This is a genomic window from Marinobacter fonticola (assembly GCF_008122265.1).
GTDB lineage: Bacteria > Pseudomonadota > Gammaproteobacteria > Pseudomonadales > Oleiphilaceae > Marinobacter_A > Marinobacter_A fonticola.
On the sequence record NZ_CP043042.1, the window covers coordinates 1,550,692 to 1,607,511 of the forward strand.

Consider the following 56,820-nt stretch of genomic DNA (forward strand, 5'->3'; position numbering starts at 1 on the left):
GCCCGAAAGATCGTAGAATACAAACTGATTAGCCAGAGGATAGCCGGCGAGGGCGAGCATGCGTCCAAGTTGTCCGGCTCCTAGAACACCAATGCGCATTGGTTACTCCGTTGATGTTCGAATTGCTGCAACGTTCAGAATAGCGGGGGCCCGAATTACTCGGCCCGCGGGTCCGGGTTGTCCAGGACGGCCTGGGTCTGGTCGTTACGGAACTGCTCCACCGCGTCGCGAATGTTTGCATTATTAAGCCCGAGAATCTGGGCTGCAAGCAGTCCGGCGTTGGTCGCGCCGGCATTGCCGATGGCCAGGGTGCCGACGGCAACGCCGCCAGGCATTTGGGCAATTGAAAGCAGTGAATCCAAACCGTTGAGCGCTTTCGATTGGACAGGCACCCCCAGCACCGGAAGCGCCGTTTGGGATGCGATCATACCTGGCAGGTGAGCCGCGCCGCCGGCGCCGGCAATAATAACCTGAATGCCGCGGCCAGAGGCGCCACGGGCGTATTCGAAAAGCAAGTCAGGCGTGCGGTGGGCCGAAACAACCTGGGTTTCATAGGCGACGCCCAGCTTTTCCAGCATGTTGGCGGCATGCTCCATTGTCGGCCAATCCGACTTGGAGCCCATGATGAGACCAACTTGCGGCTGCATAAGCAAGGTCCTGGTATGTTAAAAAGAAAGCCGAGCATTGTAGGCACTGCCTGTTTGCCATGCAAATATTGTCGAGGATGCCGCACAACGGTTGCTGTCACTGCGCCATGCCGTTTGTCGCCAGGATTAAAGTGCAGGCATTCAATAATTTTGGCGTGACCGATTGCGAATCGATAAGATCGATACCGAACAGATTTCACCATATTGATTTGGGGTAAACCATGGAACCGATACGTCCTGAGCGGGATGAAGTAAGGACATCGACAAAAGCCGCGGGTGCCGGTAACGACAAACCACCCAGAAATACGGCTAAGCAGGATGTGATCCGTGACAAGGGATCGAGTAACGGTTCGGGTGGTATTACGGCGTTTTTGGCCATTCTACTCATTCTCTCGATAGTCGCCGGAGGCTGGGGCTGGTATTCCCAGGGACAGCGTATCGACCAGATGTCCGAGCGCTTGCAGGAAGCAGACTACTGGGCTCGCCAGAGCAAGTTGGCGCTCGCACGTTTTGAGGGTCAGCTTAGTGAAACCGGCGAGACGCTGCAGGAAAAGGGGTCCGATCTCTCGGGGGAGATTGCCAAGCTGAATAAGCGCACCGAGACAGCGGATAGCGAGATTCGCAAGCTGTGGGCCGTGGCGAATGAGCGCAACAAAGAGGCGATCAACGCTAATAAGGCCGCACTAGCCTATCTGGAGGAGACCACCAGCACGCTGAAAAATAGCGTTAAGGCGACGACGGACAGCTTGCAGGCCGAGATTGAGGCATTGCAGGCCGCTTCCGAGAAACGGGCCGCCACGGTGGAGCAACTGACCGGGACGGTTGAAGGCATGCAGCCGCGCTTGCAGCAGGTCGAGCAAACCGCCCAGCAAATGGCGAGTACGGTTGAGCAGCGTCTTGACCGCTTTGGCCGGGAGCAGGATCTGGCCCGCCAGGAGCTGGTAGCCCGTCTGAATAGTCTGGAGGGGTCGTCCGGCAACCTGCAGTCGGTGCGTAACGAGCTGGCCAATACCCGCCAGAGGCTGGGCCAGGTCGAGGGTGCTATCGATGCCATCGATGCAGCCCGCGCCCAGCTCAACTCCCGCCTGATCCGTCTGAACGAAGAGATCGATACCCTGCGCGCGCGGGGCGGCTAATAGTCAGCAGCGGATAGGCTCATTTTCATGTAACAGTTTGTATTCATCCCTTGCGGTACTTCTCGGTTTGATTCGCCCGCCTGTTGCTATCATCCGAGCTCATCAGGGTATTAGGGGATGACATACCATGGGCAATGCGCCACTCATCGCGCTTAGCGGACTGCTTGCCCTTGCCGGACTGCTGAGTGGATGCGCCATTCACCAGTCGATCGGCAAGAGCACAGGGGCCTTTCTACACCCGGTTTCAGGGCACGATTTCGTACACATTCCCAACAGCGATTGGGATCGGCAGAACCATGCTTTGCTGTACTTCTACCGGCCTCACTCGCAATGGGCCGCGGATGAGATCGAGTCTCCCAGCGTCTACGTCGATGGCCATCATTATTTCAACTTCCGCAACGACAGCTATACCTGGTTAGTCGTTGCCCCAGGGCCGCGACACATCATCATGCGGCGCCCCCTGTTGGGTCTCGAGGGGATCAACGACCTCGACCTAAGCCGTATTGCCGATGCCAAGCTGGACGCCGGGGCCGGTGAAATATACTACCTGCGCTACAGCGAAGTGGAGCCGCCAGCCCGGGCTCATCCGGATTTGAATCCAGAGCATGCGCTTGCCAGTGGGGATTTGCAGCTGGTGACCCGGGAATTCGCAATGACTGGCGAGCAGGAGCTTGCGTCCACCCAGTTTTTAAACAGCGACTTGTTGGCACCCAATCACGCAGCGGTAGCGATTGTAGAGGCCAACCAGGATTACGACTACGAACGGCGTCTGGAAGAGTTGGAGGCCGCTCGAGAGGCAGAAATCGAATCGATGAAAGACAAGGGGATGTATGAAGCGGCCCCTTGGTATTGGCCCTTCGGTGGCGGACCGACCCAGCCTTTGGAAACGGACCGGCAGATCCGGGCGCTGGAGTCTTCTTACGCCGCTCTGGAGGCAGAACGCGAAGCGGCCAAAGCGGCGCAAGACGATGGCCATTGGTGGTGGCCGTTCTAGCGTGACCGATTCGAGAGGCCTTACCCTGAATTCGATGTCCATCCCCCAATAAAATGGTGCCCGCTAAAATAGTTCCTTCAATTATCGCCTGCTGCGTTGCGCACTGCTTTAGTCTGTCTAGACTTAAGCAAAGGAACCTCTGATTAAGCCTATTGGCGATTCTGCAAGCCTTGAGGGCTTTTCTGGCAAGGCGCGGATCGCCGGCAATGGCGTAGTCCTTGCCAAGATTCGCAACGCAGTCCAGAGAGGCCCTCAAGGCTTGCCCAAAGGGGCTCTCCCTGAAAGCCGGACTGCTACGTTGCGACTTCTTGAAAGGCAATCAGCCTTCCTGCGAAGCCGCGCCTTGATTCCGGCTTTCAGGGAGAGCCAGAATCGCCAATAGGCTTAATCAGAGGTTCCTAAGGGAGCGGCCCCCACAATAACAATGGGAACACCATGTCACTCAGGGATTCAGTTGAGGGAACGTTTAGTTGGGCGCGGCAGCGCCTGACAAAAATAGGTACGCGCTATCTGGCGATGTTGGACGAGCAGGTTGAAACCATTCAGCACAGGCTGGACGACATCAATCAGCGCCTGGCTGAAGAAACCGTACCGGAAGAGCGAAAATCCAGAGTAGGGCGTCTCGCGCTCGAGCGTAAAGCGGCTTCCGTAGCGCACATGGCCAGCTCCGTCGTACGCTCGAGAACGCGTAGGACCGCGCCTGGAGCACCGGAGTCGAAGCGGCCGGCGGCCGAGACCACAGGTGCGGCCAAGAACAACAATGAAAACAAAGGCGCGACAGACAAGCGCGGTAAAAACAGCAGCGTCAGGCAGAAGGCTGCTCGCTCTGGGACGCAGCCCAAGCGTTCACCCGCGGCCGGTGAATCGACGGCACGACGGTCTCGTAAATCTACCGGTAAACCATCCCAGTCTTGACCCTGCCAGATTTAAAAACTGGGGGAGTGTGCGCAAATTAACCAATTGAGTTCTGTTCGAAATTTTCCTCGAAAAATATTTGACAGGCTCACTCAAATGCTTAAAATGCGCGTCTCATCTGGATGACACAGCCAACGCTAAACGGCAAATGTCTGTGTTTTCCGCGCTGATTGGGTGGTTAGCTCAGCTGGGAGAGCATCGCCCTTACAAGGCGAGGGTCACTGGTTCGATCCCAGTACCACCCACCAATTCAGCGCCAGTCGGTACCCCACCGACAGCGGGATGATAAGCGGAGCGGTAGTTCAGCTGGTTAGAATACCGGCCTGTCACGCCGGGGGTCGCGGGTTCGAGTCCCGTCCGCTCCGCCATTTTTTTCTTCTTCCGGGGTGGTTAGCTCAGCTGGGAGAGCATCGCCCTTACAAGGCGAGGGTCACTGGTTCGATCCCAGTACCACCCACCATTTCTGCAGTTTCCGCCAATTTTTCGCCTATCTGTACTCGCTTGCCTGAAGTGTTCCCTATCGTTATCGGCAATAACCGCTACCCACTATTCTCTATTTTTCTCTAGTTTCGCATTGCCTCTCCGACTGCGTTGTAGTCAGGTCGTGCATCTCGTCCGAGCGAAAATCCCCCGACCGAAGCCGGGGATGTTGGTGCGGACGGCTTTACTTGCCGACCAGTGACTGACCGCACACCCGCACGACATTTCCGGAAACGCCTGCGGACTGGGGATTGCAGTACCAGGCGATAGTTTCTGCCACGTCCACCGGAAGGCCGCCCTGAGATAGGCTGTTCATGCGCCGGCCGGCCTCGCGAATAGTGAGTGGCATCGCCGCTGTCATTTGCGTCTCGATAAAACCCGGTGCCACGGCATTGATCGTAATACCGTTTTTCAGCGAGCGTGCCATGGCTTCAACATAGCCAATGACGCCGCTTTTCGAGGTGGAATAATTGGTCTGGCCAAAGTTACCGGCGATGCCGCTGATGGAGGATACGCAGACGATGCGTCCGTTCTCACGAATCAGCTTGCGCTTGAGCAATTCTTCGTCGATCAGCTCCTCGGCGGTCAGGTTGACGGCGATTGCCATATCCCAGAAATGCTCGGGCATGTTGCCCAGAGTCTTGTCCCGGGTCACCCCTGCGTTATGAACGATCAGGTCGATGCCGTTGCCCATGTCTTCGATAAATTCGGCGATCAGCTTGGGCGCGTTGGGTTCGGTAATGTCGCAGGCCAGCGGCTGCCCCCCAATGCGCCTAGCAACGGTCCCCAGGTCGGTCATCGCCGCCGGGATGTCCAGCGCTATCACGGTCGCACCGTCCCGGGCCAGGGTTTCGGCAATGGACGCGCCAATACCGCGTGAGGCACCGGTGACCAGGGCCACTTTGCCAGCCAGGGGGGCGACCGGGTTTGTGGCATTGTTGCCTGTTTCCGCCTTACCAATCTTGACCACTTGGCCGGAGACATAGGCTGAGCGAGGAGACAGGAAGAAGCGAACGCTGGAATCGATTCGTTCCTCGGCGTTCGGGGCGATCCAGATCAGATTGGCGGTGGCGCCTTTCTTGCCGATCTCCTTGCCAATACTGCGCACGAACCCTTCCAGCGCTTGCTGTGAGGCCGCGTGAGCGGGCTTACGACAGGTGTGAGGGTCCTGGCCGATCACCAGGACGCGGCTGTTCCTGCCGAGCTTTCGGATTACGGGATGGAAGAAATCGTAGAGAGAACGGAGCTCTGTCGTGTTCTTGATACCGCTAGCATCGAATATCAGTGCCGAGAATGTCCGCTCGATGTTGCCGGCAATATCCAGCGGCTTGGCTTTGCTGCCCGCCTTGGCAGAATCGATCAGACGCTCCGCACCCGAGGCATGAAATACGCGCGCGGGACTGGCGCCAACAAGGCTGCCCAAAGTCTGGATGGCGCGCGCGCCCTCGGCGGCGCCTATTAGAATGTCGCCTTCGATGAAAGGCTGATCTGTGCGCTGCCAACGTTTCAGCACCACCGGCGCAGGCAGGCCCAGGGTGTTGGCGGCGGATTTGCCGACCGGCGTATTGACGAGCTTGAAGTAAAGGTCTGACATAGTGGTTTCCTTGCTTGTTATAAGCATCGCAAAGTTAGCGAGCCGCTGAATAGATCTTAGTACCCGTCGAGCCCTTGCCAAGCGTCGTAAAGCGTCTAATACACGGTGTCTCGGGGCTTGCCCTATGGACCGTTCAGAGCGATGCTTGTCCGCGTTGCGGTATTTTTCAATGGCTACCGGAAGCACCTTGCCGAGCTGCGCCTCGATACAGGATCGCTCTGAACGCCGCACAAGTACAAAGAGTCCAATCAGGATCTCCCGGCTCATGGTATGGGAGCTGAGATCGTTTGAATTGACTTAACGCTCTGGGGCCGTTGTCAGGCCTGCCAATGAGCGCTGGACCGGCCACGCTAGACTGCCGGACATTCCCCTTCGAATGACAGGATAACCTCATGGCACAGACAAACAATTCCGGCGCGCAAAAAGCCGGCGGCCCATCGGCGCAACAGGTGAAGCGCGTTGCCATCATCGGCGGTAACCGCCTCCCGTTTGCCCGTTCCAATACGGCTTATAGCAAACTGAGTAACCAGGAGCTGCTGACTGCGACGCTGCGTGGACTGGTCGACCGGTATGGTCTGGAAGGCAAGCGTATGGGAGAAGTCGCTGCTGGCGCCGTGATCAAACATTCACGAGACTTCAACCTGACCCGGGAATCGGTCATCAGCTGCGGCCTTGCGCCGGAAACGCCGGCCTACGACGTTCAGCAGGCCTGTGGTACTGGGCTGGAGGCCGCCATATTGGTCGCCAACAAGATCGCTCTGGGGCAGATCGAATGTGGCATTGCCGGTGGCACGGACACCACCTCTGACGCGCCGATCGGAGTCGGCGAGGGGTTGCGCGAAATTTTGCTGGACCTGAACCGTGCCAAAACCCATACCGAGCGGCTGAAAATTCTGGGACGTTTCCGGCCCAGCCATCTGGTCCCGGAATTTCCCGAGAATGGAGAGCCCCGCACCGGCATGTCCATGGGCGAGCACTGCCAGATCACCGCGCATGAGTGGAAAATACCGCGTGAAGACCAGGATTTACTGGCTTATGAAAGCCATCAGAAGCTGGCTGCGGCCTATCAGGAGGGCTTCTTCGAGGATTTGGTGACGCCGCTGGCTGGGCTGGAAAAAGACAACGTGCTGCGTCCGGAAACCACCTTGGAAAAGTTCGCCACGCTCAAGCCCGCCTTCGATCGTGAGAACGGCACCATGACCGCTGCGAACAGCACCGCGCTGACCGACGGAGCGTCATGCGTTCTGCTGGCCAGTGAGGCGTGGGCCAAGGCGAACAATCTGGACATTCAGGCTTATCTGACATTCTCCGAAGTAGCCGCTGTCGATTTCGTCGATAAACGGGAAGGGCTGTTGATGGCGCCTGCCTATGCAGTACCGCGCATGCTCGATCGTGCGGGCATAACACTGCAGGACTTCGACCTTTACGAAATCCATGAAGCCTTTGCCGCCCAAGTTCTCTCTACGCTGAAAGCTTGGGAGGATCCGACATTTTGCAAGCAGCGCCTGGGCCTGGATAAACCGTTAGGCAGCATCGATCGCGCCAAGCTGAACCTCAAGGGCAGCAGCCTGGCCACCGGCCATCCCTTCGCCGCCACCGGCGGACGCATTATCGCTACCTTGGCCAAGCAGTTGCAGCAGCGGGGGAGCGGTCGTGGCCTGATCTCTATCTGTGCAGCCGGTGGGCAGGGTGTCACGGCGATTCTGGAGCGCTAGTTGCTCTCGCGCGGATGTCGAGTGGAGATAAAGAGTGTAGATACAGCTTCAGCGTTGACGGGCCCGTACGGGCCCGGATAGCTTTCGCCGAAAAGCGAGTGGTTTAGTAAGCGATTGATCGGGATGACTATTAAAGCTCCTGGCGCCAACGCTTGATTTCGAGCTGCTTTTTGATGGCTTCGATGATTTCGTTGACCACCTGGATAACCTGACGCTCGCTTTCGGTGGTTTCCTGTCCTTCCGCGGTTTCCTGGAGGAAGGTGGAGACCAGGTCGTCGATAAAGGCATGGTTTCGGGCGGATGCCAGGTCGTCGAGAATCTGATGGATCACTTGCGCGACGATATCGCCGACAGCCTCCTCCAGGGTTTCGGTAATCTGCGGGCCCAGCATGGGGACTTGGCGTAGCCGGCTGAGCTCGACGTTCTGACTGAGTGCTTCATCGACGCAGCTTTCCAGGTAATGGCGTAAGGCGCCGCGGTTGGGAATGTAACCGGTTCGGGCGGCCTCGGCGACTTTCTCCGACAGCCATTGGGTCAACAGGTCGCGGCGGGGGAGCAAGATCTCGTTTTGAATATTATGAATCAACGGCGAGCCATGGGTCATTTCCGCCTGCGCCCCGGACAGCACCTTGATCACGATACGGTCGGAGAGTTCTTCCAGGAAAGCCTCGTAGTAAAATTTGAGAAACTTGTAGACCCGCGTCTTGGTAAAGTCGATGACCTGATACTTGTGCAGGCGATAAACGATCGAGATAACCCGCAGAACACGTAAGAAGCGATAGGAGCCGACCGGAATACAGCCCAGTAGGTCGTACCAGTGGATAAACGGATAAAAATACCAGCGCTGATAAACCCGGATGCGAATAGCATCAATCCAGCGCACGACGAACTCGCTCAAAAAGATACTGACGAAGATTAGGTCATAGAAGAAGAAGTTGCGGTGGATGGGCTGGTAAAACTCGGCGAACGGCGCTGCATAGGCAAACAGCAACTCGTTGATGGCTTCGATAGCGTAAAGTGAGTCGAATATAATCCAGGCGATATTAAGGAATAGCAGCCCCAACATCAGGAAATCGACAATAAACCAGATCAGTTGATGACTACTGCGAAGGTTTGCCCGGTTGATTGTAAACATGCGCCTCGCCTGGCTGGTCCTTTATCACGAATGTCGGTTTGACACGCGTACGTCGGACATAAGCCTACCATCGGGCGAACCCGATTGGGGAATTACGAGCCCCGAAGAGGTCGAGGATCTTGAAATCGCGGGCCTATTTTCTCGTCGTCTCGCACTACTGTAGCCGAGGCGGGCATAAAGCTCCATGCTGCCCAAACAGATATCGGCTGCTTTGACATCGGATTATTTCAGCGTACAGTTGTAAGCTGAAATTTGACGCTGGAATACTAAAATTCTGGAGGGCACTTGAGCCGTAAACCACACGCATCCTTTAACGGCGACGTTGCACAGGAATACCCGGTCGTGGAGGAGTGGCTGAATTGGATCACCCACGGGCTGGCGGCCTTATTCAGTATTGCCGGCATGGTGGTTCTGATCGTTCTAGCCAGCTTGGCGGCGGACCCTTGGAAAATCGTCAGTTTTAGCATCTATGGCGCGAGCATGACGTTGCTGTTCCTGGCATCGACGCTTTATCACAGTGCCAAGCAACCCCGTTTGCGCCAGATCTTCAAGATGTTGGATCACTGCGCCATCTTCGTGCTGATCGCCGGAACCTATACGCCGTTCCTGTTGGTGAATATGAGGGGTGCCGTTGGCTGGACGCTGTTCGGCGTGATCTGGGGCTTGGCGGCGGCAGGAATTACGCTGAAACTGGTATTTGGTCATCGCTTTCAAGCGCTGCAGATTAGTATCTATCTGTTTATGGGCTGGATGATCGTCTTCGCCTCGGCTGAACTGGCGGCGAGCCTCAACAGTGTGGGACTGTGGCTGGTGATAGCCGGTGGGATAACTTACACCTTGGGCGTTATCTTCTATCTAATCCAAAGGATTCCGTTCAATCACGCCATCTGGCATCTGTTTGTCGTCGGTGGCGGTGCCTGCCATTTTTTCGCCATCTACTACGGTGTCCTATACGGGCAGTTGTAGCCCCACCCTTGCCGGAACCTCTGGGGAAAATCCTCTGTCGGCTTTTGAATGGACCGTCAAAATATCCAAACGTAACGAAGTATCCTAACGTAATGAATGGCGGTACCCTGATGTAATCTTGCTATCGGGCATGGACGCCTGATTTTCTGTAGCATACGCCTGGTCGGTGGTCTCGGGACGAAGAGGTTTTGACGATCAGAACAATACGCCTTCTCGCGCTATTTGGCATTCTGTTAACGGCCGTTGTATCAACCTCCCTGGCGCATGCTGCGGGGCAGGTCGTTGTTCGTGTGCAGGGGGATTATCCTGCGTTACAGGAGAACGCCACTAACTTTGTCGGCACTGTCGAAGACCGCTCCGCTGCCAGTCTTCGTCGCTATGAAAGCCATGCCGAATCCCAGGTGCGCGAGGCATTGCGCGCGCTCGGCTACTATTCGCCAGCCATACGCTCGCGCATCGAGGACGGCGAGCCCCCCACGCTGATTTTCGAGGTTGAGCCGGGGCAGCCGGTGAAGATTACCGAGCGCGTGGTGCGCATTGAGGGTCCAGCGTCGGAGGATCCCGAATTCGAAATCGGTGCCCTTTCGCAGATTGCGCCGGGCGAGGTGGTCAACCACGGTACCTACGAGTCGGTGCGTTCACGAATACGCAACCAGGCCAGAACTCTCGGTTATTTCCAGGGTGAGTTCACCGAACGCACATTGCGGGTCGACCCGGACGCGGGCACCGCGGAAGTTCGTCTCGTGTTCACTAGCGGACCACGCTACGCGTTCGGCGAAGTGTCGTTCGAAAGCGATGGCACTTTTGAGCACGAACTTCTGGAAGACTTTGTCGAAATCCAGCCCGGCGAACCCTATAGCGCGGACCGGGTGGCGGAGCTCGATAGCAACCTCTCCAACAGCGGCTATTTCGGCAGTGTGATTGTCGATGCCGCTTCCGAGCAGGCGCAGGACCTGCGGGTGCCGGTCAACGTTAGGCTTCGGGCGCGGGATCCACGCTCGGTGGCTGCGGGCGTCGGTTTCTCGACGGATGTGGGGCCACGATTCCGTGGCACCTGGACGGAGTACTGGATCAACTCCAGAGGGCACCGCCGAGGCGCAGAGACCGAGCTATCGGCTCCGCGCCAGAACGTCACCGCATATTACGAGCTGCCGCTCGACCCGCCCATGACCGACGCCCTTCGCTTTGCCGCCGGCTATCAGCGCGAGGATATCGAAGATGTGGAATCCGAGCGCCTGACCTTCGGCCAGCAATGGCGCCATCAAACCGTTAACGATTGGACGCGAATCGTTGGTCTGCGCTGGGAAGGCGAGCGTTATACCATCGGCGAAGAGGAGGGCGATAGTCAGCTGCTTCTGCCGAGCCTCGGTTACTCCAAGCTGGCGGTCGACTCTCCGCTGGACCCATCCCGTGGCTACCGATTGCAGCTGGATGTGACCGGCGCTCATCGCGGACTCCTCTCTACCGCCGATATCTTCCATGTCGTGGGTGTTGCCCGCGGTCTCGTTACCGTCGGCGATGGCCACCGGTTTCTTGGGCGTTTGCAGATAGGTGGCGTCGCCACCAACAACTTTGACGATGTGCCGCCTTCGCTGCGTTTCTTCGCGGGTGGGGATCAGAGCGTGAGGGGTTATGGCTACGAAACCTTGTCGCCGGAAGACGATGACGGCAACACCATAGGTGGGCGCTATCTCGTGGCGGGCAGTGTGGAGTACCAGTACCCGATCACCGACCAATGGCGCCTGGCGGCATTCTACGACCGAGGTAATGCGATCAATAGTCTGACCGATCCGCTAGCGACCGGTGTCGGCCTCGGGGTGCGCTGGGTAAGCCCCGTCGGGCCCCTACGATTGGATATTGCTAACGGCCTGGACGAGGACTTGGGCGGTAGCTGGCGGATCCACTTCTCCATGGGGCCGGAATTATGAAGCGCGTTCTGCTATGGATCCTCGGCAGTCTCGTCGCGCTGGTGTTGCTGGTGGTGTTGGGCCTCTACCTGCTTCTGCGCTCGGAAACCGGTACCGCGTGGTTGATCGACCAGGTGCCCGGCCTAACCGTTGAAGCAGGGCAGGGATCCGTCCTGGATCGATGGGCGGCCCAGTCTCTACGCTGGCAAGGCTTTGGCGTCATCGCGGAGATCGACGAACTCGTCTTCGAGTGGTCTCCCCAATGTCTTTTCCAGGGCCGGCTCTGTATCGACAAGCTGTTGGCAGAAAAGATCGATATCACGCTCGCGCCGGCTTCCGAGGAAACGACGGAGGACGAGCCTTTTCAGCTTCCGGACGTCAATTTGCCGGTGGGCCTGTCGGTGGGGGAAGTTCGGCTAGGCCCGCTCAGCGTGGACGATAGCGAAGTCTGGCAATCGTTGACCCTTTCTGTCGAAGCATCTGGCGCGGCCTGGAATGTCGCCACTCTGGATCTGGCGACTGAAACCGTGGACGTTGCTGCGCAGGGGCGTCTGGAGACTCGCGGGGACTGGCCGCTGAACCTGGACGTCGAGGTGGGCCTGCCGGCTCCGGAAGGCGAGTTGAACCTTGATCTGAACTTGGCGGGCAGCGCGCGCGACTTACGCTTGAAGGGCACCAGCTCGGGTTATCTCGATGCGCGTCTAAGTGCCGAGGCACAGCCTTTCGAACCCGGTATCCCTGCCGAGGTTCAACTCAGCAGCGAGCGCTTCGTGCCCCTCGCCAGCCTGCCTGAAACCTTGGTGCTGAATCAGTGGACGCTAGAGCTGGACGGCAATCTGGAGGACGGCTTTAAACTGAACACCCAGGCCAGCCTTCCGGGCACAGCGGGGCCCGTGGCGCTGGATTTGCGGGGCCGGGTGTATACCGACCGGGCGCGAAATATCCGCTTGCGTTTGACCGGTCCGGACCATACCGGCGCCTCTCCGCAAGCGGTCGAGCTGGCCGGCCAGGTGCAATGGCTTGAGACTCTCGCCGCCGAAGGGCAGCTCACGCTGAACCGTTTTCCCTGGTACAGCCTGTTGCCGGAGATGAGTGCGCCGCCGGTCCAATTGCAGACTTTGTCTGCCGACTTCAACTACGACAACGAGCGTTACAGCGCACATCTCGAAGGTCAGGCCGAAGGACCCGCGGGGCCCACCGACTTTGGGCTGGATGCCGAGGGCGACATGGCTCAAGTCACTGTCTCCAACGTGGCCGTCAACACGGGTGCCGGAGGGGTTAACGGCAAGGCGACCATCGACTTTGCAGACGTTTTGGCCTGGGATGGGGCGTTCCAGCTCAATCAATTCGACCCGGGGTATTGGGTTCCGGCGCTGCAAGGCGCGCTGAATGGCCGGATTTCGAGTGTCGGATCACTGCCGCCGTCCGGTCCGGAACTCACGGGTGATTGGGCGTTGACGGGGGAATGGCAAGGCAACCCGCTGGAAACGGAGGGCCACGTAGAGGGCGCCGAGAGCGCTTGGGTCTTAAAACCGTTCAATCTCAGTGTGGGCGAAAACCAAATCACGGCGTCTGGACGCTGGGCGGACCAGTTGCAGGCAGATTTCGAGCTGGCAATGCCCAAACTGGACCAGCTTTGGCCAGGACTGGTAGGACGTCTCAATGGCAAGGGCGCGGTTTCCGGGACCCTGGAGGCCCCCGCTGGCCAGTTGAACCTGACCGGTACGGACGTCGCCTGGCAAGATTTCATGCTGTCCCAACTGCAGCTTGAGGCCTCGGTTGAAGAGGGTGAGCGTCTCGATGCCAACCTCAGCACCCGTGGCGTGAGAGCCGGGGAGCAGGTTATCGGCGAGATCGATGTTGCCCTCAACGGCACCCGGGGCAGCCATCGTCTTAGCCTTGATCTCGATAACCCCGAAGTGCAGTTTCAGGCCGCGCTGGAAGGCGGGCTGGGCGATATCTGGTCAGGTGTCCTGGCTAGCGCACAGGTGCAATCCGCCGGTCAGTCATGGGCGTTGGATGATCCGGCGTCACTGGACTACACCGGCGCGGGACGTTTGACCCTGGGCGCGCATTGCTGGCGTTGGGAGGCCAGCAGTCTATGTGCTGAAGATCAAGTGCTGCTGCCCACCCAGCAGATCAGCTATCGGCTGGACAGTTTCCCGGTAGACGCCTTGGCTGCTTTGTGGCCGGAAAACTTCCGTTGGCAGGCAAAAATTGACGGCAGTATCGACCTCACCCTCGACGAGAGCGGCCCTAACGGTCGTATCACTCTTGACGCCGGACCCGGACAGGTGGCTATTCTGCAGCAAGAGGACTGGCAGCGGATCGACTACGACGTCCTCTCGGCCGAGATCGGGCTCAAGCCCAACGACGCGACATTGGCGCTGGATTTCCAGGGTGGGCAACTGGGCCGGCTTGATGTCGATCTTGCCCTCGATCCGACCGATGACGACCGTACATTGCAGGGGACTTACGCGCTCTCCGGCCTCAACCTGGCGGTCGTCGAGCCGTTTGCCGGCCTGGAATCCATCAGCGGTACGATCAGCGGCGAGGGTGAACTGTCGGGGCCCTTATTGAATCCTGAGGTCTACGGTGTCGTCAGGCTGAATAACGGCCAGGTGCTGGATGCCGCCATTCCCATGCCCCTAGAGGATATCGACGTCGAGGTTAAGCTCAACGGCCGCCAAGCCAACATTGCCGGCACAGTGCGGCCGAATGACCGCAGCCAGGCAACGTTGGACGGCCAGGTCGATTGGAGCACGCAGACGCCGAGTTTTGCGCTCCAACTGAAAGGCGAGCGCCTGCCGCTACTGTATGAACCCTATGCCCAGTTGGAAATGTCGCCCAATCTGAGCCTGTCGCTGAAGGATCAGCAGCTTACGGTGAGCGGTCGCATCGAAGTGCCGCGCGGGCGGATTGAGGTCAGAGAGTTGCCGCCCCAAGCGGTATCCGTATCCGACGACGAGGTGATCGTCGGTACGGAGCAGGAGGTTGCATCCGGGCCACAGCTGTCCATGGATGTCACCGTTGTCGTGGGGCAGGACGAGGTGACCTTCGAGGGCTTCGGTGTCACCGGCGATCTCAAGGGGGAGCTGCGAATCGGCAACAATCTCGATACCCGAGGCGCCCTGCAACTGGTAGACGGCACCTACGAGGCTTACGGGCAGGAGCTGGAAATCCGGCGCGCACGGTTGCTGTTCGTGGGACCGATCAGCCAGCCGTATATCGATATCGAGGCGGTGCGCAGTGTGGACAATGTGGTTGCGGGGATTCGTCTTAGCGGCCCGGCGGCTGAGCCAGAGGCGGAGGTTTTCTCCGAGCCGTCCATGCCACAGCAGGAGGCGCTGTCCTATGTCATTCTCGGTCGCCCGTTACGCTCCAGTGGCGATCAGGGTCAGGTGGGGCAGGCGGCTCTGAGTCTGGGCCTGGCGAGAACCAATGACCTGACACGCGGTATTGGCGAAGAGTTCGGCATCAAGGATCTCAGGCTGGAAGCGGAAGGCTCGGGTGAAGATGCCAGTGTGGTAGCCAGCGGGTATATTACCGACGACCTTTCCGTGCGGTATGGGGTTGGCGTGTTCGACCCGATTACCACGGTTGCGTTGCGCTACGACCTCGGGCGCTATTTTTATCTGGAGGCGGCCAGTGGCCTGGCTGCCTCGCTGGATCTGTTCTATACCCGGGACTTTTAGGGGGCGGTTGCGGCACTAACCGGACAGCGCACTACTCGGTTTCCGCATCGCTCGATCTATGCACTACGCGATCTACGCATTACTCGATTTCAAAGGTCGCACTGACGGTCACGGTCACTTCCCGGTCCCCAATGGCCGTTACCGGTCCGGATTTACCCCGGGCTTCGGCCATCATCATTGGCGCCGGGTGACCGCCAAAACTGGTGGACAGCATTTTGACCTCCCCGCAAGCCTGATTCAGGCGCTTGGCGATGAACTCGCATTGCTCCCGTGCGTCGTCGATGGCTTTACCGAGCGCTTCACGCTCAAGCGCCTCTTCGTTGGCGTGGAAGAAGTTGCCCTCACTGATATGGTACTCAAGGCCACTGCTTTGGGCCGCCTGCAGCACGGGATTGAGCGAATCCAGCGCCGGCAGGGTGAAACTCACCGACTGCGAGGCAACGGCCCGTGAACGCGGCTGCTCCCCCTCCTTGGCCGGCGGAAGCTGCTGCGTGTAAAGGTTCAGCGTGGCGCTGTCGTAATCCTCCAGCTGATTGCGGTAAGCGCTGACAGCCTCTTCCCATTGAGCCATCTTGCCTTTGACCGCTTCGGTGGCGACCTGGGGGGTCTTGTCTTGCTCTCGGGCCGTGAATTGTAGACGGACACTGTCTGGGGTGTACTCCACCTTACCCTCTCCGGTCACACTGACCTCACCGGCAAGGGTTGTGGCCGGCATCAGGCTCAGAGCCAGCAATAAAGCGCCCGTAAAGCGTTGCTGACCATGGCGCAAATCAAATGACATAATACGATTCCTTGTCTAATTGATGTTTTAGGTCTATCTGTCGATAAAGGTCACTAAAAAAGTCCTGGATGCCGTAAGGTCGTCCGGATGTTAGAGGGGCCTTTGGGTGTTCGACTGAATTCATTGAGATTGGATTTAACGGAGTTAGTTTCATGCTGGTGCACGGGCAGCAAGTGCGTCTGACGCGCAGGGAACAGCAGGTTCTGTTGGAGCTGACGGGGCAAGACCCTGCTGGCATACGGACCCGTGAGGATCTTCGCCGCTACGCAGAAAAAAATCTCACCGCCGCCGAACAGGATGCGGAAACCCTCAAACAGTTGAAGGGGGTTCTTACCAAATACCTGACTGCGCTCTAGACGTCCTAAACTCTTGCGTTAAGGGACCCGAGCTTTCGGCTGCGAGCCTTCATAGCGCCGGTCCTTCGATATGACCGAGGCGATTGAGTTTGTGGGTCCGTACCGCCGCCACGAACTGCTCGAAGATGCGTCGATGCAGTGGATGGTAAAGCAGGTATTCCGGATGCCATTGCACACCTAACAGCCAATGTCCTTCCTCGCTTTCCACCGCCTGCACGAAATAATCGTTGTCCAGAGCGACCACCCGTAAGCCCCGTCCCAATCGTTTAATGGACTGACTGTGGATACGGTTGGCGCCGATGGTGGGTCCCAGCATGATTCGGCCCAGCAGACTATTGCGCACCAGGCGCACCGTCTGCAGCGGGAGGAGCAGCGGGCGGTGACGGGTATTGACCCGGAGTGGGGTTATATCCTGGCACAGCGAACCACCCCGGAAAATGTTGATGAGCTGCGCGCCGCGACAGATACCCAACACCGGAAGCCGATGAGCCTGAGCCTCTGTCAGCAGGCGCCAGTCGGTCTCGTCCCGAGTCCGGTCATAACGCGCACTGACTTCCGGTTCCTGGCCGTATCGGGAGGGATGGACGTGAGTGCCGCCGGACAAGACCAAACCGTCGAGCATGCTGACATCCACTTTCGATCCCGGGCGAATAAAGAGTGTTTTTGCGCCATAAATGCTCAGCCCAAAACGAATCAAGCGGTGAGTCAGACGCTGCCGGGCCGGGCCACTGATGCCTATGGTCAGGCCTGGTTCTGCTTCAGCCATTCGTCACAGCGATCCTTCCAGCTGGTCGTCAGATTCTTGAAGCTGAGCTTGCGGCTTTGCCGGTACTCTGCCATCAGATTTGTCAGCTTCTCGGGGTCTGTCGCAAGTTCTTCCACCACGACCCAGTCATTCCAGACGCTGGAGAAGTGCCACTTAGGATTGTCGATATCGCAGTCGGGCAGGCGGTAGTGCAGGGTGGGCCGGGCTTTGACCCTTTCGTCGTCCACGTACTCGCGCAACAGTGTTTCGTCCAGGTGCGCAAACAGCGGCAACAGGTCCAGGGCCCGATTGCGAGTCGGGTTATAATGCAGGTAATCACGCATCAACTGACTCTGGTCCGGCGCGTAATCCGGCTCCATGATCATGTCGACATAATCGTTGTGCCAAGGCTCGATGTAAGTGGTGAACTTGCGGCTGATGTCGATTTGGTGCCGAGCCTTGAGCCACTCGTAGAGCGCCGCGAATGCGCGGAAATAATTGACCAGGGTAGCCGGTTCCAGGTCTGGCAACTCCGGATTCAGTTGCATCCCGAAGGCATAAAGTAACGCTTCCCGACTACCCAGTGCGCCTGCTTCCCGCAAACTGTCGCATAGCTGCTCGACGGTCTCGAGTTCTGACAAGGGAAGGGGGGGAGTGATGATTTCCAGCGGTACGATGCGTTCAGCCGCGAAGTCGATCATCTCCATGGCATGCCCCCCGAGTTCGCGGATAGATTCCGGCAGGCGTTCGTCTTGCAGATCGAGGTCCTTAATCGGATCGGAGTCCAATTCGATGGTGTAGTCGCCCATCGCTGTCTTGATCTTGCTAACGTAGCGGGATTCGAGCCGGGCTTTACCCTCGAGGAGAGTAGCGGAAAGGCTGACAAGGTTGTCGTACGGCAGGCCGGAGATCTCGATCTCCACGCCGACGCGGCGCTCCTTGCCATCCCGGGTATTCCGGATAGTCGGCATCCGGCATGCCTGATCTTGACTCATGCGGTCTCCTTACTTGGTCGCAAATCAATCCCGCGCTACCGCTCGACGAGGCTGGATGTTTCGATAAAATCCTGGCAAGCGCTGTTTTTCGGGATTTTTTCGCTAGCACTGTTGTCCACTTTATCACAGAGAGCCGTCCTCACGATGAACAGTCGGCAACGATGTCTTGAAACCGGGCTGGGCGAGAGCCGAACAAGGGCGGTCGGCGGCGTGGCCTGTTAAACTGATTGGGCCATCAATGACTATCGGCCAGGACGCTATGCTCGAAAGAATCCTCAAACAGTTGCTGGGCGAATTCCATCCCAAACACTTGATTGTTGCCGGCGATACGGCGCGTAAGGTCGGACGGATCTGGACGGATCATGCCGACGCCCGGCTGTTGGATATGACGCAGGATCCGCTCTCGGTTCGGGAGCGGCTCACGGGCGTGGCCGATCTGGCGCTGGTGACCGGGCTCCTCGGCACGCTCTCTCATGAGGATGCGCGCCAATTCCTGGGCTGGCTGCGCAACGCCGGCGCGCGTCGAGTAGCGGTGAGCGTGGCGCCGGAAGACGACTGGTCATTCAACGAGATGATTGGCCTGGCCTTTCGCCGTTACTCATCCCTCGACGATGGTACGGTGGTCTACGCTTACGATATCGAGACCTACAACCGGCCCCGGGACTGGAACAATTCCAAGTATTGGGCCAACCCCGAGAACTGGGGCAAGTATCGTTGGTGATTAGGGCCAGATTCCCTGCTGCACCATGCCTGCAGACCAGCGCCTTGCCCAAAGCCTTCAGAAGCTCGCAGTAAGTCAGCGAATTAACCAAACAGCGCACTAGGTGCCTGGTCCGGCCTTGATAATTCTCAATGTTTTCATGACTCACCGAGTTAACGCAAACTATGGCGGCATTTTAAGAGAGCGCCGCCCACGTTAGGGTATATGGTAAAAAGATGAACGTATTTCACGTCTATTCAGGGAGGTTGTTGTAATGGAAGAACAGTGTATTCGGGTCGTGGTATCAGGGCGTGTGCAGGGCGTCAACTTCCGCGCCAGTGCTCAAGAGCAGGCGAAGTCCAAAGGGATTTCGGGCTATGCCAAGAATCTCTCTAATGGCGGTGTCGAGATTGTAGCTTGTGGCGATGAATCCGCTATTGAATGGCTGGTTGAATGGCTACACAAAGGTCCAGCCCAAGCGAGGGTGGACGAGGTGAAAGTTGAATCGATTCCCTACAAGCCACGCAAAGAATTCTCCGTAAAGTAAGCTCCCTCCACAATCGGCTCAGGATGTTGTCACGCTGTTGGCAGCCTCTTGGCCGCTCTCATGCCATTAGGGTTTACACTGGATAAAATACTGTATATAGTTCCAGTTACTGTATATAAAGACAGGTAAACGGCATGAAGCTGACACCGCGACAATCCCAAGTCCTCGATATCATTCGCCGCCATGTGGGTGAGACAGGCTATCCGCCCACCCGTGCAGAAATTGCGCGAGAGCTGGGGTTCAAATCCGCCAACGCGGCGGAAGAGCATCTCCGGGCATTGGCTCGCAAAGGTGCCATTGAAATGGTGCCCGGTGCCAGTCGGGGCATCCGGCTGCCCGAGGCCGAGGAAGACCCCGGTCTACCTATTGTAGGGCAGGTGGCGGCCGGTAACCCGATTCTCGCAGAAGAACATATTGACGATTATTGTGCTCTTCAGCCGACCTTTTTTTCCCCCTCTGCAGATTACCTGCTGCGTGTGCGCGGCATGAGTATGAAGAATATCGGTATTTTCGACGGCGACCTATTGGCGGTCCATAGGACGCAGGATGTCCACAGTGGCCAGGTTGTCGTAGCGCGCGTCGGCGAGGAAGTGACGGTGAAGCGTTTTAAGCGGGAAGGAACCCACGTGTACCTATTGCCGGAAAATGACGAATTCGAACCCATCGATATCGATCTGACCGAGCAGGAGTTATTTATCGAAGGCCTTGGTGTGGGTGTGATTCGTCGCTCGGATATGCACTGACCGACCTAGAATTTGGCGTGTATGGCATTGGAGGTGTCTCGTGGAGCAGCTTAGTTTTAATCAGAACCTGACTTACAACAATGCTGTGTTGTCGTCGAACGCCGTGGCTCGCCCCTCATCCGGCGCTCCGGCGATAGATGGGTGGCGAGCGAGTCCGGTCGCGTGTTCAGGCGCGGTGACTCTCCCCGCGGGCCGTGGCTCTAACAAGGACCTTTCTGACGCGGCCATACCGCCTGCTCCGAACAGGCCGGAAGGTAACGTCACCGAAATTATCCTGCCAGAGGCGCAGGTTGAGAATATGCAGTTGCTGTTATCGATGCTGACGCAGCTGAACCAGGAGCGCCGCTGGCTGGCGTGGATCGACCCACCTCAAACGCTGATGCAAAAGTGGCAGCAGATGCATGGCATCGTTGCTGGCGAACTCCTCGTGCTGCGTTCAACCGGTCAGCATGATGCCTTGTCGCTGGCGGAGCGTGCATTGGCTGCTGGAACTTGCCACGCTGTGGTGATGTGGACGGGGGGTGCGTTTGGCGCTGCCGCGTTCGATCGGCTGCAGTTCGCGTCCGCAAAAGGGGATAGCCATGGCGTCGTGCTTCGTCAGCGATGATAAATCCGGCAAGCCAATGTTCCGGCGAATAAGACGAAGAAGGCAAATAAAATAGTATCGTTAGGCTTTGGTTTGCGTGTACGCCGAGAGGCTATGTGTATTGATGGGCTAAACGGCAGGAACTGAGCAATGAGCGCTGCTCGGGGTTGAAGCTGCATCGGGCGGGAGGTGCATGAATATTTTACGGGCGCCAAGGCGCCCGTTTTTGCATCTTGCGCAATGACAAGTCAGCAATAGTCAGTGCAAGGTTCTCGGATGAGTTGAGGGCTGATGCTCTAGCTCATCCTCATCCCAATCGATATCGTGGGCTATATTGCCAACGGCTTCGATGCCGGCCGTCATCATCGCTTTTGCGACCGTGAGGTCCTGCTCTTCCATCATGTCGCGTGCTTCCTGGGAGAACGAGATGCGCACCAGCGGCGCGGTCTCGTCATCGGCCCGACGCAAGGCGAAATCGCCATCGGGAAGCTCGACAATTTCCAGAATTGATGTAGACATAAATACTGCCTTATTCCTGACGGCTGCGCCGCCTGAATGAGAAATTTATTACGTTGGACTCACCACTCGTCGTGGCGTTCCAGAATGATCTCGATGTACTGTTTCAGACCTGCCGCCGTGTTCAGAAGTGCGGATGTCGAACGATCCGGCCCCGATTCTGCAGATACCGCGATTAAGTTATCTTGTTCCACCGACAGCTTGCGTTGGGCGGGGTGGCGTTGAGTTTGAGTCAATACCTCAATGTGTTGCCACCATGAGCCCGGTCGCATAGCCAGTTCGCGCAGTTCGCCGATTTCAGCGCTTTCGCCGGCTACCAAGTCGGCCAGTTCGTCAAGCCCTCGCGGTGAGGTGTGACGGACTTGGTAGAGCTCCGCAATAAGCTGAAGCAGCGCCGTGCGCGCCTCATGAAGCAGCGCAACCGCCCCCTGAATTGAAGCTTCCCGTTCAGCTGCGTGTTCCTGACGATCTGCAATTCTGAGCAGAGTGGATGCCAGGAATGCCTTCTGTTTGGTGAAAGACGGCCACTGAGATGCCATGAGCGATTAGCCACCTGCTTGCAAATTAGCCGGGCAAAAATACCGTGCCCCAAAGGTAACGACTGTCTACGTAGTCTAACAGATAGCAGCTGCGGTTTCGCGTCCAGCCGATGAGAGATATCCGCAAACCGGTGGCGTCAAAAAACTCGAAATGCATCATGGTTTTAACAACTTCCTACAAATAATTTCTTGTCATTATTTCATCCATCAGGCAAATAAGCGCCGTCTTTGAAATTTTTCAGGCATTTTCCCGTGGTCGGGCATTTCCGGTGGTAAGGGCCCTGCACAGAAATGTGTTCAGCGGTGTCCTGGTGCCGGAACCTTGGCTCACGGCTTGCCGTTTGGAGGATATGAATCATGCGCCATCGTTGGCTTGCGCTTTCCATGTTTTTACCGCTTGTTTGGCACAGTGGGGTCAGTGCCAAGGTATCCGAAGCGGAGGTTGCACGCTTGGGCCAGGATCTAACCCCGATGGGTGCTGAGCGTGCTGGCAACGTGACCGGTACGATTCCCGCCTGGAATGGCGGTTTGGCGACTCCCCCGGCGGATTACCGAGAAGGTGAGATCGAGGTCGATCCGTTTCCCAACGATAAGCCGCTGTTTGTTATCTCCGGCGGTAATCTGGATCTTTATAAGGACAACTTAACGGCCGGTCACCAGCAGTTGTTACGCCAGTATGGGCCTAACTATGTGATGCCGGTGTATCCGAGCCGACGCACAGCGGCTTATCCAGAACGCATCTACGAGCGTTCCCGGGAGAATGCCGCCAAGGCGACTTTGCTGGATAATGGCAACGGCGTGCGTGACACCATTGCCACCAGTCCGTTCCCGATTCCCAGCAACGGCCTGGAAACGATCTGGAATCATATCCTGCGGTTCCGCGGTGAGGAAGTGTCTTTCCGGTCGGCTTTCGCGACGCCGACTGTCGACGGTTCGTTTAACCCCGTGCTGACCGAGTACGACTACTTTTTCGCGTATAGCGAGCCGGGCGTTGAGTTGCGCGATATCGACAACAAGATCTTCTACCTGAAGACCCGTATCATGTCCCCGTCCAGTTTGGCGGGCACGTTGAATCTGGTCCACGAAACGTTGGATCAGGTGCGTTCCCCCCGGCTGGCTTGGCGCTACGAATCCGGCGAGCGCCGCCTGCGCCGTTCGCCAAACCTGGCGTACACCACCGACCTGCCCAACAGCTCGTCCCTACGCTCGGTCGATCAGAAAGATTTGTACAACGGAGCGCCCAATCAGTACGACTGGGAGCTCAAAGGTAAGCGCGAGATCTACGTGCCTTACAATGCCTATAAATTGCATCAGCCCGAGGCCAGTGCCGACAAGATTATCCGGGGCCGGCATATCAATCAGTCGCTGGCCCGCTATGAGCTGCATCGCGTTTGGGTGGTAGAAGCGACCCTGCGCACCGGCATGGACCACATCTATCATCGCCGCGTGTTCTACATCGACGAAGATAGCTGGCAGATCCTCGCCACCGAGGAGTACGACGAGGAGGGCAATCTCTGGCGTGTTTCCGAAGCCCATGGCATCAGTTACTACACGGTACCGGTGTTCTGGACCACGCTGGAATTGACCTACGATCTCAAGTCCGAGCGCTACTACGTAGACGGTTTGGATGACGGGCAGGGTCCTTACGATTTCAGCCCCGGTTTCCGCGGCAGCGAGTTTACCGCCTCTGCAGTGCGTCGTTCAGCCCGCCGCTAGCCGTTTGCCCGCTATCGCGAACCCGGTACTGCAACAGAAGTGCCGGGTTTTTTCGTTGGGTAGCCGTGTTTTCGGTTGAACGGCTTGCTGAACCACGGCGTTGTCAGCATGGGCCGCTATGCGGCTATACTGTTTTTATGGCCTAAACACCTCGATTGGGAGATTTTCATGCCAGCGGCTTTGGAATCGTTGGATCGCCTACTTGATGACTTTCGTCACGCCTTATCGCTGGACGATCTCGATGAAATTAATCGTGTCAACGACGCCGTGCGTCCGACCATTCAGGCGGCTGTGGCCGAAGTGCGAGACGGCGCTGTCGAGGCTGGTGCCCTGGAAGAGCGATTGACTGATCTGCAGGCACTGACGGAGCAGGCTTCCCAGGGAGCATTCAAGGCCCGTGACGAAGCGGCGCGGGGCTTGCGGGACATCAATCAGAACCGGCATGCAGCCAATGCCTACGCCAATGTCAAAAACCGTGGACCGCGTTATTGAGCATTGACTGCCGCTATCGCCTTCTACTCTGAACGTTCAGGGCGTCATAAAATTGACTGATGCTGCTGCAGGCACTTAAAACCGCGTCGGAAATCAGGCATTATCAGCAGCATGATTTAGCGCCTTGCTGAGAAAGCTCCGAATCTTTCGGTTAGCTGTTCCATGTCGGCTGTAACCGTAGCCGCCAGGACTGAGAGCCAAGGAGCATTTTTTCGACCCGGAGATCCAGACTGCATGTCCAGTGACAACAACAAGATATTGGTGTTGATCGGCGAACAGGAGGTTTGCCGTGACCTGACGACCATCCTTGATTTCCTTGGCGAGGCGCCGACTGTGGTCGAGCCCGGTGAGATCGGCTCGATCGATGCCGATCATCTTAAAGAGGTCTCCGCTGCCGTATTGGATGGCCGGGACCCCAACGTGCCTGCGGTGCTGAAGTCTCTGGACAAGCTCGATGCCGGACTGCCGGTACTGATGATTGGCGATCCCGATCTGGCGGAGCTGAATAGTGAGGTAGTCCAGCGGGTTATTGCCCGCATGGAGTGGCCGCTGAATTATACCAAGTTTATCGACTCCCTATACCGGGCCCAGGTTTTTCGCGACCAGTATGCCCATACCCGCGAACGGGGGCAGCAGCGCAGTATCCAGCTATTCCGCAGCCTGGTGGGCACCAGTCGTACGGTTCAGCACGTCCGTCAGCTGATGGGGCAGGTGGCCGACAAAGAGGTCAGCGTGCTGATTACCGGCGAATCCGGAACCGGCAAGGAGGTGGTGGCGCGCAACCTGCACTACCACTCACCCCGTCGCCAGAAGCCGTTTGTGCCCGTCAATTGTGGCGCGATTCCGGCCGAGCTATTGGAAAGCGAACTGTTCGGTCATGAAAAGGGCGCTTTCACCGGTGCGATTACCGCCCGTGTGGGTCGTTTCGAGATGGCTGAGGGCGGTACCCTGTTTCTGGACGAGATCGGCGATATGCCGCTGAACATGCAGGTCAAAATCTTGCGGGTATTGCAGGAGAAGACCTTCGAACGCGTCGGCAGCAATCGCACCCAGTCGGCCGATGTTCGCGTGGTCGCCGCGACGCACAAGAACCTCGAAGACATGATAGAGGCCGGTAATTTCCGTGAAGATCTCTACTACCGTCTCAACGTCTTTCCCATCGAAATGCCGGCACTGCGTGAGCGCGTCGAAGATATCCCGCTGCTGGTAAACGAGCTGATTTCACGGATGGAAAAGGAGAAGCGCGGATCGTTGCGGCTCAATTCTGCCGCGATCATGAGTTTGTGCCGCCACGACTGGCCGGGCAACGTGCGCGAGCTGGCGAACCTGATCGAGCGACTGGCGATCATGCATCCTTATGGCGTGATTGGTGTGCAGGAGCTGCCCAAGAAGTTTCGCTACGTGGACGATTTCGACGAGAACCGTCCGGTCGAGGATGTGGGTATGCCGGCTGGCGTTCATGGCCTGGTGGGCCTGGACGCGCCAGCGCTATTGCCGGTGAATGGTATCGATCTCAAGGACTATCTGGGCAATCTGGAAAAGCAGTTGATCCAGCAGGCTCTGGACGAGGCCGGCGGCGTGGTGGCTCGGGCCGCCGAGAAATTGCGGATCCGTCGCACGACGCTGGTTGAGAAGGTGCGTAAGTATGGCTTGCGTGAAGACACCTCCGATACCTCCGAGAACATTTGACCGTCTCCCCTAGGCTGTTGTGGTGTCGCGCCCGGCACCACTTGGCGGCGATCTTCAGGATCCCGGCCACCCGTCAAAATCCCGTTTAACCTCTGGACAATCCCGCCCCTTAGCCGACGGATAACTGTCGTCGGCTCTACGGTCATTTCTGAAAGCGACTGAAAACACACGAGAAAACAAAACTGGCACAGCAATCGCTTATTAGCCTGCAACGTCCATTTAACCTGAGGCATCGCAGATCGGTTTCTGCGGTCGACTTCCGGAGGTCAGGCATGAGCCAATTGCAGTTTTCCATCCATTCGTCCGCGCCGGATCGCGCATCCAATGCCGCTGCTGACGCGAATGAAAAGGTGACGGCCTTATTTCCGCGGACCAATGGCCCGCAGTCCAGCGAAGACGCGGCTGTGGATTCCGCGCTCGATCTGTTCAATCGCATGTCGCGCCAGATTACCGACTCTTACCGGACGCTCGAATCCCGGGTAAACCAGCTATCCGGTGAGCTTTCGGCCGAGACCCGCCAACGTCAGCAGGAGTTGGAAGAAAAGGAGCGACTGGCGGACCGTCTATCCACGCTATTGGCTGTCATGCCTGCCGGCGTGGTCGTGCTCGACAGCAAGGGCGTAGTGAGCCAGTGCAACCCTGCCGCCGTTTCGCTGCTGGGCGAGCCGCTGGACGGCGAAGCCTGGCTGGATGTCATTCGTCGTTGTTTCGCGCCGCGTCGGGATGATGGTCACGAGGTGTCGCTACGCGACGGCCGCCGGGTGAGCATCGAGATCCGTTCCATGGAAAACGAGCCTGGCCAGCTGATCCTGTTGACCGACCTGACCGAAACCCGCCGCCTGCAATCGCAGTTGTCCCATGCCCAGCGCCTTTCGGCCATGGGCAAGATGGTCGCGTCGCTGGCGCATCAGATTCGTACGCCGTTATCCGCGGCCATTCTCTACGGTGGTCACCTATCCCAGCCGGACCTGGATGAAGAACTACGTCAGCGCTGTGCCAATCGCCTGATGTCGCGCCTGACTCACTTGGAGCAGCAAGTTCGCGACATGCTGATTTTCGCACGCGGCGAAACCCGCCTGGCAGAGCAGCTTCCACTGGCGGGCTTGGCCGATGGCCTCCGGGCTGCTGCCGAAGCGCTGCCGCTGAAAGCCGGTATCGAACTCGAGTGGGATATGCAGGCCGACGAAGGCGCAATTCATTGCAATCGCGATGCGTTGGTGGGGGCTTGTATGAATCTGGTCAGCAATAGTCTGGAAGCGGGCGCCACCCGGGTGCGCCTAGGGATGTCCTTGGCAACCGGGCAACTGGAAATTTCAGTCAAGGACAACGGGCCGGGCTTCGTCCCCGACCAGCGTGACCAGTTGCTGGAAGCATTCTACACCACGAAGTCTCAGGGCACCGGTTTAGGTTTGGCGGTGGTCCAGGCGGTGGTGAAAGCCCACCGCGGCGAATTTACATTGGAATCGAATGGCGCTGACGGCGCATTGGCGCGGCTGCGGCTACCGCTGGTCGCTGCATAGCGAAGAACAACCGGGACGGGTGTCAATGGACCCGAAGGTCCCATCATGACTTGGATGCCGGCGATCAACCGCTGGAACAAGAAGACAGACGTGGCGGAGGCAATCATGGCCAAATCAACCGTTCTTATCGTGGAAGACGACCAGGATCTGCGTGAGGCACTGGTTACCACTTTAGAACTAGCCAAGTTCCGGGTGCGCGAGGCGGATTCCGCCGAGCAGGCACTGGAGCGGCTGGCCGAGGCGCCGGTGGATATCGTGGTGAGCGATGTCAATATGCCGGGCCTTTCCGGTCATGAGCTGCTGGCCGAAGTCCAGCGCCGGTATCCCGGCTTGCCGATGATGCTGATCACCGCCTACGGCCAGATCAGCCACGCGGTATCCGCGATGCAGGCCGGTGCGATCGACTACTTGGTCAAGCCGTTCGAGTCGCAGGTTTTGGTCGAAGCGGTCACCCGCGTCGTCGGCGGGACCACCCAAAGTCCGAAAGACGAACCGGTGGCGGAAGATCCAGTCAGCCAGCGTATGTTCCAGTTGGCGCGTAAGGTGGCGACCAGCGATTCCACCGTGATGATTTCCGGCGAGAGCGGCACGGGCAAGGAAGTGCTGGCGCGCTATATCCACCAGCATTCCCCACGGGCCAATCAGCCATTCGTCGCCATAAACTGCGCGGCCATTCCGGAAAACATGCTGGAGGCAATCCTGTTCGGTCATGAAAAGGGCGCCTTCACCGGCGCACATGCGACCTCTCCCGGCAAGTTCGAGCAGGCTAACGGCGGCACGATTCTGCTGGACGAAATTTCGGAAATGGAACTGGGGCTGCAGTCCAAGCTACTGCGGGTACTGCAGGAGCGGGAAGTGGAGCGTGTCGGCGGCCGCAAGCCCATCCAGCTCGACGTGCGTGTGCTGGCCACAACCAACCGGAACCTGGCGGACTATGTACGTGAAGGCAAGTTCCGCGAAGACCTGTACTACAGGCTGAGCGTTTTTCCCATGCAATGGCAGCCTTTGCGTGAGCGTCCGCGTGACATCATGCCGCTGGCTCGCCACCTGCTGAAGCAGCACAGCCGTAAAATGAAGTTGACCGGTATCCTGTTCAGCCGCGATGCGGACGAGGCTCTGCGCACCCACACCTGGCCGGGCAACGTGCGCGAATTGGATAACGCGATCCAGCGGGCACTGGTACTGCTGCAGGGTCAGGAAATTGTCGCCGACGACCTGTGCCTGGATATGGGGATCACCGGCCTGGCGCCCCGAGCCTCGGTTTCGGCTATGCCGGCGCCAGCTTATAGCCAGCCTGAGTATCTGGACGACTCGGACGATGGGACATTCGACGCGGACGACGGTATCGAGCCGGTGGATGCGGGCTCGCTCGGGCATGACCTTAAGCAGCGCGAGTTCCGCATCATCATCGATGCCCTCCGTCGTGAGCGCGGCCGGCGCAACCGAGCTGCTGAACAACTGGGCATCAGCCCGCGCACCCTACGCTACAAACTGGCCCAGATGCGCGATTGCGGCATCGATCTCGACGCCGAACTGGCCACGGCGTGAGTTAACGGCTAACCCGGCGAGTACAGGTCTGCTCTCAAGTACTTGCCGTAAGTACTCCTTCATTGGCACCTTCGGGTGCCTTTTTTTTCGGTTGCTCTCACCCCAAGTTACGTCGGCGTATCCACGACCCCCAGTCAATTAATTGGCAATGTTCTCGTAACCATCCTCTTTTTTCGAATTAAGTCCATGAAAAACAAAGGCTTTTATTGAGTGGCCCAGCTCTTGCTTTAGTGGATATAACGCGTATTAACAGAGGTTAGCGGGCGTCCTGAGCAAGGGCGTCAGCCGAGGGGGAAACATGGTTCAACGAGCCGACATCAACAGCGTACTCTCCGATATCCGCTCATTGCGGGCCCAGATGATGCAGAACCAGCGGGTCGAGCAAGACGGGCAACTCAATGGAGCTCTGGATCGTGTACGCAAGCCGGAAGGTACTCAGGAGACGGCGGGCTTTGGCGATATGCTCAAGCAGGCGGTCAACCAGGTGAACGATCTCCAGCAAACCTCCAGCGATATGCGCACGGCCTATGAGCAAGGCGATCCCAACATGGACATTACCCGCGTGATGATTGCTTCCCAGAAAGCCTCCGTGTCTTTCGAGGCGCTGACCCAGGTTCGAAACCGGGTGGTGCAGGCCTACGAAGACGTTATGAACATGCCGGTTTAATAGCGGAGCAAAATCATGTCCAGCGTACCCGCTGAAATCAATAACACTAACGCTGCACCGGCTTCCGAGCCCAGCAGCGAAGGCCGCAGCGACTTGCTGTTTGGCTTCAACCGGCTAACCCTGCTACGTCAGATTGGCCTGATGGTCGGTTTGGCCGCCAGCGTCGCCCTGGGCGTGGCCGTGGTGCTTTGGGCCCAGGAACCGAATTATCAGCCAGTGGTCGGTGACCTGTCTGCCTATAACCCCCAGGAAGTCACTGCCATCCTTGACCAGGCCGGTATCGAATACCGTATGGAACCCCGCTCTGGTGCGCTTCTGGTGGCTGCGGACGATGTCTACAACGCGCGCCTGAAGCTGGCCGCATCCGGCGTTACCGATGAGAAAACAGTCGGCTACGAGCTGCTGGACCAGGAGCGCGGCCTGGGTACTTCGCAGTTCATGGAAACCATCAGCTTCCGCCGCGGGCTTGAAGGTGAATTGGCGCGTACCATTTCCAGCATGAAGAGTGTCCGCGGTGCGCGGGTGCATCTGGCCATTCCCGAGCGCTCCGTCTTCGTTCGCGATGCCCGTCATCCCTCTGCCTCGATATTTCTGGATGTGTTCGCCGGCCGCCGCCTATCGGGTGAGCAGATTTCCGCGATTGTGAACCTTGTTGCGGGCAGCGTGCCTGAGATGCGCAAGGAAGATGTGACCGTTGTCGACCAGACCGGCAACTTGCTGTCGGATCAGGAGAGCAACGACAACCGTCAGCAGATGCAGGACCAGTACGAATACGGCGCCCGCATTGAGGACAAGCTGACCAAGCGCGTGGCGAGCATCGTTTCACCTATCGTGGGCGATGGCCGTTTCCGTGCCGAGGTGTCGGCGGATCTCGATTTCTCTGCGGTTGAACAGGCCGAAGAACTATTCAATCCGGAACAGCGCGCCATCCGCTCCGAGCGCGAAATGAGCGAGCAGCGTGTCTCCGGTGCTAATGGCGGCATACCCGGTGCTCTGAGCAATCAGCCGCCGGGCGAGGCCACAGCGCCGGAAGTGGCGGCCAATCAGCAAGGTGAAGGCGGCGAGCCTGCACCGCCTCCGCCGGTGAACGTTCGTAGCGAGTCCACCCGTAACTATGAGATGGATCGGACGGTGAGCTACATCCGGCAAGAGCAAGGCAAAGTCGAAAGACTGACGGTTGCGGTTGCCGTGGACGATATGCGTGTGGTTGACCCGGCAACCGGGGATGTCAGCTACGAGCCCTGGCCCGAGCAGGATCTGCAGCGCCTGACACTTTTGATTCGTGACGCAGTGGGCTATTCAGCCGCACGTGGCGATAGCGTAACGGTGATGAATACCGCCTTCGCGCAGGAGCAGACCGTGCAGTTCGAACAGCCGGGTTTCTGGGAGCAGCCCTGGTTCTGGGATCTGATGAAGCAGGTCCTGGCGGGATTGGTGATTTTGATTCTGGTACTGGGTCTGCTGCGGCCGACGCTCAAGAGCCTGTCCGGCGCTGGCCGTCAGGAGCGTGAAGGCGAGCTGGGTGGCTCCGGCGATTACGACAGTCTGGAAGGCCTGGGCACGGACGATGCCCTGCGTTCAGCCATGGACCGTAGCGACGACCTCCTTTTGCCGGGATCGGCAGACAGCTATGATAAGCAATTGAACGCATTGAAAGGCGTGATCGCAGAAGACCCGGCTCGTGTAGCCCAGGTCATGCGCCAGTGGGTGAACGTGGATGAGTGACGAAAACGCACAACAGAATCAGGCCGCCAGCGCGCCGCAGAAAATTCGCCGTAAGATTCCCCGGGTTGAACAGGCTGCCATTCTGTTGATGTCTCTGGGCGAAGCCGACGCCGCGCAGATCCTCAAACACATGGGGCCCAAGGAAGTTCAACGCGTGGGCGTGGCGATGGCGCAGATGAAGGATGTCAGCCGCGATGACGTCAAGTACGTACTCGATGAGTTCGTCGAGGCCGTCGGCGGTCAAACCGGTCTGGGTGTCGGTAACGACGACTATATCCGCGCCATGCTGACCCAGGCGCTGGGTGACGATAAGGCATCCAGCCTGATCGACCGCATTCTGATTGGCGGCAATACCACCGGGCTTGATACGCTCAAGTGGATGGAGCCGAGAGCCGTCGGCGACATTATCCGTTACGAGCATCCGCAGATTCAGGCGATCGTCGTGTCCTATCTCGATCCGGATCAGGCGGCGGAGATCCTCGCCACCCTGGACGACAAGGTTCGTCTCGACGTCATGATGCGTGTAGCGTCGCTGGAAAGCATCCAGCCGCAAGCGTTGCAGGAGCTGAACGACATCCTCGAGAAGCAGTTCTCGGGCGGTTCGGCGACGCAGACCAGCCGTATCGGCGGTATTAAGCGGGCGGCGGATATCATGAACTTTATGGACCGCGGCATCGAAGGCAACCTGATGGATTCCATCAAGGATATGGATCCGGATTTGGCCTCCACTATCGAAGACTTGATGTTCGTGTTCGACAACCTCAAGGATATCGACGACCGCGGTATTCAGTCGCTGCTGCGCGAAGTGTCTTCCGAAGTGCTCGTGGTGGCGCTCAAGGGTTCCGACGACGAAGTTAAGGATAAGATCTTCAAGAACATGTCAAAGCGTGCGGCCGAACTACTTGCGGACGATCTGGAGGCCAAGGGCCCGGTGCGCGTGAGCGAGGTCGAAGCGGCGCAGAAAGACATTATCACCATTGCCCGGCGTATGGCCGAGGCCGGTGAAATCACCCTTGGCGGGTCCGGCGAAGAAATGATGTGATGAAAAACAAAAGCCATCGTGATCGTATTCCTTCCGAGGAATTGACAGCTTATGAGCGCTGGGAACTTCCCCTGCTGGACGAGCACGGGAACACGGTGGCCCATTCCCGTGAGGAAGAGCGCGACGTCAAGCCCTTGACGGCGGCCGATATCGAGGCCATTCGCCAGGAAGCCTGGGAGGACGGCCAACGCGAGGGCCGCGAGGCTGGGCATCAGGAAGGTTTGACCAGCGGTCGTGAGGCGGGCCACCAGGAAGGACTGGAACAAGGGTTGGCTGAAGGCCGCGAGCAAGGTCGCCAGGACGCACTGGAAAAGACGAGTGCGGAGGTCGCCCAGGGGTTGGAGCGTCTGGAAAAGCTGCTGAGTGAACTGGTAGATCCGATCCGTCGGCACGAAGATGAACTGGAAACCGCGCTGTTCAATTTGGCCACGGTGTTGGCCCGGGCTGTTGTCTATCGTGAACTGCAAACAGACTCCTCCCAGATCCGTGCCGTGGTGCGGGAGGCCTTGGCTAGTCTGCCCTCCACGCAGGAAAACGTACGTCTGCGAGTTAACCCGGCAGATGTTGAATGGGTCAGGGAAGCGGCGAACCGGCTTGATGCCGAGGCCAGTATTGTCGAGGACGACACCATACTCGCCGGGGGCTGCCAGGCGGAAACCCGGCACAGTCTGGTGGATTTCACCGTTGAGAAACGATTCCAGAAGGCCGTGCAGCGCATGCTGGATCAGCAGCTGGATAGCGATCAGCCTGGCGACAGCGTTGAACTCGACGCTATGATGGGGGAGCTGACGGATTTTCACCGTGAGGTTCTCGAAACCCCCGGCACCCCTCCGGAAACGGCAGATTCGACGACACCGGCGGCCTCGGACGAGGCCAGCGACGACGACCCAAATATCCCGGAGGACGACCGTGACGAGCAGTCTCGCTGAGCGGATTAATCGCCTTCAGGATTATCTTCCCCCGAAACTCGAGCCGGAACTTTCCGGCCGGTTGACCCGTATGGTCGGTCTGACCCTGGAGTGCGTCGGTTGCCCGATGGTGGTGGGCGACCGTTGCGTGATACAGGGCCAGGGTGTAAGCAGCGTTGAAGCGGAAGTGGTGGGGTTTGAGGACGATAGGGTCTACCTGATGCCCCTGACCGCCATTGAGGGACTACGCCCGGGTGCCCGCGTGGTGCCGCTGTCTGCAGCCAGCCGCGTCCCGGTAGGACCGGAACTGCTGGGCCGGGTGGTTAACGGTACCGGCGTGCCGCTTGACGGTGGTGGCCCGCTACGGGCCGAGGCCCAAGTCGGACTGTCGGGAGCCATTATCAACCCGCTGCACCGGGCGCCGGTGCGCCAATCCCTTGACGTGGGTATTCGTGTCATTAATTCGCTGCTGACCGTAGGGCAGGGCCAGCGGCTGGGCCTATTCGCCGGCAGTGGCGTGGGCAAGAGCGTGCTGCTGGGTATGATGACCCGCTTTACCGATGCGGATATCACCGTGGTCGGCTTGATCGGCGAGCGGGGCCGCGAGGTCAAGGAGTTCATCGAGGATATTCTTGGCGAAGAGGGGTTGGCCCGCTCCGTGGTCGTCGCCTCGCCGGCGGACGATTCACCCCTCATGCGATTACGTGCCGCCATGCTGACCACCCGCATCGCCGAGTATTTTCGCGACCAGGGCAAGCGAGTACTGCTATTGATGGATTCCCTGACCCGTTATGCCCAGGCGCAGCGCGAGATCGCACTCGCGGTGGGTGAGCCGCCAGCAACCAAAGGCTACCCGCCGTCGGTGTTCGCCAAGCTACCGCAATTGGTTGAGCGAACCGGCAACGGTAAACCTGGCGGTGGCTCCATCACCGCGTTCTACACCGTGCTGACCGAGGGCGACGACCAGCAAGACCCGATTGCCGACGCTGCCCGAGCCATTCTGGATGGTCATATCGTGTTATCCCGAAGTCTGGCCGAAGAGGGTCACTACCCGGCCATCGATGTGGAAGCCTCGGTTAGCCGGGTAATGCCTCAGGTCACCAGCCAGGACCACTTCCGTAAGGCCCAGGAGTTCAAACAAATTTTTGCCCGCTACCAGCAAGCCCGGGATCTCATCAGTGTCGGCGCCTACGTCAAAGGTTCGGATCCGGTGACGGATTACGCCATCGAGCGTATCGACAGCATGCGTGCATTCATGCAGCAAGGCTTGAAGGAAAGTGCGCCGTATCAGGACAGTGTCGACCGTTTGAAAACGGTGCTCCCCGAACGCAAGACCAAGCCAGGGGGATAACGTATGAAACCGCGATCTCAACGCTTGCAGGTGGTCTTGGCGCTGGAACAGCGCCGTGAAGATCAGGCGCTGGACTTAATGAACCGGGCCCGTCAGCAACTGCAACACCACCAGCAGCAACTTGAATCGCTGCGCCAGTATCAGGCGGACTACCGCGTGCAGATGCGTCAGGGCCAGCAGGGGGTCGTGTCGGTCAATCGTTTGCAAGGCTGGCAGGCCTTTATTGCCCAGCTCGATCACGCCATCCAGGCGGAAGAGAAGCAGGCCCAGCGTGCGAACGCCAGCTACGAAAAAGCCCGCGACGGATGGCGCGAAGCCTACGAGCGCAAGCAGGGCATGGTCCGTCATATCGAAGCCTGCCGCGCTCAGGAGCAGCGCGAACAGGACAAGCGCGAACAGAAGGCGCTGGATGAGGCCGCCAACCGAATACACGCGAGGCGACGCTTGAACTGACGTGTTCATTCAGGCGCGACTTAACGAATTGCGCATGCAATTCCCCCAGAGTTGGCTATCCTCAAAGCGGGGATCTAAAAAAAATCACCTGGCCACGGAGCATTTAGGCGTGGTTAAAGGTTTGCGATGGACTAATGGTCCAGGCGCTCGGCAATAACGAACACACTGATTACGGCAAGACCACAGACTGAGGTATCGATGGAGGACACCGCATGGCAATTCATACGCGGCGAAGCGAGGATGGACGCACGCTAATTATCAGTATTGACGGGCGCTTTGACTTCAGCTCTCACCAGAGTTTCCGCGACGCGTACGAACACGGCGACCAGGAAGTAAGCGACTACGTCATCGATATGTCGGAAACGACCTATCTGGACAGCTCGGCGCTGGGGATGCTGCTGTTATTGCGGGATTACGCCGGGGGCGATGCTGGCCGGGTCAGGATCGAGAACTGCAATAACGATGTCAGGCGTATTCTCAGCATTTCGAATTTCGAACAGTTGTTTTCGATAAAGTGACGCCATGACGATTAGGCCAAGTTAGAACCGGAGAAGCCTTGCATTGGACGAAGCGGACAAGGATGCGCAGCCTCTCCGCATCCTGATTGCCGACGACAGTGAAAGCGACCGCCTGATTCTGAAAACCATGGTTCGTCGTCAGGGCCATGAGGTGATGACGGCGGCAAACGGAGTTGAGGCCGTTGACAGCTTTCGCAGCTTCAAGCCCCAGATCGTTCTGCTAGACGTCATGATGCCGGGCATGGACGGTATGGAAGCTGCGCGCCATATCAAAGCGTTGGCCGGCGAAGAACTCGTGCCGATCATCTTTCTGACCTCCCTTTCCGACGCGGACGCACTGGCTCGCTGCCTGGAGTCCGGCGGTGACGATTTTCTCTCCAAGCCTTACAACCGCATCATAATCGAGGCCAAGATCAACGCCTTTAACCGAATGCGGGTGATGCACCGGACCTTGAGTAAACAGCGCGACTTGATCCGGGCCCGCAACGAGCAATTGGTTAAGGAGCAGACCATAGCCCGTCGGGTTTTTGACAATGTTGCGCACACCGGTTGTCTCGACGCGCCCAATATTCGCTATCACGCATCGCCGATGTCCGTATTCAACGGTGACGTGCTGTTTGCCTGTCCGCGTCCTTCCGGCGGCATGAACATACTGATCGGCGACTTCACGGGCCACGGCTTGCCGGCCGCCATCGGCGCGATGCCGCTGGCCGAAATCTTTTACGGCATGACCAGCAAGGGCTTCCTGATCGGCGATATCCTGCGGGAAATCAATCTGAAGCTTTGGCGTATCCTGCCAACCGATATGTTCTGCTGTGCCGCCTTCTTGGAGTTGGATTTCCACCTCGGCAACCTCACGTTCTGGAACGGTGGTTTGCCGGCCGGATTTCTCATGCGCCGCGACCAAGATTTATTGCCGCTGCCGTCGCGTCACCTACCGTTGGGTGTTGTCTCCGGCGATCGCTTCTCCGCGGAAGTGGATACGGTGAAAGTGGAAGAGGGCGACACCATACTGTTCGTTACCGATGGTGTGCCGGAAGCCACCAATGCTCATGGGGACATGTTCGGCGAAGCCCGGCTGCGTGAAGTGCTCGACGCGTGCGACACGGATCGGTCCGCGTTGGAGGCCGTCCTGGCAGCGATCCAATCCTTTACCGACACGGAGCAAACCCGAGACGATCTGACGCTGGTCTCGGTCGATGTGGCGCTATCGGCGGTGCTGGATGAGCTGCCTCAACGGGTCGCGCAATCGGCTCTGGGCGGTCCGGCGCGCTGGACTTGCGAGTACGAAGTGGCGGGTGAAACTTTGTCCCAGTTCAATCCGCTGCCTCTGCTGCTGCATATTTGCATGGAGGTTCCGGGTTTGAGGCGGCGGAGCGGCGAGGTCTACACCATACTCTCGGAGCTGTACACCAACGCGCTGGAGCACGGCGTACTCAAGCTGCCCTCTAGTTGGAAAAGTTCGCCCGAGGGGTTTGGCCACTACTATGCTGAGCGAGAGCGGCGTCTGCGCAGTGCCGGCAAGCACGATACCGTACGCTTTCGGCTCCAGCATGAAACAGGTCAGAAGGGCGGCGAGCTCCGGGTCAGTTGCAGCGATAGCGGGGAGGGCTTCGACTATACTGATGGCGCATTGTCTTCTCTTGAGAACGATGGTTACGCTGGGCGGGGCCTGGCGTTGCTGCATCAACTGTGTGAGTCGCTGACACACCGGGGCAGCGGGAATGAAGTCGAGGCCGTCTATTGCTGGTCCATTGATTCCCGGTAGCCCTCCGCGATGTCATGAGCGGTACCGCGCTGAGCGCCGGGCACGACGTGTCTGCTGGGGCCAAGCCGCAAGCGAGCGCCCATGTGCAGTAGACCTGTTGTGCAGTAGACCTGTAAGGAGACGAGACGACCATGAACCAAAAGCCACATCTGGATGGCGAAGCCCTGGCGGAACTGCGTGAAGTCATGGAGGACGAGTTCGAGGTTCTGATCAGGACCTATCTGAGCGACTCCAGCGAACGGCTTGATGCGCTGCGCTCGTCGTTGCGGGAGCGCAACGTGGATGCATTCACCAAGTCGGCCCACAGTTTCAAAGGCAGCTGCATCAATATCGGAGCGCCGCGCCTCGGTTCCCTGTGCTCGGACGCGGAATTGGCCGGACGAGAAGACCGGCTCGATGAAGCGGTGCACATTCTGGACGATATACAAAGCGAGTTTTCTGCGGTTCGCGAACTCCTGGAACGGACACTGATCCGATGAATGTTTCTACCTGACCACCCTCGATGCGCGTTGATGGCTCTTTGGCAGTGACTCTACCGCGCCCTGGCGGGTTGTCCTTTCCTTAGCGCCTATTGGACTTCGTATTGTTGACACCTGTCTTGTATTAAAAAGATTGGCACCTATCTTGCTCCGAAACAAACAATTGTTCTAACTACGCCAAAACGGCAAGAGGTTGCCATGTCCGGAATGGTGCTGACGCCTGTGTCACCCACCCCTGAAAAAACAATTGAACGTCAAGGTTCTGCGTCGGAGAGCGAGCGGCCGGCGGAGAGGTTTGAAGCTGTCTCGGCGCGTGAAAAGGCGCGTCTGGAGCAAAAGGACGCGCGGCAGGATCGTGCCGATCGCGTGGCCGAGGAAGACCGGGTGGCCAGGCAAAAGTCGGAGCAGCAGCGCCTGGAGGAAAATCGGGCCAAGCCGGCTGAAAACGCGGACGAGTCTGGAAAACCAAACGAGAGCGCCAGGTCGGGCGATAAAGCCTCAGAATCGTCACCAGCAGATAAGGAGACGACCGCTGAGAGTGCCGGTGACGCTTCTGAGACGCCGGATCAGCAAACTGGCGCCATCGGCGACGAAATTTTGCCGATGTTGTTTGGCCTGCCTTTGCCGCAGGAAAGCGTAACTCAAGGCCCGCGGAGCCTGACCACAGGTGTGGGCACGCAGATGGGCACGCAGAGTAGCGGGATGGCGGGCGTTTCCACCGCGGTCATGGACAAACTGATGATGCAGCCCTTGCAGCAGGGCAGTGCGGGTGGTGGAAGCGATTCCGATAGCTTGCTGGGCATGAAGAGCGAGCAGCTCGGCGCGTTGGTCGGTAAGTCGGCCTTGGGCGCCGACGGCAAGGCGGCGGATTTTTCCGCCCAGCTTGCGCGTTTCCAGGGGAGTGGGGAGACGGGCGCCCTGCAAAACAATGCCACGGCCTTGCAGCGGGGTCTGGAAGGGCGCGAGTCCCAGGCCACCCTGAAAAGCTATTCCACCAGCCTGGACCTGCCGGTTCAGCACGCCCAATGGGGTGAGAAAGTGACGGGTAAGCTGGCTTGGTTGACCGCCCAGCGCATGTCCACTGCGGAAATTCATATCACTCCGCCGGATCTCGGTCCCCTGGAGGTTCGTGTTCAGGTCCAGCAGGATCAGGCTCACGTGACCGTCCACGCGACGCACTCCGCTGTACGTGATCAGCTTGAACTGAATGGTCACCGGCTGCGCGATATGCTGCAGGAAAATGGCCTCACTCTGGAGAAGTTCGAGGTTTCGGCCGACGCCTCCGACCAGGGCGCTCAGCAGCAACTTGCGGATGAGGGCCAGTCTGGTCGCTACGGCTTCGGTTCCGAAGGTGAAGGCGATGGCTTGGAAGATACCTTGGGTAGCGGCAGTTTGGACCTGAGCTGGCGCGGCGAGGTTGACCTCTACGCCTAAGATGTCGTCACTCCTGGCCGGCATCTATCTGCCGGCCGGTGGTTTATGTCTTCCCGTACAGCGGCTAGACTTCTGTTTTATAAACGTGTCTGGAATAAAGAGCGCGACGGTGGCCAGCCACAAAACCTGGCCGCTTTCCTGCAGAATTCGGCTTTCATGTGACGTAATTGGTCTGCTCCTTGCTTAAGATCCGGGCGTATTCGTGGAGTGACAATAAACTGACTGTTGGGAACTATGGCAGAGAATACGGAGCAGGCGCCCGCGGGCAAGAAGGGTAAACTTAAACTCATTATTGGCCTGGTCGTCGTGATCGTATTGGCCGTGGCTCTATCGATAGGCGGGACGCTCTGGTTTCTCCAGTCTGGCGACGATGCCGAGACGCAGGACGGCGACGCTGATACCGCAGCGGCGGAGGCGTTCGAGCCCAGTCTCTATTACTCGCTCGACAAGCCATTTATCGTCACACTGGCCAGTGAGGAACGGCAACGGTATATGCAGATCTTCGTGGCGCTGCAAAGCCGAAATCAGGCAGCGCTCGATGCGGCCCAAACCCATATGCCGTTACTTCGTAGCCGCTTGCTAACGCTGTTCGGAGCGCAAGATTTTCAGGCCATGCAGACCCCGGAGGGGAAGCAGGCATTGCTTGAGGAAGCCCTAAGTACCGTCAATACGGTGCTCGAGCAGGAGGGCGCGGAACCCATTGATCACATTCTGTTCGAAAACTTTGTGTTGCAGTAGCGGCGGCATTAGCCACGGGATCAACCGCACGAACAGCGAAAGATTAATCATAAGGGGACCGGCAACTGCGGCGCGAAACCTGCGTTGCCGGTCCCGTCGTCGTAATGGCAACCTCTGAGATCGGATAACAGGTATGCAGGACTTACTGTCACAAGACGAAATCGATGCGCTATTGCACGGCGTCGACGACGGTGACATCGACACCTACGACGATGCTGACGAGGCCGGTGTCAAGTCGTACGACCTGGCGAGCCAGGATCGTATCGTCCGTGGGCGGATGCCGACCCTCGAGATGATTAACGAACGTTTTGCGCGCTACACCCGTATCAGTCTGTTTAACCTGTTGCGCCGCAACGCCGACGTGTCGACCGGCGGCGTGCAGATCATGAAGTTTGGCGAGTACATCCATACGCTGTATGTGCCGACCAGTCTCAACCTCGTGAAAATGCGCCCGCTACGGGGCACCGGGCTGTTCATCCTGGATGCCAAGCTGGTGTTCAAGCTGGTGGACAACTTCTTCGGGGGCGAAGGGCGGCATGCCAAAATCGAAGGCCGCGAGTTTACGCCGACCGAAACCCGTATTGTGCAGATGATGCTCAACCAAGTGTTTCAGGACATGCGGGAAGCCTGGAATGCGGTGCTCAAAGTGGACTTCGAATACATGAGCTCGGAAGTGAACCCGGCCATGGCGAATATTGTCAGCCCCAGCGAGGTGGTCGTAATCAGCACCTTCCACATCGAGCTGGACGGCGGTGGCGGCGAACTGCATATGGCTTTGCCGTACTCGATGATCGAACCGATTCGCGATGTGCTCGACGCCGGGGTGCAAAGTGATATCGACGACGTCGACGAGCGTTGGGTCAACGCCCTGCAGGAAGACATCAAAGCCGTCAATGTACCGATCAATGCGACCGTCTGCCGCCGCCGCATGTCTTTGCGCGAGTTGGCCAAGCTTAAGGCCGGTGACGTCATTCCTATCGAGATGGAAGGCGATCTCACCATGACGGCCAACGGCATTCCCATTTATAAGGCCCAGTTGGGTACCCGGGATGGCAACCTGGCGCTACGGGTTACCGAGCGCGCAACCCGCCCCAACGTAAAGAAGCAATTCAAGGTGGACAGGAATGGCTGAAGACCAGAACCAGAAAGACGACAACGAGATGAGCGAGGATGAGAAACTCGCCGCCGAATGGGAATCGGCGATGTCTGAATCCGGCGAAGCGACCGACGAAGGCAGTGGCGGGGACGACGACTGGGCTGCGGCTATGGAGGAAGCGGGCCAGGGCAACTCGGTGAAAACGGCGCCCATGGAAGAATTCGAAGAGGCTGCGCCTCAGACTGGGAACGGACCAGCGCCGGACCTTGATGTTATTCTGGATATTCCGGTGACCATCTCGATGGAAGTGGGTAATACCCAGATTCCCATCCGCAACCTACTGCAACTGAACCAGGGTTCCGTTATCGAATTGGACCGGCTGGCAGGTGAGCCCTTGGATGTGCTTGTGAACGGCACGCTCATTGCCCACGGTGAGGTGGTGATGGTCAACGAGAAATTCGGTATCCGGCTAACGGACGTTATCAGCCCGGGTGAGCGGATCAAGCGTTTGTCGAAATAGCCGTCGAATAACGTACGCCGTGGCCCATAACGCGCTGTCCAATAACGCTCAGACTAAAAAACCTAGTCCAGAAAAACACAGGTCAAACGCATCTTAGTCTAGACAGCACATGGTCTAAGTAAATCACAGTCTAAAAACAATGCATGACCGGAACGGCGCCTGAGCGGCATCGTTCCCGGCCCGGAGGAATAATCTTGAAACCTGTCCTTGCTTTCGGGCTGCTCCTGGCGAGTATGCCGCTTGTGGCGGAACAGGCGGCGTCCGACGGACCCATGGCCGGTGGGCAGGGACCGGATAGCCTGATTTCGCTACTCAGTCTTGGCGCCGGTCTGGTCGCGGTCATTGCCCTGATCTTTGGCTGTGCCTGGCTGGTCAAGCGCATGAATGGCCTGACCGGTATCAACAGTCAGGCCATGCGCATCGTGAGTGTATTGTCGGTTGGCGCCCGCGAACGCATCGTGCTGGTCGACGTGGGCGGCACGCAGATTCTGCTGGGCATTACACCGTCGGCTATTCGTACGCTGCATGTTTTTGACGAGCCGGTGGTCACCGAGTCAGGCCGTGTCGAAGGCGATTTCGCCAAGCGGTTGCAAGCGATGATCGGCCGCAACTGGGGTGACCGCTCGGCTGCCGACCGGGGTGATCGCGGAGGTGATGCGTGACCCGGATGTTCCGTCTGTTACCCCTGTTTCGCCTGTTACCCCTATTGTTACGAACGCTTCCCCTGATTCTTTTTGCCTTGCCAGTCTCGGCGGATATTCCCGGTATCCCCGCTGTGACCGTAACGCCGGGCGACGGCGAGGATACCCAGGAATACTCGGTCACCCTGCAGGTTCTGGCGTTGATGACGGCGCTGACCTTTCTGCCGGCGATGCTGATGATGATGACGTCGTTCACCCGGATCATCATCGTCTTCGCCATTCTGCGCCAGGCTCTGGGCTTGCAGTCCACGCCCTCCAATCAGATCCTGCTCGGGCTGACCCTGTTCCTGACCATCTTCATTATGCGGCCGGTGCTGGAAGAGGTGAATCAGGTAGCGCTGCAGCCCTACATAGCCGAGGAAATCGCACCGCTGGAAGCCGTGGAGCGTGCCAGTCAGCCGTTCCGCCAGTTCATGCTGGCCCAAACCCGGGAATCCGATATCGGTCTGTTCATGCGTATTTCCGGCGAGCAGGCGGCAAGTCCGGAGGAGGTGTCCTTCTGGGTGCTGATGCCGGCGTTCGTGACCAGCGAGCTCAAGACCGCGTTCCAGATCGGCTTTATCCTGTTTATCCCATTTCTGATTATCGACATGGTGGTGGCCAGCGTTCTCATGGCCATGGGGATGATGATGCTGTCGCCGATCATCATCTCGTTGCCGTTCAAGATCATGCTATTCGTGCTCGTGGACGGCTGGGCTCTTATCATGGGTACGCTGGCCGCCAGTTACGGCATATAGGCTGCGCGCCGGGAGGCAAGTCATGACACCGGAAACCGTTATCGACATCATGCGGGAAGCGCTCTGGCTCATTGTACTGCTATCGGCGGTCATCATTGGGCCGGGGCTGGCCATTGGTCTCGTCGTCAGTACATTTCAGGCTGCGACGCAGATTAACGAGCAAACCCTGAGCTTCCTGCCTCGCCTGATTGTAACCCTGCTGATGATCATCTTCGCCGGCCCTTGGATGTTGACCACATTGATAGAGCACGCCGAGACATTGATCATGCGCATTCCTTACTTGATCGGCTGACTATGGGAGCGGACGTTTCTGCAGATCTCATTGGCCAATGGGTAGGGCAGCACTTCTGGCCGTTGTTCCGTATAGCCAGTTTCATGATGGTGATCCCCTTCGTCGGCGCCGGCCTGGTGCCCGCGCGGATTCGCCTGGGTTTGGCGCTGCTGATGACCATACTGGTGGTGCCGATGATCGGGCCGGTACCGGCTGTCGATGCACTCACCGGGGATGCGGTGATCATTACCCTTCAGCAGATCACGATTGGGGTTGGCTTGGGCTTTGTGCTGACGGCCCTGTTCCAGCTTTTTGTCATCGCCGGCCAGATGATTGCGATGCAAATGGGTTTGGGGTTTGCGTCGATGGTCGATCCGGCCAACGGGGTGACCGTGCCGACGCTGGCGCAAGTCTACACCATCACCGTTACCTTGTTGTTTCTGGCGATGAACGGCCACCTGGTCGCCTTTGAGGTTTTTGTCGAGAGTTTCCGGGCCATTCCCATCGGCACCACGGGGCTCAGTCAGAACGCATACTGGCAGTTGGCCAACCACATCAGCTGGATGTTTGTATCTGCCATGATGCTGGCATTGCCGGCAATTACCGCGGTGCTGATCGTCTACATCGCTTTCGGCGTCATGACCCGGGCAGCGCCGCAGCTCAATATTTTTGCGCTGGGCTTTCCCATCGGCCTGCTTTTTGGCCTTTTCGCAATCTGGGTGCTGCACGAGGACTTCCTGCCTCACTTCGATCAATACACGCGGGAAACCTTCGAGTTCATGCGCGCCCTCCAGGGTTTACCCTAAGGGACTTAACCAGAGCTTCCCTAAGTTAATCGTCGTCCGAAAGAGACAGAGACGGTATGGCTGAAGATAACGATAGCAGTCAGGAAAAAACCGAAGAGGCTACCCCCCGAAGGATCGAAAAGTCCCGGGAGGAGGGGCAGACGGCGCGATCTCGCGAATTGGCGACCATGGCGGTGCTGCTGGCGGGCGCGGGCGGCTTGCTGATGTTTGGCTCCAGCCTGGGCGCGTCGCTGGAAGCCATTATGCGCAACAGCTTCGAGTTCGACCGCATGGTGGCGTTCGATACCAATCAAATGAGCCTGTTTCTCGGAGCCGCCGCAGCCGATGCCGCCTGGGCGCTCTCCCCCATTCTGTTGATGCTGCTGATTGCCTCGATTGCCGGTCCGATTGGTATTGGTGGGCTGCTATTCAGTGGCAAGGCGGTGGCCCCCAAACTGAGCCGCATGGACCCGATGAAGGGGCTCAAGCGCATGTTTTCGGCGCGGTCGCTGGTGGAACTCGTCAAATCCATTGCCAAAGTGGCGCTGGTCATGCTGATCGCCATCACGATCCTCGACGTGCGTACGGAAGACCTGCTCGCCATAGGCGAGGAGCCGGCCGTGCCGGCCATGGTGCACGTGCTCTGGACCATTGCCTGGAGTTTTTTCTTCCTGTCCTGCGCAACCATTGTGATCGCCGTCATCGATGTGCCTTTCCAGATCTACGACCACCAGAAAAAACTGCGCATGACCAAGCAGGAAGTCAAAGACGAGTACAAGGACACTGAAGGTAAACCGGAGGTTAAGGGCAAGATCCGCCAATTGCAGCGGGAAATGGCCCAGCGCCGCATGATGCAGGATGTGCCTACTGCGGATGTGGTGATCACCAACCCGTCGCACTATGCGGTGGCTTTGAAGTACGACCAGAAGGCTATGGCCGCCCCCGTTGTGGTGGCCAAAGGCGCCGACCAGGTGGCCTTCAAGATCATGGAAATTGCACGTGAGCACAAGGTGGACGTGCTGCGTACGCCCCCGCTGACCCGGGCGGTCTATCACAACACCGACATCGGCGGCGAGATTCCCCATGGCCTCTACGTGGCCATCGCCCAGGTGCTGGCCTACCTCTATCAGCTACGCCGCTATCGTCGCGGGCAGGGCGAGCGGCCAGGGATGCCGGAATTCCCGATTCCCGGCGATTTGCGTCGGGATAGCTGAGACGGACTCTAAGGAATCTCTGATTAAGTCTATTGGCGATTCTAAAGCGTCGCGCTCATTTGCGCGGTAGCCGATCAGACGCGGGCGTCGAGAATGCGCACCATCGGATCGCCACGGCTTTCCGGGATTGGAAGGCGCCCGTAATAGTCCTCGGGATTCACCGCTTCGACGTACTTGAACCCCGACTGGGCCACATGCTGCCTGGCCTCTTCGCCGTTGCGAAAGTGGAAACTCACCTGGGCGCGGGTCATCGCGCCAAGCGCTTGGCGAAGCACATTCAATCCGCCGCCTATAAGACGGCTGGACGGTTGCAGGTAGGTTTCGGAAATATAAGCCGAGCCAGGCCGCTTCGAGAGTACGGCCGCGAGGCGGCACCAGAACTGGCTGATGTTCGCCAGGGTGAAATAGCTGGTCAGCCCTTCGGTAACGACCAGTAATGGGCGGTCCGGGTCGAACTGCTCGTCAATGACGGCTTCCAGGCTTAGAGGGCCTGAATCGGCAAAAATGTCGATGGGCCGAACCCGGTGATGCTCTCCGAGAAAGCCCCTCGTGGCCAGAAAGGCCGCCTTGCGCGTAGCCATAGCGGGCAGGTCGGCCTCAATCATTTGCAACCGGGGAAACTGCCGGCGCAGCCGAATACCCCGGGGAGATAGACCGCAAGCGATTTCCAGCACTTGTTCGACACCCCGGTGTTCGATGGCTTCAGTAATCAGGTGGTCGATGATGAAGTGACGTTGAAGCAGAAAGGTGCGCACGCTACCGCCGGCAACAACGCGGCTAACCCCTTCGAAAGGGGTCAGCAAGCTATACAGGGCTTGACCGGAAGGGGGAATCAAGCCCTCTTCGGACAGCCCGTGCCGCTGCCAAACGGCACCGGTATACAGCGCGGTGAAGCTGATGCCGGAGCTATCGATCGGCGAGGCCATGCGTATCTCCTGATGCGCTGTTTGGTTCGGACGTTCTATTCTGATCCAGAAGCCTGCTGTGGCGGAATGGTCGAATCGCCCCAGCCCGCCTGGCCACCGGGCAATACCAGATTGAGGCCAATAGCGACCAGGCCACATAAGGCGATGCCTTCTACCTGACCAATAACCATGCCGCCGATGCCGAACACCAGCGTGACTCCGGCGATGACCAGGTTTCGCGATTCGGACAGATCCACGTGATGCCGGATTAGTGTGTTCAGCCCGACCACGGCGATAGAGCCGAACAGCAGGCACAGAATGCCCCCCATCACCGGCACCGGGATCGTTTGCAGCGCCGCGCCGAACTTGCCGATGAAGGCTAGAACGATGGCGACGACCGCCGCCCAGATCATAACGCGCGGGTTGAAGTTACGGGTTAGCATGACCGCGCCGGTGACTTCGGAATACGTCGTGTTGGGCGGGCCGCCGAGCAGGGCGGCCGTGCTGGTCGCCACCCCGTCGCCCAGCAGCGTGCGGTGCAGCCCGGGCTTTTTCAGATAATCCTTACGGGTGACGGTGCCGATGGCCAGGATGTCGCCGATGTGCTCCACCGCCGGCGCGATGGCAACCGGAATCATGAACAGGATCGCAGCCCAGGTGAACTCCGGTGCAACGAAGTTCGGCAGTCCAAGCCACACGGCTTCCCGAATCGGGGTCAGGTCGACGATGCCCGCGAAGGCGGAGAGGACGTAGCCGACGAGAACGCCGAACAGGATCGGAATCAACCGAAAGATTCCCTTGGTGAACACGGCAAACACGATGGTCGTGGCCAGCGACGCCATGGCGATCAAGATAGCCGTCGTATAGGGCACAAGCTGTGCGCTGCCGTCACCGGCTTTACCCATCGCCATATTGACCGCGACCGGCGCCAGGCTCAGGCCGATGACCATAATCACCGGTCCGATAACTACCGGTGGCAGCAGGCGATTGAGAAAGCCGGTGCCGCGCCATTTCACCAGAGCGCTGAGAAGCATGTAGAGAATACCCGCTGCGACCAATCCACCCAGGGTTTCTTCCATGCCGAACTTGGCTTTGGCAGCGATTATCGGTGCGATAAACGCAAAGGACGACGCCAGGAAAATGGGAATCTGACCGCCGGTGATGATCTGAAAAAGCAGCGTGCCGATACCGGCCGTGAATAGAGCGACATTGGGATCCATTCCCGTAATCAAGGGCATGAGCACCAGGGCGCCGAAGGCGACCAGCAACATCTGCGCGCCAGAAATGACCTGGCGCCATACCGGTTCGTTCGGGGTGCTTTGCATCGTCAGTGGTCCTTTTGCTTGGTGCCGAAAATCTTGTCCCCAGCGTCGCCGAGGCCGGGCAGGATATAGCCTTTCTCGTTGAGCCGGTCATCGATGGAGGCCGTGTAAATGGACACGTCAGGATGCGCCTCCAGGACCTTTTCAATACCCTCGGGTGCCGCCACCAGGACCAGCGCGCGGATCTCGGTGCTACCAGCTTTCTTTAGCAAGTCGATGGTGGAGATCATTGAGCCGCCTGTGGCGAGCATCGGGTCGACGATCATGGCCAGACGCTGGTCCAGTTCGCCTACCAGTTTTTCCAGGTAAGTACTGGCTTCCAGGGTTTCTTCGTTACGCACCTGACCCACCACGCTGACCCGTGCGCCGGGGATCAATGTCAACACACCTTCCAGCATGCCCATCCCGGCTCGGAGGATGGGCACGATGGTGACTTTTTTGCCACTCAGGCGTTCCACTTCGACCGGTCCTGCCCATCCCTCGAGAGTGTGCTTTTCCAGCTGGAAATCCTGGGTCGCTTCGTAGGTTAGCAGGGCGGCGACTTCCTGGGCGAGTTCACGGAAATTCTTGGTGCTGATATCGGCCCGGCGCATCAGGCCGAGTTTATGGCGGATGAGGGGGTGCTTTACCTCGTGGACGGGCATGATTCACCTTTATCGTTCGGGTTCTCGAAGAAGACGACGGCGCGAATGCGTACCGGGGCATCCAAAATGCTAATAAGGATACCTTACTTGGCAGGGTCAGTCAGTCCACATACTTGGCAGGGTCAGTCCACATAGGCGGGGCGGACAGTCTGCCTTGACGGGGTAGGTCTCTGTTTTTACGGATTTCACGTTATTGGTATGGATATTGCGCTAACACTCTCAGATGCAGGCGTGCCGTCAAAAATACGACATCACGGTACGCGGCTTAATACGCTCATGAGGAGATCTACGGGTGGTGGACAGAGCACTGGTCCTCAATAACGTCAAATCGCTGACTAGCGGCAATCTGGGTGTTCCGCTCCTGCTGATGGCCTTGCTGGGCATGATGATCCTGCCGATGCCGGTTTTCCTGCTGGACGTGCTGTTTACCTTCAATATCACGCTGTCCATCGTGATTCTGCTGGTGTGTGTGTACGCCATGCGGCCGATGGAGTTTGCGGCGTTCCCGACGGTGTTGCTGGTCGCGACGTTGTTGCGTCTGGCCTTGAACGTTGCGTCTACCCGTATCGTCTTGCTGAACGGCCACGAAGGCGGGGCCGCAGCCGGTAAGGTTATCGAATCCTTTGGCGAGGTTTTGATCGGTGGCAACTACGCCGTGGGTCTGGTGGTCTTCGCGATCCTGATGATCATCAACTTCATGGTGGTGACCAAGGGCGCCGGCCGGGTGTCCGAAGTCAGCGCCCGCTTTACCCTGGATGCGATGCCAGGCAAGCAGATGGCCATCGATGCCGACCTCAACGCGGGCCTGATCAACCAGGACGAAGCCAAAGCCCGGCGTTCGGAAATCGCCGAGGAAGCGGATTTCTACGGTTCCATGGACGGTGCCAGCAAGTTTGTTAAGGGGGATGCGATCGCTGGTCTGCTGATCCTCTTTATTAACATCATTGGCGGTGTCGTCATCGGCATGCTGCAGCACGATTTGGCCTTCGTCGACGCCATGCGCAGCTACGCGCTGCTGACGATCGGTGACGGTCTGGTTGCGCAGATTCCATCACTGCTGCTGTCCACGTCGGCCGCCATCATGGTGACGCGGGTCACCACCAGCCAGGACATGGGCCAGCAGATTCTGTCCCAGATGTTTACCGCGCCAAGAGCCCTGGGTATTGCGGCCGCTATTCTGATCATTCTCGGTGCGATTCCCGGAATGCCCCACGTCGCCTTTCTCGGTCTGGGCTTTCTCTCTGCGGGTCTGGCCTACTACATCTGGAAGCATCAGCAGCAGCAAGTCGAAGAGGATGACAGCGTCTTTCCGGCCCGTGGCGGCGGTGCGCCCCGTACTGCGCCGGCACCTGGCTCTCAGCCGGGTAGCGATAATGGGGGCAAGGCCCTGCCGGGACCGAGTGAAACCAAGGAGCTGGGCTGGGACGATGTGGCCACGGTCGATATCGTCGGCCTGGAAGTGGGCTATCGCCTGATTCCGTTGGTGGATCGCTCCCAGGGCGGTCAGCTGCTTACCCGGATTAAGGGTGTGCGCAAGAAGCTTTCCCAGGATCTGGGCTTTCTGATGCCCTCGGTACACATCCGCGACAATCTGGACCTGATGCCCAATGTCTACCGTATCACCCTGATGGGCGTGACCATCGCCGAAGCGGAGATTCATCCGGACCGCGAGCTGGCCATCGATCCGGGGCAGGTCTTCGGCAAGATCGAAGGTATCGAAGGCAAGGACCCCGCGTTCGGTCTGGATGCTTGCTGGATCGAGCCGGAGAAGAAAGATCAGGCGCAGACTTTGGGCTACACGGTGGTCGACGCCAGTACCGTGGTCGCCACGCACCTCAACCAGATTTTGCAGAAGCATGCCCACGAGTTGATCGGCCACGAGGAAGTGCAAAAGTGGCTGGAACAGCTGGAGAAGATTTCGCCCAAACTGGCCGAAGAGCTGGTGCCGAACACCATCACCATCAGCCTGCTGCTGAAAGTGCTGCAGAATCTGCTGAAAGAAGAAGTACCGGTCCGGGATATGCGATCGATCGCCGAGGCTATCGTTAACGTTCAACCCAAGAGTCAGGATGCCCGCGCTTTGACGACGGCAGCCCGTCAGGCGCTACGCCGGATGATTATTCAAAGCATCTGCGGCAACGATGCCGAGATTCCGGTGATCACCCTGGATCCAGAGTTGGAACAGATGTTGCTAAAGTCCATGCAGCAGAGTCAACAATCCGGCGGTCAGGACGATATCGGCCTGGTGCTGGAGCCGAACATGGTGGAAAGGCTCCAGCGTTCCCTGCAGGACGCCGCCCAGCGTCAGGAGATGATGGGCAAACCGGCGATCCTGCTGGTCTCCGGGCCGCTGCGCCACGTCATGGCTCGCTTTGCCAGCTATGGCGTGGAGCGCCTGCACGTCCTGTCCTACCAGGAAGTGCCGGATAACAAACAGATTACGATTGTCGCGTCGGTGGGCCAGCAGTGAGCCGCCAACAGCAGCAGGGTGGAGGTAAGTCATCATGAAGGTTAAACGGTTCTTTGCGCCAACCATGTCACAAGCACTGAAGATGGTGCGTCTCGAGATGGGTGAGGATGCGGTCATCCTGTCCAATCGCCGCGTGGACGATGGTGTCGAAATCGTGACGGCCCTCGACTATGACGAAAATATGGCGCGCCAGCGACTGGGCGATGCCGCCGTGCAAGCGACCAACGGTGCACGCCTGGCAGAACTGCAGGCCGATCAGCACCGCCGCCTGGAAGATGAGCTGGGCCGTTCGCGTCAGCGCATCCGCGAGACCCGCGAGCGTCGTTCGGCGCAACCCGAGGTGGTACCGAAACCCGTGATGACGACCGAGCGGGCTGCGCCTAGCCAGGATCCTACTCAGGCGGCGCTGGACGCCATGCGCGCCGAGATCCACTCTCTGCGGGACGCCGTTAACGGTCGTCAGCCGGAACCGTCTGCGGTCGCCAAGACTTTGGCATCCGAGCCAGACGCCAGCCAGCAGCGATTGGCTGAGCGCCTGGAGGAGTTTGGCCTATCCAGCCATCTGGCCGGTACTCTGGCCCGCAGTAGCGGTTCGGGGCGATTGGAGGAAGGCTGGAAGAAATCCTTGCGAACGCTGGCAGCCGGAGTACGCACTCAGGATCAGGAAATCGTGGAGCAGGGTGGTATCGTCGCTTTGATGGGCCCCACCGGTTCCGGTAAAACCACCACCATCGGCAAAATGGCGGCGCGATACGTCCTGCGTCACGGGGCAGATTCGCTGGCGCTGGTGACGACCGACCGCTACCGGGTTGCGGCGCACGAGCAGCTTTTCGTATTCGGCCGGATTCTTAATGTGCCGGTGCGGGTGGTGGATGAAAGCCACTCGCTCGACCGTATTTTGGACGATCTGACGGACAAGCGCCTGGTGCTGATCGACACCGCCGGCCTGACCCATTCCGATCGGGGACATCAGGAACAGCTCAATGAACTGGTGTCCAGCTACCACCCGATCAAGCCTTATCTGGTGCTGGCTGCAACCAGTCAGCCGCGCATTATGAAATCCACATGGCATTGCTATAAGATGGCGAAGCCTGCCGGATGTATCATGACCAAGCTGGACGAAGCATTGACCCTCGGCGAAGTGCTCGGGTTTGCCATGGAGACGGGTCTTCGCGTGGCTTATTATACCGACGGTCAACGTATCCCAGATGATATCCATCCGGCGCAATCGGTGCCGCTCGTACGCCTGGGCGTCGAGCGAATGCGCGAGGCTAGAGAGGCGACTATGGTTGCAGCGGGCGCTTGAATCAGGGAGCCTCTGGCAGTGTTTGGGGCTGTTCGATGCCCAGCTTCTGCCTTGGCGAAGCCTGAAAGTGGCTGGCCCTCGGGCGGCAATCAATAAACAAAATACCTTCGCGAGAGACCGTATCCGGCATGAGTAGACCAAATCCGGTTCAGGTAATCGCCGTATCCGGCGGCAAAGGGGGCGTTGGCAAGAGTAACGTCTCAGTCAATCTGGCTATTGCCCTGGCGCAGATGGGGCGTCGCGTTGTCGTCCTGGATGCCGATCTGGGACTGGCCAACATCGACGTGTTGTTAGGCATCACAGCCAACCGCAACCTGGCCGATGTGTTGTCCGGCGAATGCGAACTTCGGGACGTCCTTGTGGATGGCCCTGGCGGTATCAAAATCGTGCCGGCCTCTTCCGGTACTCAGCGCATGACGCAGCTGACCATGATGGAGCATGCCGGCCTTATCAATGCGTTTAGCGACTTGGGTGATCAAATCGACGTCCTGATCGTCGATACGGCGGCCGGGATCTCCGAGGGTGTGATTAGCTTCTTGCGGGCCTCCCAGGAGTTATTGCTGGTCGTCTGCGATGAACCGACCTCCATTACCGACGCCTATGCCCTGATCAAGTTAATGAATCGCGATCATGGGGTTAGCCGTTTTCGCATCCTCGCCAACCAGGTTCGCAACGATCAGGAAGGCAAGCATCTTTTTGGCAAGCTGACCCGCGTTACCGAGCGCTTCCTGGATGTTGCGCTACAATATGAGGGCATGGTTCCTTACGACGAGGCCGTTAAGAAAGCGGTTCAACGCCAGCGTGCAGTACTCGATGCCTATCCGCGGGCAAAGGCGTCGCTGGCTATCAAGGCGTTGGCACAGAGGGTCGACAACTGGCCGTTGCCGTCATCGCCCCGGGGTCACCTTGAATTCTTCGTTGAACGCCTTGTGGATGTCTGAAACGCATCCTGAGCGACGGATTTGACGGTCGATCATTTTCTGGAGCTTCCGGCTGAACGACGGGCTCCCTGAGTTGGGCAATCCGAATTCATGAAGTTGGCAAAAGGCCTGGGAATCTACCATCAAACCAGCGAGCGTAAAGCGCATGACTTAGTCGAGCTGCATGCGCCGCTGGTTAAGAAAATCGCGCTGCATCTCCTGGCGCGTCTACCTGCCTCTGTTCAGTTGGAAGACCTCATGCAGGCCGGCATGATTGGGCTGCTGGAGGCTGCGCAGAAGTATGAGGCTACCAAAGGGGCATCCTTCGAAACCTATGCGGGCATCCGTATCCGTGGCGCCATTGTCGATGAAATTCGCAAAGGCGACTGGGTACCCCGTTCCGTACACCGCAATTCCCGGCGTATTGCCCAGGCGATCAAGGCGGTCGAGGGTCGCACGGGGCGCGAGGCCACCGATGCCGAGGTGGCTGAAGAGCTCGATATGCCACTGTCCGAATACCACGCCTGCCTGGCTGATTCCAGCGGCGGACGACTTTTTAGTCTCGATGAGCTAAATGAATCCGGCGACGTGCCGATAACCAATGAAGACAGTGGTGCTGACGTACCGTTCGAGGCCTTATCTTCGGAAGGTTTCCGGCGCAGTCTGGCCGAGGCCATTAGCAGTTTGCCCGAGCGCGAGAAGCTGGTTCTTAGCCTTTACTACCAGGAAGAGCTGAACCTCAAGGAGATCGGTGCCGTCATTGGGGTGAGCGAGAGCCGGGTCAGTCAGATTCATAGTCAGGCAGCCTTGCGGCTGAAGGCCCGGTTGAGCGGGTGGCAGGCGGCCTGAGCGCACATTTAAATTGTAGTTTTTGGTAAGGGGCGCTTTACAGATCGCGCCAAGCGGACAGAATAGGCAATGCTTAGAAACTGCTAGGCTGGTGTAGGGCTTAGGCCCTTTTGTCGGGTAGGAGATTCGAGCTCCTATAACGCACTAAGCAAGTTCACGAGTCGTTGCTTTTCCGGGCTTTAATGAGTGGAGGTCCCATTGGACAAGAACATGAAAATTCTGATCGTGGACGATTTTTCCACGATGCGGCGGATCATTAAGAATCTGCTTCGCGACCTTGGTTTCACCAATACCGACGAAGCGGACGATGGCAATACAGCGTTGCCCATGCTTAAAAGCGGCAAATACGACTTCCTAGTCACCGACTGGAACATGCCTGGGATGTCCGGGTTCGAGCTGCTGCAGGCCGTGCGCGCGGACGCCAACCTGAAGAGCCTCCCGGTGCTGATGGTGACCGCCGAAGCCAAGCGCGACCAGATCGTTGCTGCGGCCCAGGCGGGTGTCAACGGTTACGTGGTCAAGCCTTTTACAGCGGCAGTCCTGAAGGAAAAGATCGAGAAGATCTTCGAACGCATTCAGTCCTGAGTAGTAGAGCGCCATCATGGGTAATCCAGAAAATAATACCGGTAAGCTCGACCCGGAAGTCGTCGAGAAGCTTCAGCTTCAGGCCAGCGAGCTTAAGGCCATGGTGGACGCCGGGGATTACCCTGCAGCCATGCGCCTGATCGATGAGCTGAACGATGTGCGTGATCAGAGTCTCTACCGGGAAGTCGGCCGGTTGACGCGTAGCCTCCACGAAGCCATCCGTAATTTCCAGATCGATGCACAGAACCCCGAGCAGCGCGAAGCCCTGTCGATGATGGCCGATGCCTCGGATCGTCTGACGTACGTGGTGCAAATGACCGGCAACGCCGCCAATCGCACCATGGATCTCGTGGAAGAGGCCATGCCGAAGGCCAATGCCATGAAAGAACAGGCGCAGGCGCTGAGAGCCGAGTGGCACAAGTTGCGTCGCCGGGAAATGGACGCCAGCGAATTCCGCGAGCTGTACCAGCGCATTGACGCTTTCTTCGAGCACACCGCGAACGATGCCGAAGTGATCTACGGGCACCTCTCGGAGATCCTGTTGGCGCAGGATTTCCAGGATCTGACGGGCCAGGTTATCCAGAAGGTCACCACCCTGGTCAAGGACGTCGAAGAGCATCTGTTGAACCTTGTGGTGATGGCCAGTCACGTTGACCAGATTACTGGCACGGTCCACGAAATGGGTGACGTCAAAGAGAATATCGAGAAAGGTGTAGGGCCTCAGATGCGCGCCGAAGAGCGCGAAGATGTCGTCTCCGATCAGGATGATGTTGATGATCTCCTGTCTAGCCTTGGTTTTTGATTGAGGACATCGTATGGCGTTTGATGCTGACGAAGAGATACTCCAGGATTTTCTGGTCGAGGCCGGTGAAATTCTCGAAAAGTTGTCCGAGCAGTTGGTGGATCTCGAACAGAATCCGGACGATAGCGATCTCCTGAATGCCATTTTCCGCGGCTTCCACACCGTCAAGGGTGGGGCGGGCTTTCTCCAGCTCGATGCGCTGGTTAACTGTTGTCATTCGGCGGAAAACGTTTTCGACATCCTGCGCAACCATAAGCGGAGGGTCGACTCGGAATTGATGGACGTTGTGCTTGAAGTACTCGACAACGTCAACGCCATGTTCGACCAGGTTCGCAACCGGGAGGAGCCGACCCCGGCCGATCCGGCCCTGATTGCGTCCCTCGACGCCCTGGCGAAACCACAGGCCGACGATGAGCCTGCCGAGCAACCCGCCGCCGTCGCAGCCCCGGAGTCTGAAGCTGCGGATACGTCCTCTGCCGAGGGCGACGGCGACAGCGATATTACCGACGACGAATTCGAACGGCTGCTCGATGCGCTGGAAGGCGAGGGCGAGGCGCCCTCCGGGGAGAACGCATCTTCTGCCAGCGGCGATGACATTTCCGATGACGAATTCGAGCAGCTTTTAGACAACCTGCACGGTCAGGGCAAGCACGGTGGCGCGCCGGCAGCCGCCGCAGACGATACCAGCGCTAAATCCGCCGGCGGCGATGACATCAGTGACGACGAATTCGAGTCGTTGCTGGACGAGCTGCATGGCAAGGGACAGTTTAAAGGCACCGTGGATGAGGCGGCTGGCGAAGAACCGGCAGCCAAACCCAAAACCGAGGGAGCCGCATCCGGTGGTGGCAGCGATCTGATCTCTGACGACGAGTTCGAAAGTCTGCTCGATGAATTGCATGGCAAAGGCAAGTCACCGGCGCCTGAAGCCACAGCGGACAAAGCCGCCAAATCCAAGCCCGGATCGTCCAAACCTGAGCCGGCTAAGCCTGAACCGAAGAAAGCCGAAAAACCGGCTGCCAAGGCACCGGTAGGCAAAGACGAGGCCAAGGCACCGGCCGCGGCACCTGCCGTACCGTCGCGCGATTCGGCACCGGCAGCGGAGACCACCGTTCGTGTGGATACCAAGCGCCTGGACGACATCATGAACATGGTGGGCGAGCTGGTGCTGGTCCGTAACCGGCTACAGCGTTTAGGTGCGGCGAGCGAAGACGAGCACATGCAGAAGGCGGTGTCTAATCTGGACGTCGTCACAACGGACCTGCAATCCGCCGTTATGCAGACCCGGATGCAGCCGATCAAGAAGGTTTTCGGGCGTTTCCCGCGGGTCGTGCGCGATCTGGCGCGAAGCCTGAAAAAAGAAATTAACCTCGTGATGCACGGGGAAGAAACCGACCTGGACAAGAACCTGGTCGAAGCCCTGTCGGACCCGCTGGTTCACTTGGTGCGCAACTCGGTCGATCACGGTATCGAGACGCCGGAGGTGCGAGAGGCGGCGGGCAAGCCGCGCGTCGGTAAAGTGACTTTGTCAGCGCAGCAGGAGGGCGATCATATCCTTCTGATGATCGAGGACGACGGCGCCGGTATGGACCCTGACAAGCTGCGGCAAAAGGCGGTGGAAAAGGGTCTTTACGATCAGGATGCTGCGGACCGCCTGACCAATACCGAATGCTACAACCTGATTTTTGCGCCCGGCTTTTCCACTAAGGACCAGATCTCCGACGTGTCCGGGCGAGGCGTGGGCATGGATGTGGTCAAGACCAAGATCAGCCAGCTCAACGGGACCTTGCATGTCGAGTCCGCGAAAGGAAAGGGCTCGAGCATCATTATCAAGGTGCCGCTGACCCTAGCCATCATGCCAACGCTGATGATCATGCTCGGCGACCAGTCTTTCGCTCTACCGCTGGTCAATGTTGTGGAAATCTTCCACCTGGATCTGAGCAAGAAGAACATCGT

General features: G+C 58.4%; 54 protein-coding genes and 3 tRNA genes (2 of these 57 cut by a window edge). 44 read left to right on the forward strand and 13 right to left on the reverse strand.

Annotated elements, in window-relative coordinates; translation table 11 throughout:
- Together FXO11_RS06910 and purE are read right to left on the reverse strand one after the other, a co-directional pair.
- On the reverse strand, positions 1-99 hold the start of the coding sequence (locus tag FXO11_RS06910) for a 5-(carboxyamino)imidazole ribonucleotide synthase (protein ID WP_148862305.1). Its footprint begins 1,017 nt before the window's first position; the window shows 99 of its 1,116 coding nt (coding positions 1-99); its start codon is at positions 97-99; its stop codon lies off the left edge, out of view.
- A gap of 56 nt (positions 100-155) precedes the next feature.
- On the reverse strand, positions 156-647 hold the full coding sequence (gene purE / locus FXO11_RS06915) for a 5-(carboxyamino)imidazole ribonucleotide mutase (RefSeq protein ID WP_148862306.1): 492 nt from the start codon (positions 645-647) through the stop codon (positions 156-158).
- 221 nt (positions 648-868) lie between these two features.
- Here purE and FXO11_RS06920 point away from each other — a divergent pair, with 221 nt between their 5' ends.
- Together FXO11_RS06920 and FXO11_RS06925 are read left to right on the forward strand one after the other, a co-directional pair.
- The gene (locus tag FXO11_RS06920) at positions 869-1,783 is read left to right on the forward strand and encodes a coiled-coil domain-containing protein (protein ID WP_148862307.1); all 915 of its coding nucleotides are present in this window, start codon (positions 869-871) and stop codon (positions 1,781-1,783) included.
- Between the two features lie 127 nt (positions 1,784-1,910).
- Positions 1,911-2,777: a DUF2846 domain-containing protein gene (locus FXO11_RS06925; RefSeq protein WP_148862308.1), complete on the forward strand. Its 867-nt coding sequence runs from the start codon at positions 1,911-1,913 to the stop codon at positions 2,775-2,777.
- 450 nt (positions 2,778-3,227) lie between these two features.
- On the opposite strand, the gene FXO11_RS06930 is transcribed toward FXO11_RS06925, so the two are convergent.
- On the reverse strand, positions 3,228-3,434 hold the full coding sequence (locus FXO11_RS06930; RefSeq protein ID WP_148862309.1) for a hypothetical protein: 207 nt from the start codon (positions 3,432-3,434) through the stop codon (positions 3,228-3,230).
- Between the two features lie 430 nt (positions 3,435-3,864).
- Here FXO11_RS06930 and FXO11_RS06935 point away from each other — a divergent pair.
- The 3 genes from FXO11_RS06935 (at position 3,865) to FXO11_RS06945 (ending at position 4,152) form a co-directional block, all read left to right on the forward strand.
- Positions 3,865-3,940, forward strand: a tRNA-Val gene (locus tag FXO11_RS06935).
- Positions 3,941-3,983: 43 nt separating this feature from the next.
- A tRNA-Asp gene (locus tag FXO11_RS06940) sits at positions 3,984-4,060 on the forward strand.
- 16 nt (positions 4,061-4,076) lie between these two features.
- A tRNA-Val gene (locus tag FXO11_RS06945) sits at positions 4,077-4,152 on the forward strand.
- Between the two features lie 204 nt (positions 4,153-4,356).
- Here FXO11_RS06945 and FXO11_RS06950 read toward each other — a convergent pair.
- Positions 4,357-5,766, reverse strand: a complete 1,410-nt coding sequence (locus FXO11_RS06950) for a 3-oxoacyl-ACP reductase (protein WP_148862310.1) — start codon at positions 5,764-5,766, stop codon at positions 4,357-4,359.
- A gap of 392 nt (positions 5,767-6,158) precedes the next feature.
- On the opposite strand from FXO11_RS06950, the gene FXO11_RS06955 reads away from it, so the two are divergent.
- Entirely contained in the window at positions 6,159-7,481 is a 1,323-nt protein-coding gene (locus FXO11_RS06955) for an acetyl-CoA C-acetyltransferase (RefSeq protein ID WP_148862311.1), read from the forward strand.
- Positions 7,482-7,611: 130 nt separating this feature from the next.
- On the opposite strand, the gene FXO11_RS06960 is transcribed toward FXO11_RS06955, so the two are convergent.
- Positions 7,612-8,616 (reverse strand): hypothetical protein, encoded by a 1,005-nt coding sequence (locus FXO11_RS06960; RefSeq protein ID WP_148862312.1) that lies wholly within the window; start codon positions 8,614-8,616, stop codon positions 7,612-7,614.
- A gap of 285 nt (positions 8,617-8,901) precedes the next feature.
- Here FXO11_RS06960 and trhA point away from each other — a divergent pair, with 285 nt between their 5' ends.
- From trhA to FXO11_RS06975, 3 genes are all read left to right on the forward strand, one after another.
- Entirely contained in the window at positions 8,902-9,582 is a 681-nt protein-coding gene (gene trhA / locus FXO11_RS06965; RefSeq protein WP_148862313.1) for a PAQR family membrane homeostasis protein TrhA, read from the forward strand.
- Positions 9,583-9,776: 194 nt separating this feature from the next.
- Positions 9,777-11,510 (forward strand): autotransporter assembly complex protein TamA, encoded by a 1,734-nt coding sequence (locus FXO11_RS06970; RefSeq protein WP_455025020.1) that lies wholly within the window; start codon positions 9,777-9,779, stop codon positions 11,508-11,510.
- Positions 11,507-15,184, forward strand: a complete 3,678-nt coding sequence (locus FXO11_RS06975) for a translocation/assembly module TamB domain-containing protein (protein WP_148862314.1) — start codon at positions 11,507-11,509, stop codon at positions 15,182-15,184. The genes FXO11_RS06970 and FXO11_RS06975 overlap by 4 nt, the downstream gene beginning before the upstream one ends.
- 79 nt (positions 15,185-15,263) lie before the next feature.
- Here FXO11_RS06975 and FXO11_RS06980 read toward each other — a convergent pair whose 3' ends face one another.
- A complete protein-coding gene (locus FXO11_RS06980) occupies positions 15,264-15,965 on the reverse strand; it encodes an SIMPL domain-containing protein (RefSeq protein ID WP_168203133.1) in 702 nt (233 codons plus the stop codon).
- A gap of 152 nt (positions 15,966-16,117) precedes the next feature.
- Between FXO11_RS06980 and FXO11_RS06985 the strand changes: the two genes are divergently transcribed.
- Complete coding sequence (locus tag FXO11_RS06985; RefSeq protein WP_148862315.1) at positions 16,118-16,321, forward strand: hypothetical protein; 204 nt, start codon at positions 16,118-16,120, stop codon at positions 16,319-16,321.
- Positions 16,322-16,370: 49 nt separating this feature from the next.
- Here FXO11_RS06985 and FXO11_RS06990 read toward each other — a convergent pair whose 3' ends face one another.
- The gene (locus FXO11_RS06990) at positions 16,371-17,087 is read right to left on the reverse strand and encodes a gamma-glutamyl-gamma-aminobutyrate hydrolase family protein (protein ID WP_148862316.1); all 717 of its coding nucleotides are present in this window, start codon (positions 17,085-17,087) and stop codon (positions 16,371-16,373) included.
- On the reverse strand, positions 17,063-18,061 hold the full coding sequence (locus FXO11_RS06995; RefSeq protein WP_148862317.1) for an amidoligase family protein: 999 nt from the start codon (positions 18,059-18,061) through the stop codon (positions 17,063-17,065). Before FXO11_RS06995 ends, FXO11_RS06990 begins: the two co-directional genes overlap by 25 nt.
- 259 nt (positions 18,062-18,320) lie before the next feature.
- Between FXO11_RS06995 and FXO11_RS07000 the strand changes: the two genes are divergently transcribed.
- The 4 genes from FXO11_RS07000 to FXO11_RS07015 all read left to right on the forward strand — a co-directional run bounded on the left by FXO11_RS07000 (position 18,321) and on the right by FXO11_RS07015 (position 20,658).
- The gene (locus FXO11_RS07000) at positions 18,321-18,782 is read left to right on the forward strand and encodes a DUF6231 family protein (protein WP_148862318.1); all 462 of its coding nucleotides are present in this window, start codon (positions 18,321-18,323) and stop codon (positions 18,780-18,782) included.
- A 253-nt stretch (positions 18,783-19,035) separates the two neighbouring features.
- Positions 19,036-19,308: an acylphosphatase gene (locus FXO11_RS07005; RefSeq protein ID WP_148862319.1), complete on the forward strand. Its 273-nt coding sequence runs from the start codon at positions 19,036-19,038 to the stop codon at positions 19,306-19,308.
- Positions 19,309-19,442: 134 nt separating this feature from the next.
- Positions 19,443-20,051 carry a transcriptional repressor LexA gene (gene lexA, locus FXO11_RS07010; protein WP_148862320.1) on the forward strand — a complete coding sequence of 203 codons (609 nt, stop codon included), beginning with the start codon at positions 19,443-19,445 and terminating at the stop codon, positions 20,049-20,051.
- A gap of 40 nt (positions 20,052-20,091) precedes the next feature.
- Positions 20,092-20,658: a cell division inhibitor SulA gene (locus tag FXO11_RS07015; protein ID WP_148862321.1), complete on the forward strand. Its 567-nt coding sequence runs from the start codon at positions 20,092-20,094 to the stop codon at positions 20,656-20,658.
- 237 nt (positions 20,659-20,895) lie between these two features.
- On the opposite strand, the gene FXO11_RS07020 is transcribed toward FXO11_RS07015, so the two are convergent.
- Positions 20,896-21,156 carry a hypothetical protein gene (locus tag FXO11_RS07020; protein WP_148862322.1) on the reverse strand — a complete coding sequence of 87 codons (261 nt, stop codon included), beginning with the start codon at positions 21,154-21,156 and terminating at the stop codon, positions 20,896-20,898.
- Positions 21,157-21,215: 59 nt separating this feature from the next.
- The gene (locus FXO11_RS07025) at positions 21,216-21,692 is read right to left on the reverse strand and encodes a DUF6586 family protein (protein ID WP_148862323.1); all 477 of its coding nucleotides are present in this window, start codon (positions 21,690-21,692) and stop codon (positions 21,216-21,218) included.
- A gap of 357 nt (positions 21,693-22,049) precedes the next feature.
- Between FXO11_RS07025 and FXO11_RS07030 the strand changes: the two genes are divergently transcribed.
- From FXO11_RS07030 to flhB, 23 genes are all read left to right on the forward strand, one after another.
- A complete protein-coding gene (locus tag FXO11_RS07030; protein WP_148862324.1) occupies positions 22,050-23,408 on the forward strand; it encodes a DUF1329 domain-containing protein in 1,359 nt (452 codons plus the stop codon).
- A 168-nt stretch (positions 23,409-23,576) separates the two neighbouring features.
- Positions 23,577-23,900 (forward strand): hypothetical protein, encoded by a 324-nt coding sequence (locus FXO11_RS07035; protein WP_148862325.1) that lies wholly within the window; start codon positions 23,577-23,579, stop codon positions 23,898-23,900.
- A gap of 234 nt (positions 23,901-24,134) precedes the next feature.
- Positions 24,135-25,589: a sigma-54 dependent transcriptional regulator gene (locus FXO11_RS07040; RefSeq protein ID WP_148862326.1), complete on the forward strand. Its 1,455-nt coding sequence runs from the start codon at positions 24,135-24,137 to the stop codon at positions 25,587-25,589.
- A gap of 272 nt (positions 25,590-25,861) precedes the next feature.
- The gene (locus FXO11_RS07045; RefSeq protein ID WP_148862327.1) at positions 25,862-27,109 is read left to right on the forward strand and encodes a sensor histidine kinase; all 1,248 of its coding nucleotides are present in this window, start codon (positions 25,862-25,864) and stop codon (positions 27,107-27,109) included.
- Positions 27,110-27,214: 105 nt separating this feature from the next.
- Positions 27,215-28,657, forward strand: a complete 1,443-nt coding sequence (locus FXO11_RS07050; protein WP_148864824.1) for a sigma-54-dependent transcriptional regulator — start codon at positions 27,215-27,217, stop codon at positions 28,655-28,657.
- Between the two features lie 298 nt (positions 28,658-28,955).
- Positions 28,956-29,324: a flagellar hook-basal body complex protein FliE gene (gene fliE, locus FXO11_RS07055; RefSeq protein ID WP_148862328.1), complete on the forward strand. Its 369-nt coding sequence runs from the start codon at positions 28,956-28,958 to the stop codon at positions 29,322-29,324.
- Positions 29,325-29,339: 15 nt separating this feature from the next.
- Positions 29,340-31,049, forward strand: coding sequence for a flagellar basal-body MS-ring/collar protein FliF (gene fliF / locus FXO11_RS07060; protein ID WP_148862329.1), 1,710 nt, complete (start codon positions 29,340-29,342; stop codon positions 31,047-31,049).
- A complete protein-coding gene (fliG, locus tag FXO11_RS07065; protein WP_148862330.1) occupies positions 31,042-32,091 on the forward strand; it encodes a flagellar motor switch protein FliG in 1,050 nt (349 codons plus the stop codon). Before fliF ends, fliG begins: the two co-directional genes overlap by 8 nt.
- Positions 32,091-33,020 (forward strand): flagellar assembly protein FliH, encoded by a 930-nt coding sequence (locus tag FXO11_RS07070; RefSeq protein WP_148862331.1) that lies wholly within the window; start codon positions 32,091-32,093, stop codon positions 33,018-33,020. Before fliG ends, FXO11_RS07070 begins: the two co-directional genes overlap by 1 nt.
- Entirely contained in the window at positions 33,001-34,350 is a 1,350-nt protein-coding gene (gene fliI / locus FXO11_RS07075) for a flagellar protein export ATPase FliI (RefSeq protein WP_148862332.1), read from the forward strand. The genes FXO11_RS07070 and fliI overlap by 20 nt, the downstream gene beginning before the upstream one ends.
- Before the next feature lie 3 nt (positions 34,351-34,353).
- Positions 34,354-34,803 carry a flagellar export protein FliJ gene (gene fliJ / locus FXO11_RS07080; protein WP_148862333.1) on the forward strand — a complete coding sequence of 150 codons (450 nt, stop codon included), beginning with the start codon at positions 34,354-34,356 and terminating at the stop codon, positions 34,801-34,803.
- 212 nt (positions 34,804-35,015) lie between these two features.
- The gene (locus tag FXO11_RS07085; RefSeq protein ID WP_148862334.1) at positions 35,016-35,321 is read left to right on the forward strand and encodes an STAS domain-containing protein; all 306 of its coding nucleotides are present in this window, start codon (positions 35,016-35,018) and stop codon (positions 35,319-35,321) included.
- A gap of 43 nt (positions 35,322-35,364) precedes the next feature.
- On the forward strand, positions 35,365-37,089 hold the full coding sequence (locus FXO11_RS07090) for an ATP-binding SpoIIE family protein phosphatase (RefSeq protein WP_148862335.1): 1,725 nt from the start codon (positions 35,365-35,367) through the stop codon (positions 37,087-37,089).
- Positions 37,090-37,220: 131 nt separating this feature from the next.
- The gene (locus FXO11_RS07095) at positions 37,221-37,568 is read left to right on the forward strand and encodes an Hpt domain-containing protein (protein WP_148862336.1); all 348 of its coding nucleotides are present in this window, start codon (positions 37,221-37,223) and stop codon (positions 37,566-37,568) included.
- A 198-nt stretch (positions 37,569-37,766) separates the two neighbouring features.
- A complete protein-coding gene (locus FXO11_RS07100) occupies positions 37,767-39,002 on the forward strand; it encodes a flagellar hook-length control protein FliK (RefSeq protein WP_148862337.1) in 1,236 nt (411 codons plus the stop codon).
- 234 nt (positions 39,003-39,236) lie between these two features.
- Positions 39,237-39,740, forward strand: a complete 504-nt coding sequence (locus tag FXO11_RS07105; RefSeq protein ID WP_148862338.1) for a flagellar basal body-associated FliL family protein — start codon at positions 39,237-39,239, stop codon at positions 39,738-39,740.
- A gap of 133 nt (positions 39,741-39,873) precedes the next feature.
- A complete protein-coding gene (fliM, locus tag FXO11_RS07110) occupies positions 39,874-40,872 on the forward strand; it encodes a flagellar motor switch protein FliM (RefSeq protein ID WP_148862339.1) in 999 nt (332 codons plus the stop codon).
- On the forward strand, positions 40,865-41,356 hold the full coding sequence (gene fliN / locus FXO11_RS07115) for a flagellar motor switch protein FliN (RefSeq protein WP_148862340.1): 492 nt from the start codon (positions 40,865-40,867) through the stop codon (positions 41,354-41,356). The genes fliM and fliN overlap by 8 nt, the downstream gene beginning before the upstream one ends.
- A 194-nt stretch (positions 41,357-41,550) precedes the next feature.
- Complete coding sequence (gene fliO / locus FXO11_RS07120; protein WP_148862341.1) at positions 41,551-42,018, forward strand: flagellar biosynthetic protein FliO; 468 nt, start codon at positions 41,551-41,553, stop codon at positions 42,016-42,018.
- A gap of 5 nt (positions 42,019-42,023) precedes the next feature.
- The gene (gene fliP, locus FXO11_RS07125) at positions 42,024-42,794 is read left to right on the forward strand and encodes a flagellar type III secretion system pore protein FliP (RefSeq protein WP_148864825.1); all 771 of its coding nucleotides are present in this window, start codon (positions 42,024-42,026) and stop codon (positions 42,792-42,794) included.
- Between the two features lie 22 nt (positions 42,795-42,816).
- Positions 42,817-43,086, forward strand: coding sequence for a flagellar biosynthesis protein FliQ (gene fliQ / locus FXO11_RS07130; RefSeq protein ID WP_148862342.1), 270 nt, complete (start codon positions 42,817-42,819; stop codon positions 43,084-43,086).
- A 2-nt stretch (positions 43,087-43,088) separates the two neighbouring features.
- Positions 43,089-43,871, forward strand: coding sequence for a flagellar biosynthetic protein FliR (fliR, locus tag FXO11_RS07135; protein WP_148862343.1), 783 nt, complete (start codon positions 43,089-43,091; stop codon positions 43,869-43,871).
- A 56-nt stretch (positions 43,872-43,927) separates the two neighbouring features.
- Complete coding sequence (gene flhB / locus FXO11_RS07140) at positions 43,928-45,064, forward strand: flagellar biosynthesis protein FlhB (RefSeq protein WP_148862344.1); 1,137 nt, start codon at positions 43,928-43,930, stop codon at positions 45,062-45,064.
- Between the two features lie 74 nt (positions 45,065-45,138).
- Here flhB and FXO11_RS07145 read toward each other — a convergent pair whose 3' ends face one another.
- The 3 genes from FXO11_RS07145 to upp are packed head-to-tail and all read right to left on the reverse strand — an operon-like array spanning position 45,139 to position 47,935.
- Positions 45,139-45,990: a class I SAM-dependent methyltransferase gene (locus FXO11_RS07145; RefSeq protein ID WP_148862345.1), complete on the reverse strand. Its 852-nt coding sequence runs from the start codon at positions 45,988-45,990 to the stop codon at positions 45,139-45,141.
- Positions 45,991-46,025: 35 nt separating this feature from the next.
- Complete coding sequence (locus tag FXO11_RS07150; RefSeq protein WP_148862346.1) at positions 46,026-47,294, reverse strand: uracil-xanthine permease family protein; 1,269 nt, start codon at positions 47,292-47,294, stop codon at positions 46,026-46,028.
- Between the two features lie 2 nt (positions 47,295-47,296).
- The gene (gene upp / locus FXO11_RS07155; protein WP_148862347.1) at positions 47,297-47,935 is read right to left on the reverse strand and encodes a uracil phosphoribosyltransferase; all 639 of its coding nucleotides are present in this window, start codon (positions 47,933-47,935) and stop codon (positions 47,297-47,299) included.
- 367 nt (positions 47,936-48,302) lie between these two features.
- Between upp and flhA the strand changes: the two genes are divergently transcribed.
- The 7 genes from flhA to FXO11_RS07190 all read left to right on the forward strand — a co-directional run.
- Positions 48,303-50,405, forward strand: a complete 2,103-nt coding sequence (gene flhA, locus FXO11_RS07160; protein ID WP_406565645.1) for a flagellar biosynthesis protein FlhA — start codon at positions 48,303-48,305, stop codon at positions 50,403-50,405.
- Between the two features lie 34 nt (positions 50,406-50,439).
- Positions 50,440-51,711, forward strand: a complete 1,272-nt coding sequence (gene flhF, locus FXO11_RS07165) for a flagellar biosynthesis protein FlhF (protein ID WP_148862348.1) — start codon at positions 50,440-50,442, stop codon at positions 51,709-51,711.
- A gap of 128 nt (positions 51,712-51,839) precedes the next feature.
- Positions 51,840-52,652, forward strand: a complete 813-nt coding sequence (locus FXO11_RS07170; protein WP_148862349.1) for a MinD/ParA family protein — start codon at positions 51,840-51,842, stop codon at positions 52,650-52,652.
- Between the two features lie 90 nt (positions 52,653-52,742).
- Positions 52,743-53,480 carry an RNA polymerase sigma factor FliA gene (locus FXO11_RS07175; protein ID WP_148862350.1) on the forward strand — a complete coding sequence of 246 codons (738 nt, stop codon included), beginning with the start codon at positions 52,743-52,745 and terminating at the stop codon, positions 53,478-53,480.
- A gap of 198 nt (positions 53,481-53,678) precedes the next feature.
- On the forward strand, positions 53,679-54,065 hold the full coding sequence (gene cheY, locus FXO11_RS07180; RefSeq protein WP_148862351.1) for a chemotaxis response regulator CheY: 387 nt from the start codon (positions 53,679-53,681) through the stop codon (positions 54,063-54,065).
- A 16-nt stretch (positions 54,066-54,081) separates the two neighbouring features.
- Positions 54,082-54,867 carry a protein phosphatase CheZ gene (locus FXO11_RS07185; RefSeq protein ID WP_148862352.1) on the forward strand — a complete coding sequence of 262 codons (786 nt, stop codon included), beginning with the start codon at positions 54,082-54,084 and terminating at the stop codon, positions 54,865-54,867.
- A gap of 13 nt (positions 54,868-54,880) precedes the next feature.
- Positions 54,881-56,820, forward strand: the 5' portion of a protein-coding gene (locus FXO11_RS07190; RefSeq protein WP_148862353.1) for a chemotaxis protein CheA. Its footprint extends 301 nt past the window's final position; the window shows 1,940 of its 2,241 coding nt (coding positions 1-1,940); the start codon lies at positions 54,881-54,883; its stop codon lies beyond the right edge, outside the window.

Bases quoted from the DNA above. Each gene is read 5' to 3' on its own strand.
- purE (WP_148862306.1), bottom strand. From the start codon at position 647: ATGCAGCCGCAAGTTGGTCTCATCATGGGCTCCAAGTCGGATTGGCCG.
- FXO11_RS06920 (WP_148862307.1), top strand. From the start codon at position 869: ATGGAACCGATACGTCCTGAGCGGGATGAAGTAAGGACATCGACAAAA.
- FXO11_RS06925 (WP_148862308.1), top strand. From the start codon at position 1,911: ATGGGCAATGCGCCACTCATCGCGCTTAGCGGACTGCTTGCCCTTGCC.
- FXO11_RS06950 (WP_148862310.1), bottom strand. From the start codon at position 5,766: ATGTCAGACCTTTACTTCAAGCTCGTCAATACGCCGGTCGGCAAATCC.
- FXO11_RS06955 (WP_148862311.1), top strand. From the start codon at position 6,159: ATGGCACAGACAAACAATTCCGGCGCGCAAAAAGCCGGCGGCCCATCG.
- FXO11_RS06960 (WP_148862312.1), bottom strand. From the start codon at position 8,616: ATGTTTACAATCAACCGGGCAAACCTTCGCAGTAGTCATCAACTGATC.
- FXO11_RS06975 (WP_148862314.1), top strand. From the start codon at position 11,507: ATGAAGCGCGTTCTGCTATGGATCCTCGGCAGTCTCGTCGCGCTGGTG.
- FXO11_RS06980 (WP_168203133.1), bottom strand. From the start codon at position 15,965: ATGTCATTTGATTTGCGCCATGGTCAGCAACGCTTTACGGGCGCTTTA.
- FXO11_RS06985 (WP_148862315.1), top strand. From the start codon at position 16,118: ATGCTGGTGCACGGGCAGCAAGTGCGTCTGACGCGCAGGGAACAGCAG.
- FXO11_RS06990 (WP_148862316.1), bottom strand. From the start codon at position 17,087: ATGGCTGAAGCAGAACCAGGCCTGACCATAGGCATCAGTGGCCCGGCC.
- FXO11_RS06995 (WP_148862317.1), bottom strand. From the start codon at position 18,061: ATGAGTCAAGATCAGGCATGCCGGATGCCGACTATCCGGAATACCCGG.
- FXO11_RS07000 (WP_148862318.1), top strand. From the start codon at position 18,321: ATGCTCGAAAGAATCCTCAAACAGTTGCTGGGCGAATTCCATCCCAAA.
- FXO11_RS07005 (WP_148862319.1), top strand. From the start codon at position 19,036: ATGGAAGAACAGTGTATTCGGGTCGTGGTATCAGGGCGTGTGCAGGGC.
- lexA (WP_148862320.1), top strand. From the start codon at position 19,443: ATGAAGCTGACACCGCGACAATCCCAAGTCCTCGATATCATTCGCCGC.
- FXO11_RS07020 (WP_148862322.1), bottom strand. From the start codon at position 21,156: ATGTCTACATCAATTCTGGAAATTGTCGAGCTTCCCGATGGCGATTTC.
- FXO11_RS07025 (WP_148862323.1), bottom strand. From the start codon at position 21,692: ATGGCATCTCAGTGGCCGTCTTTCACCAAACAGAAGGCATTCCTGGCA.
- FXO11_RS07030 (WP_148862324.1), top strand. From the start codon at position 22,050: ATGCGCCATCGTTGGCTTGCGCTTTCCATGTTTTTACCGCTTGTTTGG.
- FXO11_RS07035 (WP_148862325.1), top strand. From the start codon at position 23,577: ATGCCAGCGGCTTTGGAATCGTTGGATCGCCTACTTGATGACTTTCGT.
- FXO11_RS07040 (WP_148862326.1), top strand. From the start codon at position 24,135: ATGTCCAGTGACAACAACAAGATATTGGTGTTGATCGGCGAACAGGAG.
- FXO11_RS07045 (WP_148862327.1), top strand. From the start codon at position 25,862: ATGAGCCAATTGCAGTTTTCCATCCATTCGTCCGCGCCGGATCGCGCA.
- FXO11_RS07050 (WP_148864824.1), top strand. From the start codon at position 27,215: ATGGCCAAATCAACCGTTCTTATCGTGGAAGACGACCAGGATCTGCGT.
- fliE (WP_148862328.1), top strand. From the start codon at position 28,956: ATGGTTCAACGAGCCGACATCAACAGCGTACTCTCCGATATCCGCTCA.
- fliF (WP_148862329.1), top strand. From the start codon at position 29,340: ATGTCCAGCGTACCCGCTGAAATCAATAACACTAACGCTGCACCGGCT.
- fliG (WP_148862330.1), top strand. From the start codon at position 31,042: ATGAGTGACGAAAACGCACAACAGAATCAGGCCGCCAGCGCGCCGCAG.
- FXO11_RS07070 (WP_148862331.1), top strand. From the start codon at position 32,091: ATGAAAAACAAAAGCCATCGTGATCGTATTCCTTCCGAGGAATTGACA.
- fliJ (WP_148862333.1), top strand. From the start codon at position 34,354: ATGAAACCGCGATCTCAACGCTTGCAGGTGGTCTTGGCGCTGGAACAG.
- FXO11_RS07085 (WP_148862334.1), top strand. From the start codon at position 35,016: ATGGCAATTCATACGCGGCGAAGCGAGGATGGACGCACGCTAATTATC.
- FXO11_RS07095 (WP_148862336.1), top strand. From the start codon at position 37,221: ATGAACCAAAAGCCACATCTGGATGGCGAAGCCCTGGCGGAACTGCGT.
- FXO11_RS07100 (WP_148862337.1), top strand. From the start codon at position 37,767: ATGTCCGGAATGGTGCTGACGCCTGTGTCACCCACCCCTGAAAAAACA.
- FXO11_RS07105 (WP_148862338.1), top strand. From the start codon at position 39,237: ATGGCAGAGAATACGGAGCAGGCGCCCGCGGGCAAGAAGGGTAAACTT.
- fliM (WP_148862339.1), top strand. From the start codon at position 39,874: ATGCAGGACTTACTGTCACAAGACGAAATCGATGCGCTATTGCACGGC.
- fliN (WP_148862340.1), top strand. From the start codon at position 40,865: ATGGCTGAAGACCAGAACCAGAAAGACGACAACGAGATGAGCGAGGAT.
- fliP (WP_148864825.1), top strand. From the start codon at position 42,024: ATGTTCCGTCTGTTACCCCTGTTTCGCCTGTTACCCCTATTGTTACGA.
- fliQ (WP_148862342.1), top strand. From the start codon at position 42,817: ATGACACCGGAAACCGTTATCGACATCATGCGGGAAGCGCTCTGGCTC.
- fliR (WP_148862343.1), top strand. From the start codon at position 43,089: ATGGGAGCGGACGTTTCTGCAGATCTCATTGGCCAATGGGTAGGGCAG.
- flhB (WP_148862344.1), top strand. From the start codon at position 43,928: ATGGCTGAAGATAACGATAGCAGTCAGGAAAAAACCGAAGAGGCTACC.
- FXO11_RS07145 (WP_148862345.1), bottom strand. From the start codon at position 45,990: ATGGCCTCGCCGATCGATAGCTCCGGCATCAGCTTCACCGCGCTGTAT.
- FXO11_RS07150 (WP_148862346.1), bottom strand. From the start codon at position 47,294: ATGCAAAGCACCCCGAACGAACCGGTATGGCGCCAGGTCATTTCTGGC.
- upp (WP_148862347.1), bottom strand. From the start codon at position 47,935: ATGCCCGTCCACGAGGTAAAGCACCCCCTCATCCGCCATAAACTCGGC.
- flhA (WP_406565645.1), top strand. From the start codon at position 48,303: ATGGCCTTGCTGGGCATGATGATCCTGCCGATGCCGGTTTTCCTGCTG.
- flhF (WP_148862348.1), top strand. From the start codon at position 50,440: ATGAAGGTTAAACGGTTCTTTGCGCCAACCATGTCACAAGCACTGAAG.
- FXO11_RS07170 (WP_148862349.1), top strand. From the start codon at position 51,840: ATGAGTAGACCAAATCCGGTTCAGGTAATCGCCGTATCCGGCGGCAAA.
- FXO11_RS07175 (WP_148862350.1), top strand. From the start codon at position 52,743: ATGAAGTTGGCAAAAGGCCTGGGAATCTACCATCAAACCAGCGAGCGT.
- FXO11_RS07185 (WP_148862352.1), top strand. From the start codon at position 54,082: ATGGGTAATCCAGAAAATAATACCGGTAAGCTCGACCCGGAAGTCGTC.